The organism is Stenotrophomonas hibiscicola ATCC 19867 (genome assembly GCF_000382065.1).
GTDB classification, from domain to species: domain Bacteria; phylum Pseudomonadota; class Gammaproteobacteria; order Xanthomonadales; family Xanthomonadaceae; genus Stenotrophomonas; species Stenotrophomonas hibiscicola.
The window spans coordinates 683,343-740,601 of the sequence record NZ_KB907499.1; the positions used below are offsets into that span (position 1 = coordinate 683,343).

General features: G+C 66.6%; 50 protein-coding genes, 1 tRNA gene and 1 pseudogene (2 of these 52 only partly in view). 17 read left to right on the plus strand and 35 right to left on the minus strand.

The genetic code is table 11. The features are described 5' to 3' along the window. From yoaA to mrcB, 3 genes are all read right to left on the minus strand, one after another. Positions 1-1,949, minus strand: the 5' portion of a protein-coding gene (yoaA, locus tag G370_RS0107865) for a DNA repair helicase YoaA (protein WP_019660101.1). Its footprint begins 100 nt before the window's first position; only the first 1,949 of its 2,049 coding nucleotides appear in the window; it begins with the start codon at positions 1,947-1,949; its stop codon lies off the left edge, out of view. Positions 1,950-2,520: 571 nt separating this feature from the next. Continuing rightward, positions 2,521-3,057: a hypothetical protein gene (locus G370_RS0107870; RefSeq protein WP_019660102.1), complete on the minus strand. Its 537-nt coding sequence runs from the start codon at positions 3,055-3,057 to the stop codon at positions 2,521-2,523. Beyond that, complete coding sequence (gene mrcB / locus G370_RS0107875; protein WP_019660103.1) at positions 3,054-5,492, minus strand: penicillin-binding protein 1B; 2,439 nt, start codon at positions 5,490-5,492, stop codon at positions 3,054-3,056. Before mrcB ends, G370_RS0107870 begins: the two co-directional genes overlap by 4 nt. Before the next feature lie 96 nt (positions 5,493-5,588). Between mrcB and G370_RS0107880 the strand changes: the two genes are divergently transcribed. Beyond that, positions 5,589-7,688: a glycosyltransferase gene (locus tag G370_RS0107880; RefSeq protein ID WP_019660104.1), complete on the plus strand. Its 2,100-nt coding sequence runs from the start codon at positions 5,589-5,591 to the stop codon at positions 7,686-7,688. Here the strand turns inward: G370_RS0107880 and G370_RS0107885 are convergent. After that, positions 7,685-9,250, minus strand: a complete 1,566-nt coding sequence (locus G370_RS0107885; RefSeq protein WP_019660105.1) for a hypothetical protein — start codon at positions 9,248-9,250, stop codon at positions 7,685-7,687. The genes G370_RS0107880 and G370_RS0107885 overlap by 4 nt on opposite strands. A gap of 30 nt (positions 9,251-9,280) precedes the next feature. Further along, a complete protein-coding gene (locus G370_RS0107890) occupies positions 9,281-11,437 on the minus strand; it encodes a RelA/SpoT family protein (RefSeq protein WP_019660106.1) in 2,157 nt (718 codons plus the stop codon). Between the two features lie 130 nt (positions 11,438-11,567). Between G370_RS0107890 and G370_RS0107895 the strand changes: the two genes are divergently transcribed. Then, positions 11,568-12,104 (plus strand): hypothetical protein, encoded by a 537-nt coding sequence (locus G370_RS0107895; RefSeq protein WP_019660107.1) that lies wholly within the window; start codon positions 11,568-11,570, stop codon positions 12,102-12,104. Positions 12,105-12,221: 117 nt separating this feature from the next. Here G370_RS0107895 and hrpA read toward each other — a convergent pair whose 3' ends face one another. Further along, the gene (hrpA, locus tag G370_RS0107900) at positions 12,222-16,304 is read right to left on the minus strand and encodes an ATP-dependent RNA helicase HrpA (protein WP_019660108.1); all 4,083 of its coding nucleotides are present in this window, start codon (positions 16,302-16,304) and stop codon (positions 12,222-12,224) included. A gap of 86 nt (positions 16,305-16,390) precedes the next feature. Between hrpA and G370_RS0107905 the strand changes: the two genes are divergently transcribed. From G370_RS0107905 to G370_RS0107930, 6 genes are all read left to right on the plus strand, one after another. Then, positions 16,391-16,939 (plus strand): Dps family protein, encoded by a 549-nt coding sequence (locus G370_RS0107905; protein ID WP_019660109.1) that lies wholly within the window; start codon positions 16,391-16,393, stop codon positions 16,937-16,939. Between the two features lie 561 nt (positions 16,940-17,500). Further along, complete coding sequence (recQ, locus tag G370_RS0107910; protein ID WP_019660110.1) at positions 17,501-19,306, plus strand: DNA helicase RecQ; 1,806 nt, start codon at positions 17,501-17,503, stop codon at positions 19,304-19,306. Between the two features lie 195 nt (positions 19,307-19,501). Next, positions 19,502-19,882, plus strand: coding sequence for a CopL family metal-binding regulatory protein (locus tag G370_RS0107915; RefSeq protein ID WP_019660111.1), 381 nt, complete (start codon positions 19,502-19,504; stop codon positions 19,880-19,882). 75 nt (positions 19,883-19,957) lie between these two features. Beyond that, entirely contained in the window at positions 19,958-21,769 is a 1,812-nt protein-coding gene (locus G370_RS0107920) for a copper resistance system multicopper oxidase (protein ID WP_019660112.1), read from the plus strand. Next, positions 21,766-22,791, plus strand: a complete 1,026-nt coding sequence (locus G370_RS0107925) for a copper resistance protein B (protein WP_019660113.1) — start codon at positions 21,766-21,768, stop codon at positions 22,789-22,791. The genes G370_RS0107920 and G370_RS0107925 overlap by 4 nt, the downstream gene beginning before the upstream one ends. 80 nt (positions 22,792-22,871) lie before the next feature. After that, entirely contained in the window at positions 22,872-23,384 is a 513-nt protein-coding gene (locus tag G370_RS0107930; RefSeq protein WP_019660114.1) for a GNAT family N-acetyltransferase, read from the plus strand. 78 nt (positions 23,385-23,462) lie between these two features. Here G370_RS0107930 and G370_RS0107935 read toward each other — a convergent pair whose 3' ends face one another. Then, the gene (locus tag G370_RS0107935) at positions 23,463-23,783 is read right to left on the minus strand and encodes a TFIIB-type zinc ribbon-containing protein (RefSeq protein ID WP_010481706.1); all 321 of its coding nucleotides are present in this window, start codon (positions 23,781-23,783) and stop codon (positions 23,463-23,465) included. A gap of 149 nt (positions 23,784-23,932) precedes the next feature. Between G370_RS0107935 and G370_RS0107940 the strand changes: the two genes are divergently transcribed. Together G370_RS0107940 and G370_RS0107945 are read left to right on the plus strand one after the other, a co-directional pair. Beyond that, positions 23,933-24,700: a CPBP family glutamic-type intramembrane protease gene (locus G370_RS0107940; protein WP_019660115.1), complete on the plus strand. Its 768-nt coding sequence runs from the start codon at positions 23,933-23,935 to the stop codon at positions 24,698-24,700. Between the two features lie 94 nt (positions 24,701-24,794). Continuing rightward, a complete protein-coding gene (locus G370_RS0107945) occupies positions 24,795-25,220 on the plus strand; it encodes a response regulator (RefSeq protein WP_010481704.1) in 426 nt (141 codons plus the stop codon). Positions 25,221-25,327: 107 nt separating this feature from the next. On the opposite strand, the gene G370_RS0107950 is transcribed toward G370_RS0107945, so the two are convergent. Beyond that, complete coding sequence (locus G370_RS0107950) at positions 25,328-26,266, minus strand: alpha/beta hydrolase-fold protein (protein WP_019660116.1); 939 nt, start codon at positions 26,264-26,266, stop codon at positions 25,328-25,330. 82 nt (positions 26,267-26,348) lie between these two features. Continuing rightward, a complete protein-coding gene (locus tag G370_RS0107955; RefSeq protein WP_026347037.1) occupies positions 26,349-27,188 on the minus strand; it encodes an alpha/beta hydrolase in 840 nt (279 codons plus the stop codon). 173 nt (positions 27,189-27,361) lie between these two features. Between G370_RS0107955 and G370_RS0107960 the strand changes: the two genes are divergently transcribed. Then, a complete protein-coding gene (locus tag G370_RS0107960) occupies positions 27,362-27,700 on the plus strand; it encodes a hypothetical protein (protein ID WP_005418498.1) in 339 nt (112 codons plus the stop codon). A gap of 680 nt (positions 27,701-28,380) precedes the next feature. On the opposite strand, the gene G370_RS0107965 is transcribed toward G370_RS0107960, so the two are convergent. Continuing rightward, positions 28,381-28,899 carry a hypothetical protein gene (locus G370_RS0107965; protein WP_019660118.1) on the minus strand — a complete coding sequence of 173 codons (519 nt, stop codon included), beginning with the start codon at positions 28,897-28,899 and terminating at the stop codon, positions 28,381-28,383. A gap of 93 nt (positions 28,900-28,992) precedes the next feature. Between G370_RS0107965 and G370_RS1000000121730 the strand changes: the two genes are divergently transcribed. The 3 genes from G370_RS1000000121730 (at position 28,993) to G370_RS0107980 (ending at position 30,954) form a co-directional block, all read left to right on the plus strand. Further along, a complete protein-coding gene (locus tag G370_RS1000000121730; protein WP_195670301.1) occupies positions 28,993-29,313 on the plus strand; it encodes a hypothetical protein in 321 nt (106 codons plus the stop codon). Positions 29,314-29,600: 287 nt separating this feature from the next. Then, on the plus strand, positions 29,601-30,071 hold the full coding sequence (locus tag G370_RS1000000121590; protein ID WP_154081323.1) for a hypothetical protein: 471 nt from the start codon (positions 29,601-29,603) through the stop codon (positions 30,069-30,071). 163 nt (positions 30,072-30,234) lie between these two features. Next, on the plus strand, positions 30,235-30,954 hold the full coding sequence (locus G370_RS0107980) for a hypothetical protein (RefSeq protein WP_154081324.1): 720 nt from the start codon (positions 30,235-30,237) through the stop codon (positions 30,952-30,954). Positions 30,955-31,555: 601 nt separating this feature from the next. Here the strand turns inward: G370_RS0107980 and G370_RS1000000122045 are convergent. The 3 genes and pseudogenes from G370_RS1000000122045 to G370_RS0107995 all read right to left on the minus strand — a co-directional run bounded on the left by G370_RS1000000122045 (position 31,556) and on the right by G370_RS0107995 (position 33,221). After that, positions 31,556-31,696 carry a DUF4431 domain-containing protein gene (locus G370_RS1000000122045; protein ID WP_154081325.1) on the minus strand — a complete coding sequence of 47 codons (141 nt, stop codon included), beginning with the start codon at positions 31,694-31,696 and terminating at the stop codon, positions 31,556-31,558. Between the two features lie 130 nt (positions 31,697-31,826). After that, positions 31,827-32,933: pseudogene (locus tag G370_RS01000000120760) on the minus strand (IS3 family transposase). A 212-nt stretch (positions 32,934-33,145) separates the two neighbouring features. Then, positions 33,146-33,221, minus strand: a tRNA-Lys gene (locus G370_RS0107995). A 178-nt stretch (positions 33,222-33,399) separates the two neighbouring features. Here G370_RS0107995 and G370_RS0108000 point away from each other — a divergent pair. After that, entirely contained in the window at positions 33,400-34,398 is a 999-nt protein-coding gene (locus G370_RS0108000) for a DUF2268 domain-containing putative Zn-dependent protease (protein WP_019660122.1), read from the plus strand. Positions 34,399-34,461: 63 nt separating this feature from the next. Here G370_RS0108000 and queC read toward each other — a convergent pair whose 3' ends face one another. The 18 genes from queC to aspS all read right to left on the minus strand — a co-directional run bounded on the left by queC (position 34,462) and on the right by aspS (position 50,768). Beyond that, the gene (queC, locus tag G370_RS0108005; protein WP_019660123.1) at positions 34,462-35,127 is read right to left on the minus strand and encodes a 7-cyano-7-deazaguanine synthase QueC; all 666 of its coding nucleotides are present in this window, start codon (positions 35,125-35,127) and stop codon (positions 34,462-34,464) included. A 78-nt stretch (positions 35,128-35,205) separates the two neighbouring features. Further along, the gene (gene queE, locus G370_RS0108010) at positions 35,206-35,907 is read right to left on the minus strand and encodes a 7-carboxy-7-deazaguanine synthase QueE (protein ID WP_019660124.1); all 702 of its coding nucleotides are present in this window, start codon (positions 35,905-35,907) and stop codon (positions 35,206-35,208) included. A gap of 238 nt (positions 35,908-36,145) precedes the next feature. Further along, complete coding sequence (ybgF, locus tag G370_RS0108015; RefSeq protein WP_019660125.1) at positions 36,146-36,964, minus strand: tol-pal system protein YbgF; 819 nt, start codon at positions 36,962-36,964, stop codon at positions 36,146-36,148. Between the two features lie 3 nt (positions 36,965-36,967). After that, complete coding sequence (gene pal / locus G370_RS0108020; protein ID WP_005418510.1) at positions 36,968-37,486, minus strand: peptidoglycan-associated lipoprotein Pal; 519 nt, start codon at positions 37,484-37,486, stop codon at positions 36,968-36,970. A gap of 64 nt (positions 37,487-37,550) precedes the next feature. Then, positions 37,551-38,870, minus strand: coding sequence for a Tol-Pal system beta propeller repeat protein TolB (gene tolB / locus G370_RS0108025; protein WP_019660126.1), 1,320 nt, complete (start codon positions 38,868-38,870; stop codon positions 37,551-37,553). Positions 38,871-39,157: 287 nt separating this feature from the next. Then, complete coding sequence (gene tolA / locus G370_RS0108030) at positions 39,158-40,213, minus strand: cell envelope integrity protein TolA (protein ID WP_019660127.1); 1,056 nt, start codon at positions 40,211-40,213, stop codon at positions 39,158-39,160. Further along, positions 40,203-40,631, minus strand: a complete 429-nt coding sequence (gene tolR / locus G370_RS0108035; protein WP_005410751.1) for a protein TolR — start codon at positions 40,629-40,631, stop codon at positions 40,203-40,205. Before tolR ends, tolA begins: the two co-directional genes overlap by 11 nt. A gap of 24 nt (positions 40,632-40,655) precedes the next feature. Continuing rightward, positions 40,656-41,435 (minus strand): protein TolQ, encoded by a 780-nt coding sequence (gene tolQ / locus G370_RS0108040; protein WP_005410752.1) that lies wholly within the window; start codon positions 41,433-41,435, stop codon positions 40,656-40,658. A gap of 10 nt (positions 41,436-41,445) precedes the next feature. After that, positions 41,446-41,877 (minus strand): tol-pal system-associated acyl-CoA thioesterase, encoded by a 432-nt coding sequence (gene ybgC / locus G370_RS0108045; protein WP_019660128.1) that lies wholly within the window; start codon positions 41,875-41,877, stop codon positions 41,446-41,448. After that, positions 41,867-42,907 carry a Holliday junction branch migration DNA helicase RuvB gene (ruvB, locus tag G370_RS0108050; protein WP_019660129.1) on the minus strand — a complete coding sequence of 347 codons (1,041 nt, stop codon included), beginning with the start codon at positions 42,905-42,907 and terminating at the stop codon, positions 41,867-41,869. The genes ybgC and ruvB overlap by 11 nt, the downstream gene beginning before the upstream one ends. A gap of 329 nt (positions 42,908-43,236) precedes the next feature. Beyond that, positions 43,237-45,156 (minus strand): potassium transporter Kup, encoded by a 1,920-nt coding sequence (locus tag G370_RS0108055; protein ID WP_019660130.1) that lies wholly within the window; start codon positions 45,154-45,156, stop codon positions 43,237-43,239. A 49-nt stretch (positions 45,157-45,205) separates the two neighbouring features. Beyond that, complete coding sequence (ruvA, locus tag G370_RS0108060; RefSeq protein WP_019660131.1) at positions 45,206-45,799, minus strand: Holliday junction branch migration protein RuvA; 594 nt, start codon at positions 45,797-45,799, stop codon at positions 45,206-45,208. A gap of 13 nt (positions 45,800-45,812) precedes the next feature. Next, positions 45,813-46,334 carry a crossover junction endodeoxyribonuclease RuvC gene (gene ruvC / locus G370_RS0108065; RefSeq protein WP_019660132.1) on the minus strand — a complete coding sequence of 174 codons (522 nt, stop codon included), beginning with the start codon at positions 46,332-46,334 and terminating at the stop codon, positions 45,813-45,815. A gap of 105 nt (positions 46,335-46,439) precedes the next feature. Continuing rightward, positions 46,440-47,171, minus strand: a complete 732-nt coding sequence (locus G370_RS0108070) for a YebC/PmpR family DNA-binding transcriptional regulator (protein WP_019660133.1) — start codon at positions 47,169-47,171, stop codon at positions 46,440-46,442. Positions 47,172-47,418: 247 nt separating this feature from the next. Next, entirely contained in the window at positions 47,419-48,051 is a 633-nt protein-coding gene (locus G370_RS0108075; RefSeq protein WP_019660134.1) for an esterase/lipase family protein, read from the minus strand. A gap of 75 nt (positions 48,052-48,126) precedes the next feature. Further along, positions 48,127-48,648, minus strand: a complete 522-nt coding sequence (locus G370_RS0108080) for a GNAT family N-acetyltransferase (protein ID WP_019660135.1) — start codon at positions 48,646-48,648, stop codon at positions 48,127-48,129. Between the two features lie 31 nt (positions 48,649-48,679). Continuing rightward, positions 48,680-49,000, minus strand: coding sequence for a hypothetical protein (locus G370_RS0108085; protein ID WP_019660136.1), 321 nt, complete (start codon positions 48,998-49,000; stop codon positions 48,680-48,682). Between the two features lie 16 nt (positions 49,001-49,016). Next, positions 49,017-50,768 carry an aspartate--tRNA ligase gene (gene aspS / locus G370_RS0108090; protein WP_019660137.1) on the minus strand — a complete coding sequence of 584 codons (1,752 nt, stop codon included), beginning with the start codon at positions 50,766-50,768 and terminating at the stop codon, positions 49,017-49,019. A 159-nt stretch (positions 50,769-50,927) separates the two neighbouring features. On the opposite strand from aspS, the gene G370_RS0108095 reads away from it, so the two are divergent. Next, positions 50,928-51,671, plus strand: coding sequence for a DUF3011 domain-containing protein (locus tag G370_RS0108095; RefSeq protein ID WP_019660138.1), 744 nt, complete (start codon positions 50,928-50,930; stop codon positions 51,669-51,671). A 77-nt stretch (positions 51,672-51,748) separates the two neighbouring features. On the opposite strand, the gene G370_RS0108100 is transcribed toward G370_RS0108095, so the two are convergent. From G370_RS0108100 to blaL2, 3 genes are all read right to left on the minus strand, one after another. Continuing rightward, positions 51,749-52,393, minus strand: a complete 645-nt coding sequence (locus G370_RS0108100; RefSeq protein ID WP_019660139.1) for a hypothetical protein — start codon at positions 52,391-52,393, stop codon at positions 51,749-51,751. 53 nt (positions 52,394-52,446) lie between these two features. Continuing rightward, complete coding sequence (locus G370_RS0108105) at positions 52,447-53,661, minus strand: cation:proton antiporter (RefSeq protein WP_019660140.1); 1,215 nt, start codon at positions 53,659-53,661, stop codon at positions 52,447-52,449. Positions 53,662-53,746: 85 nt separating this feature from the next. After that, positions 53,747-54,658 (minus strand): L2 family extended-spectrum class A beta-lactamase, encoded by a 912-nt coding sequence (blaL2, locus tag G370_RS0108110; protein ID WP_019660141.1) that lies wholly within the window; start codon positions 54,656-54,658, stop codon positions 53,747-53,749. Between the two features lie 175 nt (positions 54,659-54,833). On the opposite strand from blaL2, the gene ampR reads away from it, so the two are divergent. Continuing rightward, a complete protein-coding gene (ampR, locus tag G370_RS0108115; protein ID WP_019660142.1) occupies positions 54,834-55,697 on the plus strand; it encodes a LysR family transcriptional regulator AmpR in 864 nt (287 codons plus the stop codon). A gap of 91 nt (positions 55,698-55,788) precedes the next feature. Here ampR and G370_RS0108120 read toward each other — a convergent pair whose 3' ends face one another. Further along, on the minus strand, positions 55,789-57,259 hold the 3' portion of the coding sequence (locus G370_RS0108120; protein WP_019660143.1) for an ABC-F family ATP-binding cassette domain-containing protein. It continues 395 nt past the right edge of the window; only the last 1,471 of its 1,866 coding nucleotides appear in the window; the start codon falls outside the window, past its right edge; it ends in the stop codon at positions 55,789-55,791.

Below are 57,259 nucleotides of genomic sequence, written 5' to 3' on the forward strand. Positions count from 1 at the left end.
AAGAAGGCCTGCACATCGGCCAGGCTGCGGGTGCGCCGGAACGGCGGCAGCGACTCAAGAAAGACCCGGCCATAGCCACGGTTGAGCAGGCGCGGATCGCACAGGACCAGCACGCCCCGGTCGCTTTCGCTGCGGATCAGGCGGCCAACGCCCTGCTTCAGGGCGATCACCGCCTGCGGCAACTGTTCGTCGCGGAACGGATTGCCGCCCTGGCTGCGGATCGCCTCCAGGCGTGCCTCGTAGACCGGGTCGTCCGGCGCCGCGAACGGCAGCTTGTCGATCATCACCACGCTCAACGCTTCGCCGACCACGTCCACGCCCTCGCGGAAACTGGCCGAGCCCAGCAGCACCCCATTGCCCGATTCGCGGAAGCGCTGCAGCAGCGTCGCACGCGGCGCCTCACCCTGCACGAACAACGGCCATGGCCCATCGCGCAGTGCCTCGGCGGCCTCACGCAGGGCGCGATGCGAAGCGAACAGCAGGAACGCCCTGCCCTGCGAGGCCTGCAGCACCGGCCGCAGGGTCTGGATCAGCGCGGTTCCGAAACCACGTGCGGCCGGATCGGGCAGGCCTTCAGGCAGGTAACACAGCGCCTGCTCGGGCCAATTGAACGGACTCGGCTGGACCAGCGTCTGCGGGTCGTCCAGCCCGAGGCGGGTGGCGATGTGATCGAAACCACCGCCCACGGTCAGCGTCGCCGAGGTGAAGATCCATGCGGCTCGGCTGCGTTCGCGATGCTCGCGCAATGGACCGGACACGTCCATCGGCGTGCGCTGGCAGCGGAAACCACGCGGGGTGAGCTCATACCAGAGCACATCGGTGGCATTACCGGTGTCCGCAGGATCGGTATCGAAGTCGAGGGCGGGTTCGTCATCGCCCAGCCAGCGACCGAGCCGCGAAACCGCCTCACGCGCCCGCGCATGGCAGGCATCCAGGCCCGCCGCGGCTTCGCGCAGCGGCTGCAAGGCCTGCTCCAGCGTCACCAGCCCCGCCATCACCGTGTCGAAGCCATCGCGCACCTGCGGCATCGTCAGCGCACGCCACTGCGTGCCGCGCGGCGGCAGCCCCTCCATCGCCGAACGCAACGCCAGCAGCGCCTGCTGCAAGTGGTCGACCGGTTCCTGCAGCGCCGACTGCGCCCCCCCGACGCCGCGCGCTTCGGCCAGGCAGTCGCGGCCCAGTTCCTGCCACGGGCGCATGCCGAAGCCTTCGCCGAAGAACTGCGCGGCCAGTTCAGGCAACTGATGCGCCTCGTCGATGACGAAGGCCTGCGCCCCCGGCAGCAGCTCACCGAAGCCATCCTGCTTCAATGCCAGGTCGGCCAGCAGCAGATGATGGTTGACCACCACTACGTCTGCCGCCTGCGCACGTTGCCGCGCACGCACCACGAAGCAGTCTTCCCAGAACGGGCAGTCGGTGCCCAGACAGTTGTCGACGGTGGAGGTGACCATCGGCAGCAGCGGCGAATCATCGGCCAAACCGTCCAGTTCGGCGATGTCGCCGAACTCCGAGCGTCCGGACCAGGCCAGGATGCGCTGGAACTGCGCCGCCTGTTCTGGGCTTGAGAAGCGCGGCTCGCCCCGCGCCTGCTGCAGGCGGTAGCGGCACAGGTAATTCGAACGTCCCTTCAGCAGCGCACTGCGCAGGCCGACACCGAGTGCTTGGCGCACACGCGGCAGGTCGCGGTGGTAGAGCTGGTCCTGCAGCGCGCGGGTGCCGGTGGAGATGATGGTGCGCAACCCGGACAGCAGCACCGGCACCAGGTAGGCGAACGTCTTGCCGGTGCCGGTACCGGCCTCGGCCAGCAGCAGGTCACGCTGCTGCAGCGCATCGGCGATGGCTTCGGTCAGGCGCAGCTGGGCCGGGCGCGGGACGAAGGCGTCCAGATGCGAGGCGAGCGCGCCGCCGTCGCTGAGGGCTTCGCGGCTGGCATGGACAAGGTCGGACATCAGAGGGAAAGGATACCCGGCCGGGCGCTGCCCGGCACCCGTTTCAAGCCAGAGCACCCGCAAAAGCAACGGCAACAGCTTGGTTCATGGCTCTGGGTTTCTACGTGCTGGGCGGGTCGGGAGGGGCAGGCAGGACACGCCGTAAACCCATCCCTGGGGGCTCGATGGCGCCATCCATGGCGCCAACGGTCCTGCCTGCCCCTCCCGACCCGCCTTCGACAGTTTCCCGGTGACGGATGGACGCACGTCGTAAGGTCGAGCTTGCTCGACTGGCAACTCAGAAGCTGTGGGAGGAACGAGGGAAGAAGATGGATTACTGCGAGCGCGCGCAGTGCGCGACCCGCTTTTGATTTTCTTTTTCTCTTCCGTGGCTGGCAGCACACGGAAACTGTCAGAGGCCGGGCGGGGTGGGTACGCGGGGGTGTCCGCGGCATGGATGCCGCGGCCAAGCCCCCAAGGACGGGTTCACGGCGTCCCCCGCGAACCCACCCCGCCCGGCCAAGCGCGGCTTTTGCTTCTGGCTTCAGCGACCAACCCACAGCCACGAGGGGCTGCGCCGTTGGCTGGAAATTCAGTACCGCTTGATCCCCGGCACCGTGCAACCTTCAATCTGCGCATGCGCCGACACCGCATTCTCCTTCTCGCCCCGCGCCAGGCGTGACTGTTCGATCGTCGCCCAGTGCCGGCGGCACAGCGGCCCCGTCTTCGAGCCCAGATCCACCGCCTTGCGCGCGAACGTCTCCGCCTGTTCCCACTGCCCCTGCAGCAGCGCCAGTTCGGCACGCTCCTGCAGCACCGCCGGGTCGCTGGCCACGATTTCCAGCGCATGGTCCAAGCTGCTGGCGGCACCGGCCAGGTCGTTCGCCTGCCGCTGCGCCTGCGCGGTCACCCGCAGGTCTTCCACCTGCGAATCACGCAGCGGCTGCACCGACAGCTCCTTGTCGTCAGGACCTGCGGCCGCATCGACTGCCGCCAGGCGCTGTGCCGGCGTAGTGGTATCGACTGGCTTGACCACCGGCGGCGCGCTGGTCACACAGGCGGCCAGGGCCAGGCTGAGGCCGGTCAGGGCCAGGGGCTGCAGCAGGGATCGCATGTTCATCGGCTTCATCGGCTCGGGGGAGGAGTAGCGGCGGCGGGCGCTGCGGCAGGTTCGGCGGGCGCTTCCGGCTTGCGGTCCAGGCCGAACCAGCTACGCCAGCCACCGCCCTCCCCTTCAGCTTCGCCCGGCTCGCCCGGCGGCACTGCCGGCGCGCACGGCGCATACGCCGGTGCATAGCCCACCACGAACGGGAAGCGGCGTGCGCCCGGGCAGCCTTCATCGGTTGTGTTCAGACCCGTGGCCGCGACCGACTGCCAGTCCAGGCCTTTGTTGCTGACCCGCAATGGCGCACTCGGCAGGCGCTGGAAGATGCCCGACCAGACCCGCATCGCGCCGGTAGCGCCATACAGGCCGGCCTGCTGGTTCTGGTCGTTGCCGATCCAGATCACCGCCAGATGATCGCCGGTGTAGCCGGCATACCAGCTGTCACGGCCATCGTTGGTGGTGCCGGTCTTGCCGGCCGGCTGCAGGCGGCCGAGGCCATCGGCATTGAGCCGCTGCGCGGTACCACTGGAGACCACCTGCTGCAGGCCGACGCTGATCAGGTTGGCGGCAATTGAATCGCCTTCCTGTGCCGGCGCCGGGGTCTTGTCGTAGCGCTTGAGCAGCTTGCCCTGCGGATCGAGCACGCCACGCACCGCGTGCAGCGGCTGGATCTCACCGCCCGAGGCGAGGAACTGGTACAGCTGTGCCATCGCGTACGGGCTCTGGTCGGTCGAGCCAAGGATCACCGCCGGATTGGCCTCGGCCTTGATGCCCGCCAGCACATGGATCAGCTGGGTCACGCGCTCGGGACCGACCTGCATGCCCACGCGCACCGTGGCCTGGTTGTAGGAGTGTGCCAGCGCGTCGATCAGGCGTACCGTGCCGTGGCTGCGGTTGTCCGCATTGCCCGGGCTCCAGTTGCGGCCGCGGCCGAGCTGCACCGTCACCGGTGAATCGTCGACCCAGCTGGCCAGCGAGTAGCGGTCCGGCTGCGCCAGGGCCAGCAGGTAGACGAACGGCTTGAGCAGCGAACCGACCGGACGCTGCGCCTCGATCGCGCGGTTGAAGCCGACCTCGGACACTTCACGGCTGCCGATCACCGCCAGCACGTCACCGTTGTGCACGTCGGTCAGCACCATGCCGGCCTGCAGTTCGGGCCGGCGCTTGCTTTCCAGCGACTTGATGGTGCGGGTCACCGCGCCTTCGGCATAGGCCTGCGCGGACGGCGACATGCCGGTCATGACGCTCAGGCCAGCGCCCTGCAGGGCAGATTCCGGGTAGTCATGGCCGAGCTGGCGACGGACCAGGTCAACATAGGCGGGGAAGCGGTTGGCCGCCACCAGTCCCGGCGTCTTCGGCACGCCCAGCGGGGCCTTCAGTGCGCGCTGGTACTCGGCGTCGTCGATCAGCGTGGCTTCGTGCAGTTTGCCCAGCACGAAGTTGCGACGGTCCAACGCACGTTCCGGATTACGCCGCGGGTCGTAGAAGGACGGGCCCTTGACCAGGCCGATCAGCAGCGCGATCTGCTCGGTCTCCAGCGACTGCAGGTCACGGCCGAACCAGAACTCGGCACCGGACGACATGCCATGGATCGCCTGGCTGCCGCGCTGGCCCAGGTACACCTGGTTGAGATAGGCCTCGAAGATGGTGCGCTTGTCATAGCGCGCTTCCATGATCAGGGCGTAGAGCACTTCGTTGAATTTGCGGGTGAGCGTCTGTTCCTTGCCGATGCCGAGCAGGCCGCTGCGGGCCAGCTGCTGGGTCAGCGTGGAAGCGCCCTGACGGCTCTGGCCACCGGAGCGGATGGTCACCCACACCGCGCGCGCGATACCGGACAGGTCGATGCCGTGGTGGCGGTTGAAGTCCTTGTCCTCCACTGCCTGCAGGCCGGTCACCAGCAGGTCCGGCGCCTCGTCCATGCGGATCAGGCGGCGTTCTTCCTGCTTCTGGCCGTACAGGGTGGCGATACGCGCCGGATCCAGCCGCGCCGCCTTCAGGGCCTTGCGGCTGTCGGCATCGCGCAGCGAGGCGACCGCACCATCGGCCAGCGACAACTCGAGCCGACGCGGGGCAACCCGGCCATCGACGTCGTTGTAGCCGCGGCTGGAGATGACAAAGCGCCCGCCATTCACCGCATAGGTGGCCGGCTCCTTGCCCTGGCCATCATCGCGGTAGGCGGAGGCGGCCAGCTCGGTCTTCAGCGTGGACGCATCCATCGCCTTGCCGGGAGTGAGCACCAGCGGCCGCGCATACACCCGCGTCGGGATCTGCCAGCGCAGTTCGCCGAAACGTTGGGTCACCTGCTGGTTCAGGTACAGCGTATAGGGAATGAGGAAACCCAATCCCAACGCGACCGCAGCCATGCTCCAGGTGATCAGCCGGCGCCGCCACAGCGGGCCGTTGTCCTGCTGGTCGTCGTCGAAATCGTCGATGTCGTCGGAATCGTAGCGTCGGGGCACGGGAATGCGAGAATGTAGAGTCTGGCGAGTCTACCCCAGCCGCTGCGGCTGGCGAATTCTCCCGGGTTCCCCTGCTTAAGCTGGAGTTGCAACCGGATGGCGATGTCCCTGGCCGAGATCCGATACCTGATCAACCGCCTGTCGGGCCTGGCCCGCCGGAGCCTGGCCAGCCTGCGTACCCGTGGCTGGCGGGCGACCTGGCAGCGCATCCGCGTGCATGCCCAGCGCGCCGTGCCCGCGCCACGCACGCCGCTGTTCCTGCCGCCGGCACAGGACTTCGCTCCCTTCACGGTGCCGTTCAGCGAAACACCGGAAGCGAGCATTGTCATCCCCGTCTACAACCACGTCGATCACACCCTGGCCTGCCTGCGCGCCTTGGCGGCGCATCCACCGCAGGCCACGTGCGAGATCCTGGTAGTGGATGACGGCAGCACCGACGCCACCGTGCAGTGGATGCCGCAGGTTGCCGGACTGCGCTATGAAGTGCGCGAGTACAACGGCGGCTTCATCGAGGCCTGCAACGATGGCGCATCGCGCGCACGCGGTCGCTACGTGGTGCTGCTCAACAACGATACGGTGCCGCAGCCGGGCTGGCTCGACGCGCTGCTGGACACGTTCTCCAGCACGCCCGGCGCCGGCCTGGTCGGTAGCCAGCTGCTCTACCCGGACGGCCGGCTGCAGGAATCGGGCGGGGTGATTTTCGCTGATGGCAGTGGCTGGAGTTACGGCCGTTTCGAGGCAGCGGACGACCCGCGTTTTGCCAGCCTGCGCGACGTCGACTACTGCTCCGGCGCAGCGCTGATGCTGCCGCGCGACCTCTGGCGACAGCTGGGCGGCTTCGATACCCGCTACAAGCCGGCCTACTACGAGGACACCGACCTGGCCTTCCGCGTGCGTGCGCAGGGCCTGCGCGTCCTGGTTCAGCCGGCCAGCCGGGTGGTCCATGACGAAGGCACCAGCAACGGCACCGACACCGGCAGCGGCGTGAAGGCCTACCAGGTGCGCAACCAGGCCATCTTCGCCGACCGCTGGGCCACCGAGCTGGCCCGCCGCCCGGCGGTGGGCGAAGTGCCGTCACCGGCGCTGCTGCTGCGTGGCCGGCGCCAGGTGCTGATCCTGGACGAGGCAGTGCCGCAGCCGGATCGCGATTCCGCGTCGCTGCGCCAGGTGAACCTGATCCGCCTCCTGCTGCAGGGCGGGGCCCATGTGGTGTTCGTTCCCACCCGCCGCGAACACGGCGGCGCCGCCACCGACGCGCTGCAGCGGATGGGTGTGGAAGTCTGGTATGCACCGTTCCTCGATGGCGTCGCCAGCTGGCTGCGCACGCATGGTGGACGCTTCCACGTAGCGCTGCTGGTCCGCCACCATGTTGCCCACGAGTGCCTGCCGCTGCTGAAGCGCTATGCGCCGCAGGCGCGCACCGTGTTCGACACGGTGGACCTGCACTACCTGCGCGAACGTCGTGGTGCCGAAGTGGCCGGCGATGCGGGACTGCTGCGCGCTGCCGAGCGTACCCGCGCCAGCGAACTGGCGGTGATGGAGCAGTGCGACGTCACCGTGCTGGTCAGTTCCGCCGAGCGCGAGCAGCTGCAGGCCGACGCGCCAACGGTGCGGGTGGAGCTGATCTCCAACCTCCATGACATCGCCGGTGCCGGCAAACCGTTCGAGCAGCGTCATGACCTGGTGTTCGTCGGCGGCTTCCGCCACCCGCCGAACCTGGACGCGATGGAATGGTTCATCGGCGAAGTCTTCGCCGGCATCCGCGCCCGCCTGCCCGATGTGCGCCTGCACTGCATCGGCGCTGCCGCGCCGGAATCCCTGCTGGCCCTGGCCGCGCGCCAGCCCGGCGTGCAGATGCACGGCTTCGTCGAGGACATCACTCCCTACATGGATGGCGCACGCATTTCCATCGCGCCACTACGTTTCGGTGCCGGCGTGAAAGGCAAGATCAACCTGAGCATGGCCCATGGCCAGCCGGTGGTAGGTACCCCCTGCGCGGTGGAAGGGATGCACCTGCGCCCGGGCGAGGACGTGCTGGTGGCCGATGATGCGGCCGGCTTCGCCGATGCGGTGGTCCGCCTGTACCAGGATCCGCAGCTGTGGCGGCAACTGTCCGAAGCCGGCCTGGCCAACATCGCAGAGCACTTCTCCCTCGACGCTGCGCGCGCAACCGTGCAGCGGGTGTTTTTCACCTAATCAGGGAGACCGCCGGCACGGCGCAGGCGCTCTTCGAACGCCGGCAGCTCGGCCAGGTCCGGTTGCAGCAAGCGGGCTTGTTCGGCGGCATGCGCTGCGAAAGCCAGGTCGCCGCTGCCGAGTCGCTCGCTGCCGATGGCCAGCCAGCGCTGGGCCAGGCGCAGGCGTGCCGAGGGGAGCCCGGCCGCAGTCGGCGACAGGGTCTGCCACGCCTGCAGGCAGGCCCCTGCCGCCTGTACGCGGTTCTGCCGGAGGTTGTCGTCGAAGCAGCCGCGACTGGCGGGCAGCAGCCGCGCCGCAGCAGCCTTCACCCGAGCATCGCGCGGCGCCAGTGACTGCGCTTCGCGCAATGCGTCGAATGCACTGTGGCCGGGGGGACTGATCCATTGCCCGGAACGTTCGGCGCGCTCGATGCTGCGCAGGTGGTCGCGCAGTTGGCGCTCGCGCTGCGTGTTGCTGGCCGCCGGCTGCTGCAGCGCCTTCTGCGCCTGTTGTGCGCGCTGCAGGCGTTGCGCGAGCTGCTGTTGCGCGGCCGGCGAAGCGCCCAGCTCCTCCGCCAGCGCGGCATCGGCCCGCGCCGCCTCGAACCGGAAGTCGTCGGCCTGCGTCTGGCTGCGTGCCAGCACCGCCTGCAACGTCTGTTCACGGCCGCGCTGGGCGCTGGCATCATCGGCCGCCACTGCCAGAACGGCGAGAAATCCCTTTGCTGCGGACTCCAGCTGCCCGCGCTGCAGGGCGCGCTGGGCCTGGCGCAGGCGCCGCTCGACGGCCTGCGCCAATGCTTCCTGGCTGGCGGGCAGATCAGCATGGCCGGCATCGAACTGGCGCGCACGCTGCAGTAGTACGGCGGCCTCGGCCAGCTCGCCGCGTCCCGCCAGCGCGCGCGCCTGCTGCAGCAGATCGCTCAGTGCATCTTCGCGACCTTCCAGCGCGGGCAGATTGTCCGGCTGCAGCGACAGGATGCGCTGGAACAGGGGCAGCGCGCTGCTGTCACCTTCATCCAGCCGACCCGCAGCGAAGGCGTTGCGTGCCTGCGCCAGCAGTGCACCGATGCCGGCACCTGCGCTGCGCCGGGCCCGCAGCTGGCGCGCCACGGCGTCCGCCTCGCCCTGTGGTACCTGCAGTTCCCGGGCCAGTGCCAGCGCCTGCGCGCTGCCGTCGAGATCGTTGGCCTGCATCTTTTCGCGGGCCTGCTGCAGGGCCGCCGCGCCGGTACGGGCCAGGCCTTCGCGGGCCTGCGGACGATCTCCATCCAGCGCCAGCACGGCCTGGTAGCGCTCGCGCGCACCACTGCCATCGGCGGCACTCAGCCGCCCGGCCGCCAGTGCGTCATCACCTTCGGCCAGCAGCTGCTCGATCCGAGGCTCATCCCAGAACCAGTCGGCCAGCGGCTTGCGCAGCAGCACCAGCAGCACAAACACCGCCAGCGCCGCGACCAGCGCCCAGCGCCACACCCGGCGCGCGTGGCGTGCCTGCAGCCACCACCAACGGCCTTCGCGGCGGACGCGGTCCAGCGCAGGAAGTTCAGCGCCATGCGGGCGATGCGGGGGCTCGCGTTCCATGCGTGCAGGGTAGCCGGGGCAGCGTGAAGCTCAGCCGAGGCGACGCGCCTCGCTCACGCCGGGCAGCGCGTCCAGCTTGCCCAGCAGGGTCGACAGCTGGCCGTAGTCACTCACCTTCAGCCGCAGGCGCAGGTGGGCACGGCCACTGTTGCGCACGTTGTCACTATGGATGTCCAGCACGTAGGCGTCTTCCTGGGCGATCAGGTTGGTGATGTCCTTCAGCAGCCAGCGGCGATCGACCGCATCGACCACGACGTCCACCTCGTAGCCGCCCCCGGCCTGGCCCCACTCCACCGGCAGGATGCGCTGCGGGCTGGTGGCCGCCAGACGGGCCAGCGCAGCGCAGTCTGCACGATGCACGGTGACACCGCGGCTACGGGTCAGGTAGCCGACGATGGGTTCGCCGGCCACCGGCTGGCAGCAGCGCGCCAGTTGTACCAGCAGGTTGCCCACGCCCTGTACGGTGAACTTGGACTTGCCCAGGTTCTCGCGGCGCGCGGTCGGCCGCGGCAGGCTAGGCGCGGGCGCCGGTTGGCTTGCTGCACGTTCGGCTTCCAGCAGGGCACGGCTGACCTGGTTCGGCCCGGTATCGCCCAGCGCCACCTGGATGTAGAGGTCGTCAACGCTGTCGGCATGGAACTTCTTCGCCGCGATGGCCAGGTCCGAGTGCTGCAGCCCCAGGCGCTTCAGCTCGCGCTCGAGCAGTTCGCGCCCGGCCTGCACGTTGCGCGCGCGGTCCAGCTTGTGGAACCAGCTGCGCACCTTCTCGCGCGAACGGTTGCTGGCCAGGAAGCCGTTGGCCGGCATCAGCCAGTCGCGGCGCGGGTCGGCCTCCTTGCCGGTCAGTATCTCGACCCGGTCGCCACTGCGCAGACGGTAAGTCAGCGGTACGATGCGGCCATTGACCTTCGCGCCACGGCAGCGGTGGCCAACCATGGTGTGCACCTGATAGGCGAAATCGAGCGGCGTGGCGCCCTGCGGCAGGTCCAGCACCTCGTCCTTCGGGCTCAGCGCATAGACCCGGTCCTCGGTCAGTTCGGCATCGAGCGCCCCGGCCAGTTCGTTGCCCTGCCCGTCCTGGGCCTGCTCCAGCAGCTGGCGCATCCAGGTGATCTTGCGGTCGAAGGACTTCTCCGCGCCCTTGCCGCCTTCCTTGTACTTCCAGTGCGCGGCCACGCCCAGCTCGGCCTGCGAATGCATCTCGTGGGTACGGATCTGCACTTCAATGGTGCGCCCTTCCGGACCAACCACGGCGGTATGCAGCGAGCGATAGTCGTTGGCCTTGGGCCGGGCGATGTAATCGTCGAACTCGCTCGGCACCGGTGCCCACAGTGCATGCACCACGCCCAGCGCGGCATAGCAGGCGGCGACATCGTCGACCATTACCCGCACCGCACGGATGTCGTACAGCTGGTCGAACGCCAGCCGCTTCTTCTGCATCTTCCGCCAGATGCTGTAGATGTGCTTCGGGCGGCCACTGACCTCGGCCTTGATGCCCTGCGCAACCAGCTCGCGCGACAGCACCTTCTTGACATTCTCGACGTAGCGCTCGCGGGCGATGCGGGTTTCGTCGACTTCCCGCGCAATGCGCCGGTAGGTCTCCGGCTCCAGGTGGCGGAACGCCAGGTCCTCCAGCTCCCACTTCAGCTGCCAGATGCCCAGGCGGTTGGCCAGGGGCGCGTGGATGTCGCGGGTCAGCTGGGCCAGCGCGCGGCGCTGCTCGTCGTCCAGCTTGTCGGCCGCGCGCATCCTCGCGAGCTGGCGCGCCAGCAGGATCGGCACCACGCGCAGGTCGCGGATGATCGCCAGCAGCAGCCGGCGCAGGCCCTCGCTGTTGCGTCCGGCCTCACGGCCGGCGTGCAGTGCCCACACCGGGTCGGCCGCATCCTGGCCGTCGAGCAGGCCGATCACCGCCGCCTTGTGGTTGCCAAGCGGCAGCTGGTCCAGGCTGGTACGCAGGCCCGGCAGGTCAAACAGCAATGCTGCCACCACCGCGCCTTCGTCGGCCGAGAGCATCGCCAGCGCATCGAGGGTATCGCCCAGCACCGACCAGGTGGTACGCATCTGGTGGTCGCAATCCGGCGCTTCCCAATGCTCGCGCAGGGCCTGGCGCAGCGGGGCAGGCAGCACCGCTGCCGAGGGACGGTTCAACAAGGCATCCAGGCCGGGTACGGAAGCGCGGTTCACAGCATCAAGCAGGCAAGACAGAGGCCTCTACACTAGCGCCGGCGCCGTTCAGGGACAATGACCGTGGCCACCATCCCCCGGCATGAAGACATGCCGCTACACTCGCGGGCAAACCCAGGAGAGTCCCGACATGTCCCCGATCGTCCCGCGTTTCCGCCTACGGCTGCTGGCTTGTGCCGCACTGTTGCTGTCCCTGTCGGCGCCTGCGCTGGCCCAGCGCGTGGTAGAGGGTGACCTGCAGCAGCAGATGTCACCGGCCGAATTCAAGGCTGCTGGCCTGGACAAGCTCAGTGCGCAGGAACTGGCCACGCTCAACCGCTGGCTGCAGGGCAAGGTCGAGGCGGCCACGACCCAGGCAGTTGCAGCGGTACGGGAATCGGCGCGCGAGGAAGGCCGCCAGGAAGTGATCGTGAAGAATCGCGGCTTCTTCGATTTCGGCAGCAGTGAGCCGATCGTCGGCGTGCTGCAGGGTGAGTTCCGCGGGTTCGGCAAGGGCCGCGTCTACGTGCTGGACAACGGCCAGGAATGGGAGCAGATCGATGCAACCACCCTGGCAGGCGTGCGCAGGCAGTCGCCCGCCGTCAGCATCAAGCCCGGTGTGATGGGCGTCTGGTACCTGAAGGTCGACGGTGTGAACACCCAGCCGAAGGTGCGTCGTACCAAGTAACGACGCCCATCGTGTAGAGCCGAGCCCACGCTCGGCTGCGATCTGCACGGGAAGATGACGAGGCATCAAAAAAGCAGCCGAGCATGGGCTCGGCTCTACGTCATCACATCATCGGAGTCACGCCTGGCGCAGTGCGGCTACCCGCTGCGCCAGCTTCTTCGCCGAGATGCCGGTCCGCGCGCCCAGCTCCTGCGCGAACAGCGACACCCGCAGCTCTTCCAGATCCCAGCGCAGCGCCTGCCATTGCGGGTGCTCGCGCAGGCCCTGCTGGTCAGCCACTTCCAGCGCTTCCAGGAACGGATGCAGTTCCAGCATGCGCGCCTGATCGCGCGGCGGATCACGCTTGGCGCGCTCGGTACGCAGGATCATCGCTTTCAGATAGCGCGGATACTGCGCCAATGCGTCGGCCGGTGTATCGCGCAGGAAGCCTGGATGGATCAGCCCGGCCAGCTGCGCCTCCATGTCGTCCAGGTTGCCGCGCGCCCAGCCCATCAGCGGCGCTTCCAGCATCGGCTTCAGTTCGGCCACCAGCGCCAGGATGGTCTCGGCCAGCTTCAGCCGCGACATGGCCTCACCGAACAGCGCCTTGGCCGCATGCTCGCGGCGCTGCTCGAAGGCCGCCGCATCGCGTATGTCTTCCAGGCCTTCAGCCAGTACGGCGTTCATCGCCGCATCGACCAGATCGCCACGAAGGCGTTCCTGCGATTCGATCGCCGCATATAGCAGGCCCGTCTTGGCACCCACCGGCAACTGCTTGCGTGCCTGCTTCATCTTCTCGGCCAGCGCGATCTCCAGCAGGCGGCGCACACCCAGCGGATGAGCCGCCTGCGCCTGCTGCCGATCAGCGAAGATGCGCAGCGCCACGCTGTCGCCCTCGTCCAGCAGCGCCGGATAGGCCGGCACGCCGGCTTCGCCGGGCACCTGCAGCGGAATCGGCGTGGCCGGGAAGGTACGCAGGCCATCAGCCGCCATTTCACGTCCGGCGCGTGCAGCGAAGGCGTCGCCCGCGCGCCCACCGAACTTCGCGCGCAATGCGTCCAGGTCGCGCGAGGTGGCCAGCACCCTGCCCTGCTCGTCGCGCAGGCGCAGGTTCATGTGCAGGTGCGGTTCGATCGAGCCGGGCTCGAAATCGAGCGCGGTCACCGTGGCGCCTGTCGCGCGTGAGAGGAAACGCGCCAGTTCGCCGGTGATGGCATCGGCACTGGGTTGCGGGAACGCCTCGTAGAACGCGCGACCAAAGTCCGGCGCCGGCACGTAGTTGCGGCGCATCGCCTTGGGCAGGCTGCGAATCAGCGCCGCAGCCTTGTCGGCAACGAAGCCGGGCGCCAGCCAGCCCAGCTGCACCGGATCCAATGCGTTGAGCAGGTGCAGCGGTACGTCAAGGGTTACGCCGTCATCCTCGGCACCCGGCTCGAAGCGGTAATGCAGCGGCAATCGTGCCTGGCCCAGCGCGAGGTACTTCGGGTAGCGCTCCTGCTCACTGCCTTCGCCCGGCAACAGGTCGGCCAGCGACCAGTGCAGGGTCTTGCGCTGTTCCGGCGCAAGACCCTTCCACCAGGCATCCAGGCCGGAGGCCGAATGGATCTGCGGCGGCACCCGGTCCAGGTACCAGCGTGCCTGCCAGTCTTCGTCGGCAACGATGCCGGCGCGGCGCAGCTTGGCTTCTTCCTCGCGCGCGACCTCCAGCACCTTCTGGTTGTCGGCGACGAAACTGGCGCGGGTATTGATCTCGCCGGTCACCAGTGCCTGGCGCACGAAGATGTCATGCGCCTCGCCCGGCGCGATGCGGCCGTAATGGACCGGTTTCTTCGGTGCCAGCACCAGGCCGAACAGGCTGATCTGCTCAGACGCCAGCACCTGGCCCTGCGCGCGCGACCAGTGCGGGTCGAAGTGCTTGCGCAGCAGCAGGTGCGGCAGTTCGGCGATCACCCAGTCCGGCTCGATCGCGGCCAGGGTCATGCCCCATACCTTCTGCGTATCCAGCAGGTTGGCCACCAGCAGCCACGGCGGTGGCCGCTTGGCCAGCGCCGAACCGGGGAACGGCAGGAAGCGGCGCTGGCGCGGCGCCTGGAAATCGCCCTTCTCGGTGCGGTGGCCGATCTGCGTCGGCAGGCCCGCCACCAGCGCCCGGTGCAGGGTCTGGTAGGCAGCGGCACGCACACGTTCGCTGAAACCGCCGCCAACCGGCGCCTGTTCCTTCTGCGCGCGCACGGCCACCGGCGGCGGTGCGGCCTCCGCCTTGCCTTCGCGGGCCAGGCGTGCAGCCCGGTGCAGCTGGCCCCGGGTCGCCTTCACCGCCGCCGCGTCATCGCGCGCCGGGGCCGGTGCAGTGCTGCCCGCCAGCAGCGGCGCCATCGATGCCTCGCTGGGCTCTTCCTTCCAGCCCAGTTCCTCGCACAGCAGGCGCAGCTGCCGGTGCAGCTCGCGCCATTCGCGCATGCGCAGGAAACCGAGGAAATGACGGCCACACCAGTCGCGCAGCTTGGACTGGGTCAGGTCTTCATGTGCCTGCCGGTAGGCATCCCACAGGCGCAGCACGCCGACGAACTCGGATCGGCCGTCGGCAAACTGCGCATGCGCGCTGTCGGCCGCACCGCGCGCCTCGGGCGGGCGTTCGCGCGGATCCTGGATGCCCAGGAACGAGGCGATCACCAGCATCGGCCGCAGGCAGCCGGCGGCCTGCGCGGCCACCAGCATGCGCGCCAGCTTCACGTCCACCGGCAGGCGCGCCATCTGCTTGCCGATGGTGGTCAGGCGCCGTTCGGCATCGATCGCCCCCAGTTCGGTCAGCTGCTGCCAGCCATCGGCAACCGCGCGCTCGTCCGGTGCTTCCAGGAACGGGAACTCCTCGATGCGGCCCAGGCCCAACTGCAGCATGCGCAGGATCACCCCGGCCAGGCTGGAGCGGCGGATTTCCGGATCGGTGAACTCCGGCCGCGCCTGGAAATCGGCCTCAGCATACAGGCGGTAACAGATGCCCTCGGCGATACGGCCGCAGCGCCCCTTGCGCTGGTTGGCGCTGGCCTGCGAGATCGGCTCGATGTGCAGGCGGTCCAGCTTGTTGCGCGGGCTGTAGCGCTTGACGCGGGCAAGGCCCGGATCGACCACGTAACGGATGCGCGGCACCGTCAGCGAGGTTTCCGCCACATTGGTGGCCAGCACGATGCGCCGGTTCGGCCCGGGATTGAACACCCGGTCCTGGTCCTGGTTGGACAGCCGCGCATACAGTGGCAGTACCTCGGTGTTGCGGTACTTTCGCCGTTCCAGCGACTGGTGCGCATCGCGGATCTCGCGCTCGCCCGGCAGGAAGATCAGCACGTCGCCGCGTGCATCCAGGCGGGTAATCTCGTCGACAGCCGACACGATGGCATCGTTGACGGTACGTTCGCCCTGGTCTTCACCCTCGCCTTCCAGCGCGCGGTAGCGCACCTCCACCGGGTAGGTGCGGCCCTCAACGCTGATCACCGGCGCATTGTCGAAATGCTGGGCGAAGCGTCCGGTGTCGATGGTGGCCGAAGTGACGATCAGCTTCAGGTCGGGGCGCTTGCGCAGCAGCTGCTTCAGGTAGCCCAGCAGGAAGTCGATGTTGAGGCTGCGCTCGTGCGCCTCGTCGACGATGATCGTGTCGTAGTTCGACAACCAGCGGTCGCTGGCAATCTCCGCCAGCAGGATGCCGTCGGTCATGAACTTGATGCGGCTGTCTTCGCTGACCTTGTCGTTGAAGCGCACCTGGTAGCCCACCAGCTGGCCCAGTTCACTCTGCAGTTCCTGTGCGACACGGCTGGCTACCGCACGTGCGGCAATCCGTCGCGGCTGGGTGCAGCCGATCATGCCGGCCTGGCCACGGCCGGCGGCCAGGCACAGTTTCGGCAGCTGGGTGGTCTTGCCCGAACCGGTTTCACCAGCGATCACCACGACCTGGTGGTCGCGGATCAGCCCGATGATGGCGTCGGCTTCACGCGCAATCGGCAGCTGCGGGTCCAGAGTAATGGACGGCTGCTGCTGCGCCCGCACCTGCCGGCGCTGCACCGACGCCTGCAAGGCCTGCTCGAAGGTGGCGGCCAGTGCCGCATCCTGTGGCTTGGCCTGGCAACGCGAGAGCATCCCCAGCAAACGGCCCCGGTCGCGGCTCATGGCGCCGTCGATGGCGGCGCGCTGTTGGCGCAGGCGGGGCGATGGATTTTTATCGATAGAGTTCATCAATCGGTTCGTTCAAAACTTTGAAAGCGACCAGTCATCACGACCGGTTTATTGTGAAGGCCAACGATTCCACAAGGAGGAACCCCATGGCGAAGACCAAGAGCACGACCAAGGCCAAGACCGGCAAGCAGAAGCTTGCGGCGGCGGCACCGTCGGCGCCGAACATCGATATCGGGATCACCCAGGGCGACCGCAAGAAGATCGCCGACGGTCTGTCGCGCTTCCAGGCCGATGCGTTCACGCTCTACCTGAAGACGCACAACTTCCACTGGAACGTGACCGGGTCGATGTTCAACTCGCTGCACACCATGTTCGAGACGCAGTACACCGAGCAGTGGGCGGCACTGGACGATGTGGCCGAGCGCATCCGCGCGCTGGGCTTCAATGCCCCGGGCTCCTACCGGGAATTCGCTGCGCTGACCTCGATCGTCGAGGAACCGGGCCTGACCGACAGTGCGGACTGGCGTGAAATGGTACGCCAGTTGGTGGTCGCCAACGAAGCGGTATGCCGTACGGCACGTGAAGTGCTGGAGGTGGCGGCCAAGGGGGACGATGCGCCGACCGAGGATCTGATGACCCAGCGGCTGCAGACCCACGAGAAGTACGCTTGGATGCTGCGTTCCCTGTTGCAGTAAGGGTTGGCGGGGGCGGCAGGGCTGCGCCCTGCACCCGCAGAGGCAACTGCAACGTCAACGTCAACGTCAACGTCAAAAGCGGGCTATCCGTGGGTTGGCGGGGCGGGTCCAGTTGCGGGGGACGCCGTGAATACGTCCATGTAGGCTCGGTCGCCGCATCCATGCGGCTCACGCCCCCGCAACCGGACCCACCCCGCCTTCGACGGTTTTCCGCGATCTGCCAGCAAAGCCATTGGGGTCAGATCCGTTTTCCGCAGGAAAACGGATCTGACCCCATCTTGTTTGTCGATATCTGACTGTTTTCATCACGCATGGCGTGGATGGACCCTCCGTGACCGGGAAACCGTCGAAGGCGGGGCGGTGTGGGCTTGCAGGACCGTTGGCGCCATGGATGGCGCCATCGAGCCCCCAAGGACGGGTTTACGGCGTGTCCTGCAAGCCCACACCGCCCCGCCCAGCCAGAAGACACCCCAGAGCCGGCTGTTGCCTTTGACGTTGCTCTGGCTTGTAGCAGGTGCAGGGCGCAGCCCTGCCGCCGCCTCCGGGAGGTAAACTAGCCGGATGCCTTCCCGTCCCGCGCACGACCTGCTCCAACGCGTCTTTGGTTACGACGATTTCCGTGGTCCGCAGCAGGACATCGTGGAGCATGTCGCTGCCGGTCACGATGCCCTGGTGCTGATGCCCACCGGCGGTGGCAAGTCGCTGTGCTACCAGGTGCCGGCCCTGCTGCGTGACGGATGTGGCATCGTCATCTCGCCACTGATCGCGCTGATGCAGGACCAGGTCGAAGCCCTGCGCCAGCTCGGCGTTCGTGCCGAGTACCTGAATTCCACCCTGGATGCCGAGGCCGCCGGCCGCGTCGAACGCGAGCTGCTGGCCGGCGAGCTGGACATGCTCTATGTCGCCCCCGAGCGGCTGCTGACCGGCCGCTTCCTGTCGCTGCTGTCACGCAGTCAGATAGCCCTGTTCGCCATCGACGAAGCCCACTGCGTGTCGCAGTGGGGCCACGACTTCCGCCCGGAATACCGCCAGCTGACCGTGCTGCACGAGCGCTGGCCGCAGATTCCGCGGATCGCGCTCACCGCCACCGCCGACCCGCCGACCCAGCGCGAGATCGCCGAGCGTCTGGATCTGCAGGAAGCGCGCCACTTCGTTAGCTCCTTCGACCGCCCCAACATCCGCTACACCGTGGTGCAGAAGGACAACGCCCGCAAGCAGCTGACCGATTTCCTGCGCGGCCACCGTGGCGAGGCCGGCATCGTCTACTGCATGTCGCGGCGCAAGGTCGAGGAGACCGCTGAATTCCTGTGCGGCCAGGGCTTCAACGCCCTGCCCTACCACGCCGGCCTGCCGCCGGAAGTGCGCGCGAACAACCAGCGCCGCTTCCTGCGCGAGGACGGCATCGTCATGTGCGCCACCATCGCCTTCGGCATGGGCATCGACAAGCCGGACGTGCGCTTCGTGGCGCATACCGACCTGCCCAAGTCGATGGAAGGCTACTACCAGGAAACCGGCCGCGCTGGTCGTGATGGCGAAGCTGCCGAAGCCTGGCTGTGCTACGGCCTGGGCGACGTGGTCCTGCTCAAGCAGATGATCGAACAATCCGAGGCGGGCGAAGAACGCAAGCAGCTGGAACGGGGCAAGCTCGACCACCTGCTGGGCTACTGCGAATCCATGCAATGCCGCCGCCAGGTGCTGCTGGCCGGTTTCGGCGAGACCTATCCCCAGCCGTGTGGCAACTGCGACAACTGCCTGACGCCGCCGGCCTCGTGGGATGCGACCATTCCGGCGCAGAAGGCGCTGAGCTGTGTCTACCGCAGTGGCCAGCGCTTCGGCGTCGGCCACCTGATCGACATTCTGCGCGGCAGCGAGAACGAGAAGGTCAAACAGCAGGGCCACGACAAGCTCAGTACCTATGCGATCGGCCGCGACCTGGATGCGCGCACCTGGCGCAGCGTGTTCCGCCAGCTGGTGGCCGCCAGCCTGCTGGAAGTGGACAGCGAGGGCCACGGCGGCCTGCGCCTGACCGATGCCAGCCGTGACGTGTTGACCGGCCGCCGCCAGATCAGCATGCGCCGCGACCCGGCCAGCAGCACCAGCGGACGCGAGCGCAGCGCACAACGCACCGGATTGTCGGTACTGCCGCAGGATCTGGCCCTGTTCAACGCGCTGCGCGGCCTGCGTGCCGAACTGGCCCGCGAACAGAACGTGCCGGCCTTCGTGATCTTCCACGACAGCACCCTGCGCAACATCGCCGAGCAACGCCCGACCAGCCTGGATGAACTGGCCCGGGTCGGCGGCATCGGCGGCACCAAGCTGAGCCGCTACGGCCCGCGCCTGGTCGAGATCGTGCGCGAAGAAGGGTAGCGCCGGGCGCCTGGCCAGGCGCCTCCCCATCGCCAACCGTGCGCTCGTCCCCCTGTAGAGCCGAGCCCACGCTCGGCTGCTTCTGCGTGAACGGCAGCCGAGCGTGGGCTCGGCTCTACACTGGTGCAGGTCCAACCTTGAACCGCCCATTCAGCCGGAGGTGCATCCACGGCCGCTTGCGGCTAGATTAGCGCCATGTCCCTCGCCTCGACCCTGCTCCGTGTCGTGCTCATGCTCAGCCTGCTGCTCAACGGGCTGAACGCGGCCATGGCCAGTGGTCACGAGGAAATGGGCCGGATGGCCCACGCGGTAGCCGCCCTTGATGGCGGCGATGCCGACTGCCACCACCACGCCGCCATGCAGGCCGACGAGGCCCCGCAGGCCAAGGCCCCCGCCCACGACGCCCACTGCCAGATCAAGGACTGCGTGCGCAGTTGCGCCCAGCACCCGCTGCTGGTGGTGCAGCCGTTGCCGTATCTGGCGAGCCCGGCACTGTCGCTGGCGCCGCAGCCGATGCCGGCCACTGGCCGGCCGGCGCCGCCGCTGCCGCCCATCTCACGCCCTCCCATCGGCTGATTCCACACGCATCGTGCGCCCTGCGCACCGTAGCCGGCCCCCTGCCGGCGCCTTTACGTGTCTGGAGTCACCACCATGAATAACCGCATTCCCCCCGGTCCGGGCGCTGTGCCCATGCCGTCACGCCGCCTGTTCGTGCAAGGCCTGGCTGCTGGCGGCGTGGCCGCTGGCATCGCCGCTGTCGGCGTGCCGCAGCGCGCGCTTGCCGCCGCCCGCGCCACGCCTCGCCTGGCCGGCGCCCCGGCCGTGCTCAGCGACACCCGCATCGAACTGGCCATCGGCGAATCGCTGGCCAACTTCACCGGGCGCACCCGCCCGGCGATCACCGTCAACGGATCGCTGCCGGCACCGATCCTGCGCTGGCGCGAAGGCCAGACCGTGGACCTGTTCGTGCGCAACACGCTGGAGCGCCACCCGACCTCGATCCACTGGCACGGCATCCTGCTGCCGGCCAACATGGACGGCGTGCCCGGCCTGAGCTTCAACGGCATCGGCCCCGGCGACACCTACCACTACCACTTCCAGCTGAAGCAGTCGGGCACCTACTGGTACCACAGCCATTCGATGTTCCAGGAGCAGGCCGGCCTGTACGGTGCACTGATCATCGATCCGGCCGAGCCAGCGCCTTACCACCACGACCGCGAGCACGTGATCCTGCTGTCCGACTGGACCGACATGGACCCGGGTGCGTTGTTCCGCCGCATGAAGAAGCTTGCCGAGCACGACAACTACTACAAGCGCACCCTGCCCGACTTCCTGCGCGATGCGAAGCGTGACGGCTGGTCGGCCGCGCTGTCCGACCGCGGCATGTGGGGCCGGATGCGCATGACGCCCACCGACATCTCCGACATCAACGCGCACACCTACACCTACCTGATGAACGGTACGGCGCCAGCCGGCAACTGGACCGGGCTGTTCCGCAGCGGGGAAAAGGTACTGCTGCGCTTCATCAATGGCGCCTCGATGACCTACTTCGATGTGCGCATTCCCGGCCTGAAGATGACCGTGGTCGCCGCCGATGGCCAGTACATCCATCCGGTCAGCATCGATGAGTTCCGCATCGCTCCCGCCGAAACCTACGATGTGCTGGTCGAGCCCACCGGCCAGGACGCGTTTACCATCTTCTGCCAGGACATGGGCCGCACCGGCTTCGCTGCCGGCACGCTGGCGGTACGCCATGGCCTGCAGGCGCCGATCCCTGCACGCGACCCGCGCCCGTTGCTGACCATGAGCGACATGGGGCATGACATGGGCGGTGGCGGTCATGGCGGGCACGACATGACCGCGATGAAGGGCATGGAAGGCGGCTGCGGCGCCAGCATGGGCCACGGTGCGCATGGCGGCGGTGATGCCGCCAGCAAGGCGCCAAAGCACCCGCCCAGCGAGCGCAACAACCCGCTGGTGGACATGCAGAGTTCGGCTACCGAACCGAAGCTGGACGACCCCGGCATCGGCCTGCGCGACAACGGCCGCAAGGTCCTGACCTACGGCGCGATGCGCAGCCTGTTTGAAGACCCCGATGGCCGCGAGCCCAGTCGTGAAGTCGAGCTGCACCTGACCGGCCACATGGAGAAATTCTCCTGGTCGTTCGACGGCATCCCGTTCGCCAGCGCCGAGCCGCTGCGGCTGAACTACGGCGAGCGCATGCGCATCGTGCTGGTCAACGACACCATGATGCAGCACCCGATCCATCTGCACGGCGTGTGGAGCGATCTGGAAAACGCAGAAGGCGAATTCCAGGTGCGCAAGCACACCATCGACATGCCACCCGGTACACGCCGCAGCTACCGCGTGCGCGCCGACGCGCTCGGCCGCTGGGCCTATCACTGCCATCTGCTGTACCACATGGAAGCGGGCATGATGCGCGAAGTGAGGATCGAAGAATGAGCCGCTCACTGCTTTCCCCCAGCCTGCTGGCGCTGGGCCTGGCTGCTGCAATGCCGGTGTTCGCGCAGTCGCACGCCGGCCATGGCATGGGCGCGATGAACGTGCCTGCGAAGAGCGCGAAGACCCCGGCCGAAACGGTCGATCATTCAAAGATGGATCATTCGGAGATGGACATGGGTGCGGCGGATCACGCCGGCATGGACCACTCCACGATGGACCACTCGAAGATGGACCATGGCGCGATGCAGCCAGCGGCGATGGACCATTCGCAGATGGACCACGAGGCGATGGGCCACGGCACGCCTGCACCCACCGAACCGCGCGAACCGATCCCGGTCCCGACTGATGCCGACCGCGCCGCCGCCTTCCCGCCGATCGCGCATGGCGCGATGGAACACGCGCCGGAGATCAACAGCCTGCTGCTGTTCGACCGGCTTGAGCATTGGGATGGCAAGAGCAGCAACGGCCAGGCCTGGGAAGCCACCGGCTGGATCGGCGGCAACATCAACCGCCTGTGGCTGCGCACCGATGGCGAACGCAGCCGCGGCCGCACCGAATCGTCGTCACTGGAAGCACTGTATGGTCGCAGCGTGTCGCCGTGGTGGGACGTGCTGGTCGGCGTGCGCCAGGACTTCCGCCCGTCCGACTCGCGCACATGGGCGGCCATCGGCATCCAGGGTCTGGCGCCGTACAAGTTCGAAAGCTCGGCCACGCTGTACATGGGCTCCGGCGGCGAGGTGCTGGCCAAGGCCGAGGTCGAGTACGACGTGCTGTTGACCAACCGATTGATCCTGCAGCCGCTGCTGGAAGCCACCGTTGCGGCCAAGGACGAGCAGGAGTACGGCATCGGCCGTGGCCTGAACAAGGTAGAGGCCGGCCTGCGCCTGCGCTACGAGTTCAGCCGTCGCTTCGCGCCCTACATCGGCATCAGTCACGAACGCAGTTTTGGCGACACCGCCGACTATGCCGGTGACCACGCGCGCGACACGCGCTGGGTGGCCGGCGTGCGCATGTGGTTCTGAGCAGCGGATCGTGAGCAATGGCCAGCCCCGGCAGCCGCCGGGGCCGGCTACACTGCGCCACGTCCAATGCAGGCACCGCCATGTCGTTGCAGATCCGCCGCGCCACCCTTGCCGATGTCGACGCGCTGTCGGCCATCGCAATTGCCACCTACAACGAAACCTGGGGCGATTCCTATCCGCCGCAGGAGCTGCACGATTTCCTGCAGGCGCACTACAGCAGCGAACCGCAGCGCATCGAACTGTCCGACCCACGCAGCGCGATCTGGCTGCTGATGGACGGTGATGCCGTGGTCGGCTATCTGGCCGCCGGTGCCAACACCCTGCCGCACACGGATGCATGCGAGGGCGACATCGAACTGAAGCGGTTCTACATTCTGGCTGCACACCAGAACGGCGGCCATGGTGCACGCATGATGGACGCGTTCATGGCCTGGCTGGACCAGCCGCAGCGCCGCACCCTGTGGGTGGGCGTATGGGAAGAAAACTTCGGCGCGCAGCGCTTCTACGCGCGCTATGGGTGCAGCAAGGTCGGCGAGTACGACTTCATCGTCGGCGACACGCATGACCGCGAGCTCATCCTGCGGCGGCCGTGATCACGCGCTCCATGTAGCGTCGACCCGTGCTCGACTATGGCCTGCAACATCCAGTCGAGCATGGCTCGACGCTACAAACTAGAAATCGAACAACTCCGACAGGAAGCTGTCCTTCTTCTTTTTCTTGTAGCCGTGGCTGTACTGCTGGCCCCGGTTGTCCTCGTAGCGCTGGCCCAGATGACGGGTGTCGCGATGCATCACCGGCGGCGGCGCGGCGGCCGGCTGCGACTGCGCCGGGGCGGGCGGCGGTACCGCACTACCCGCACCCGCGCGCTCGATGATCTTGTCCAGTTCACCACGATCCAGCCAGACACCACGGCAACCAGGGCAATAGTCGATCTCGATGCCATGGCGTTCGGCCATCTGCAGGGTCTGGGTCTTGCACACGGGGCACAGCATTGGCATTGCTCCTGTCGGTCTGGTAACGACTGTACCTGCCCTGTGATGACTGTGCGGCAACACATGACCGATGGCACAGGGACTTCCGGCGCGTGCCAGCGTGCCCGGCCCCTTCCACACTGCATGCTGGTTCCGCAGGGAGTGCGTGCATGACCGTCCTGTCCCGCCTGCCCAGCGCCGCGCGCCTGCTGCTGGTGCTGCTCGGCGTCGGCGTTGGCCTGAATCTGCGCGACATCGCAGCCGCCGCAGGCACGCCGATTCCCGCCTTGCCCATTGCTTACGGCGGCAGCCTGCTCGACAACGCGCTGGCCGTGCTCGTGGCACTCCTGCTGGCCGCGCTGCTGCGGCCACGCGGGATGGGCCTGATGACCAGCCTGGGGCTGCGCGGCAACGGCTGGGGCGGCCCGTTCTGGGTACTGCTGGCCAGCCTGCCCTGCTGGCTGGGCCTGGCGGTGCTCGGTTCACCGAACACCGCGCTGACCGCGTTGGACGCCACGATGCTGGCAGTGCTGTTCCCACTGGCCGAGGAAGTGCTGTTCCGCGGCCTCGGCTTCGTGCTGCTGGTGAAGATCGTGCGCGCCCCCTGGCCATGGCTCGCACTGCCGCAGGCGCTGTTGTTCGGCTGGGTGCACTGGCTGGGTTTCGGCGGGTTCGACGGCGGCGGCCTCGCGCTGTTCGTCGGCGCGGTGATCGCCCTGGGCGGCTTCATCTTCGCCTGGCTCGACCACCTCGACGGTGACACCTTGTGGTGCGGCCTGGTCCTGCACGTGTCGATGAACCTGGCCTGGAACGTGTTCAGCCTTGATGACGCCGTTGCACTGGGCTGGCAGGCCACCGGCCTGCGCATCGGCACCGCCCTGCTCGCGGTCGCGATCCTGGCCTGGCACGTGCATCGCCGGCGCCAGACGCGGTTGTAACGCCCACTTAGCTTGCCGTGCACGCCGGGATCACTACCGGCTTGCGCATACTTGCGCGCCTTTTGCTCCCCCTGTTGTCCGGAGTTGCCGCGTCATGTTGCTGTCCAAGCGCTTTGTGGAACCGCGCGTCCTGCTCATCGAGGACGCCGAGGAAACCCAGGAACTGAGCCGTCTCGCCCTGGAAAGCCAGGCCTGCCAGGTCACCGCTGTCAGCAGCGCCGAGGCCGCGCTGGGCCTGCTCAACGCCGGTGAACCGTTCGACCTGCTGTTCACCGACGTCTGCCTGGGCGGCATCAGCGGCATCGAAACCGCCAACCGCGTGCGCGAGCACCTGCCGCAGCTGCCGATCCTGGTCACCTCCGGCATGGATCAGCATCGCGTGCTGCCGCAGCTGCGCGCCGGCATCCACTTCCTGCCCAAGCCATACAGCATGAGCGAGCTGCTCGATGCCATCCGCCTGTGCTTCCGGCACGCAGCGGATGCCGCGCTGATGCCGCCGCCGCAGGCCAGCGCGGCCTGAGGGGATCATCCACGCATGGCGTGGATCTACTGATTCCGTTTCTCGTCGGCGTGGATCCACGTCAACAACCCCGGTAGATCCACGCCATGCGTGGATTGAACCTGCGATCAACCGCTGCTGTACGGCCCGCTACCCGGGAACACCTTCAGCAGTGCGCGGGTGATCATGTCCGGGTAGACCGTGAAGTGATCCTCGTCATCGATCACCATGTTCTCCACCTTCAACGATCGCCCGCTGCTGCGCAGCTGCTCGGCGAATTCTGCGTTGTGGCGCAGCATGTCGTTGCGGGTGAAATAACGCGGTTCGGGCTTGACCGTTTCAAAGCTGCCCACCGACAGCACCACCGTGGTCGGCTGCGCCGGCGCCTTGGCCTCGGCCTGCATGCGCGGCACCCGATGGTCGTCGAACCACAGTGATGGGCTGGAGAGGATGTAGGTGCGGAACATGTCCGGGCGCGTGGTCAGCACATAGGCGCCGAACAGGCCACCATAGGAATGACCCGCATAGGCGCGCCGCGCCGGATCAGTGCGGTAGCGCGCATCGATCATCGGCAGCACCCGCTCGGCGAGGAAATCGCGATAGTGCGCCGCGCCACCGTAGCTCACGTCATCGCTGTAATCACGCGGATCGGTACGCGCCGGATCGCTGGGCGTATAGTCGCGCGAGCGGCTCTGCTTGGAGGTCAGCCCTTCCTGCGGCGGCAGCCCGACCAGGATGAAATCCTCCAGGTTGACACCCTTCTGGCCCACCAGGTTGCGCACGCTGCGCACCAGCGGGAAGCTGTACAGCGCATCGGTCACGTACAGCACCGGATAGCGCTTCTCCGGATGCGCCGCGTAGTCAGCCGGCAGTGCTACCCAGACCGAATAATCGCGGCCGATCGGATCGTGCACGCGCAGCGCTTCGGTATCCGGCAGCACCACGCCCGACACAGCGGCGGCCGGGCTCTCCTTCGCTTCACTCTGCGCTGCCGGCGGCGCCACCGACATCGCACAGCCACTCACGGCCAGGCAAGCCGCCACACTCCATCCACGCACACGCTGCATCCACACGCTCCCATTGCGGGCGGCGCACCGGATGGCGCCGCTGCCGCATCCTTGCATGGTGCGCAACCCGCTGCCAGCGCGGTCAAGGCGAGGCCGGCGGCGCCGGGAACAGTGTGCGCAGCGCCTGCAATGCGGCCGGATGATAGATCGTAGCGTGGGCTTCTTCCGGCAACGGCAGGTACTTCACCAGCGGCGACGGCGAAGCCTGCTGCAGCAACTCGGCCAGTCGTGCAGTGGATGCGGCCAGCTCCGGCTGCCCACTGCTGGCCAGGAATACGCGCGGCTGCGCACGCGTCACCGCCGGCAGCTGCTTGGCCGCCCCGGCCAGCATTGCACCACGGTTCCACCACAGGCTGGGGTCCAGCGCGATATAGCTGTTGAACAGTGTCGGTTCCTGCAGCAGCGTTTCGACCACGAACAGGCCGGCCAGCGATTCGCCGATCAACGCGCGTTCGTCGGTAGTCGGGTAGCGCTGGCGCACCTGCGGCATCAGCTCTTCGCGCAGGAACGCGCGGTAGGCCGCCGAACCACCAATGCGCGGCGCGATCTTCCGGTCCTGCGGGTCGTTGCTGGGGCCGGTCATGTCGCGGCGGCGCTCGGTGTTCTCGATGCCAACCAGCAGGAACGGACGCATGCTGCCGTTGCCGCTCAGCACCTGCACCAGCCCGGCCACATGCAGGAAGTCCTCACCGATGCCGCCATCGGCCATGTACAGCACCGGCAGCGGCGCCTTCGGATCCAGGCCCCACGGCTGCGGGCGGTAAACATTGATGCGGCGGGTTTCGCCCAGCGCCTTCGACCCGATGGTGAAGGTCTCGCCGATGGCCAAAGGCGAGGCGGCAGCGGGCGGCGCGGTTTCTGCAGCCATCAGCGGCGCGGCGGAGACAGCGGACAACAACAGCGACAGCACGATCAGACGCATGGGGCGGACCATATTGGGAAAGCGCTGAGCATAGACCGCCGGAGGCACTGTCGTTCGCGGCACTTTGCCGATCGACCGGAACTGGAGCACCATGGAGTCGGTGATGGTCATGCAACGCGCACCATGGCTCACGGACTGGTCACCGCCACGCTCATATCCACAAGGAGGTTCCCATGTTGAGTGTATTGATCGCCACCGCCCTTGCCGCCGCCTCACCTCAGGCCAGCAGCACTCCGCCAGCATCCGCAGCATATGCGGACTGCCTGCTCGCCCACCTCCAACCGGGATTGTCCGACCACGCGATCCCGCTGCTGCAGCAGGCCTGCGTCGCGAAGCATCCGGAGAGCTACGTCGCATATTCAGAACTGGAACGCCGGATCAGCGCGCAGCGCCGGGCTGACTTTGACGCGGCTCAAGCGGAAGCCGTGCGTTCCGCGAATGCGGCAGCGACGGCTGCACAAGAAGCTGCCGACGCGGCGGCCGCGAAAGCCAAGGGAATGCGGACGAAGTAGAGGCCCTGGACCAGGCAACAAAGAAGGCACCGCATTGCGATGCCTTTCTGAATGACCTGGGTCATGGGATGCAATGGTGGGCCGCGAAGGATTCGAACCTTCGACCAAAAGATTAAGAGTAACTGGGTAATTTCATTACTTTCAATTGGTTACGCCGCCACTCGTTCCACTTCAATCTTTAAAGCGGGCGCTTGTAAGCCTTGAGCCACAACGGGCGCAGGAATTTTGCGGAACGGATTTCCTCCCCCTCCAGTTGCCTCAACAAGGCCTACCCCATCCCCCCGAATGACGGATCCTGGTCGGCCTTGGCCAGCCGGTTGCCCCGGACCCTCTCCTGCCATTCCAGAATCTTGGCGACGTCCCGACGCCCCCCCCCCCGCGGTGACCGATTACCCAGTGCCGGAAGTGGCTGAGGTGGGCCACGATCGCACCGTCATCAACCTCAAGAGCGAATGGTTGGACACCTGGCTCAACTCCCGACCCTAACCATATGGATGAGCTGCAAATGGCGATGGACGATCCGCAGCGCCCCCACTACGAACACACGTTTGAACAGGCCGCGTAAAAGCAAAAAGCCCTGCAATGCAGGGCCTGTTGCAACCTAAAATCGGTGTTGACTGGCGCGGCTACTGCCCGCTGCATGGAAGAGCCCTTTCAAGGCGATGCGGAAGCAAATCCTCTCACTCGGGCAACCGTGCCTTATAGGGGGCGAGCTTGACGAAACCGTCCTGATCCAAGCCGACAATTTTTGATGTGAGCGCGTACTGATTGAGATAGATCTTCACCGGACGATCCTCGATCGTTGCCCAAGGGCGAGCAACGCCGTAGGCAACCGCGTCCTTTTCGCCATCGGTGCGAAACTCAAGCCGCTCGTGCCAATAGTGCAAACCCATGACCTCGGCGTCGTCACCGCCACCACAAGCCATGATCAACTCGCGCTCGGAACCGGCGCTCAGAGCCTTGAAGTCGTCTAACGCAAACGGCGGCAGTTCGTCACACCATTTCACCCGTCGTTGCTCGCGACTCAGGAGCACACGATCAGCAACCGCGTCCACCACCTGTCGCAGTGCTGCGATGTCCCTGCCCAGCTGGGCCGACTGCTCACGCAGCTCACGGATCACTTTCTCTCTGGATGACGCAATGTTGAACAGCACTGCGAGAACAAGCAGCAGAACGACGCCCCCCACGATACCAGCCATAGAACCCCTTTCGTTAGTAGCCCAGTCTAGCGGGTCAATGGGTGGAAGCCACGCTCAGGCGGATATGATGACGATCTAGACAGGACGGGCATGGTGGACACGGATGAATTGACGGATCGGCAGCTGCTGGGCCTCCATTGTCTAGCCATGGAAGCGCTTCGACAAAGAGGCGTCGTGCGCTCATCAAACAATCCCGTGGCGGACCACACGGAAACATTGGTGGCGCGTGCCCTCAACGCAAAATTGGCCGTGGGCTCCCAGGCCGGTTTTGATGCAGTTGGCCAGGACGGGACGCGGTATCAGATCAAAGGCAGGCAACTAACCGCAATCAACCGCAGCACACAGTTGAGCGCGTTGCGGAACTTGGCGTCTGATCCATTCGACCACCTCGCAGCCATGGTCTACAACAGCTAGTTGAATGTTGAATACGCCGCGCTTATTCCGCTGGACGTGGTGAAGAGGGTTGGCCGTTATCGAGCCCACACAAACGCACACACGCTTCATTTTCCCCGCTCACTATTGGACGAACCGGGAGTTGTCAATATCACCATGCAAGTAGTCAAGGCGATAGACGCATGAAGGCTCAACTGGATTTCAACGACTATCCGGACATTGTTGAGGGCGATAATTCTTGCGACCACCGCCAAGCGCACTGAAAAAAAGTGCCCCGGCTCCATGAGAGGGCGACATCGGGCCTTTACATGCTCCATCTCTCGGGTGGCTCAGATATCCCAATTCGCAACGGGATGCCGGGCGAACTCCACGTAGCGATGCATGTCCGTGCCGCACCGACCGAATTCGTGGGCATAGAAGAGGCCATGAAGAACGCGGGACACGCCTATCGGATGACGAACAGCACAAGTCCACTTCTTCATTTCATGCGGATGCTGCGGAATTATCAAACTCACACTGGAACACAGCCAATGGCGCGCAAGACCGTCGAAATTATACCTGGGGGCTCAGATGCCGTTATAGATGTCGCCACGATCGACAACTTACGTGCCGACGACTTCATTCAATTGGACGCTATCAGGAAGTACAACTCATACATTCGGAATGAAGTGGAACGGATGATTGAGTTGTTTTGCGCGCAGCAGGAGCAGCTGGGTGTGTACGAAATTCTCAGGCTAGGAACCAATCGTCTGATCCATGAAGTGCTTCAGCTCATTTAAGTATGCGAGAACGAATACCCCCAACAGATCATGGATCAGGCGCACGATCATTCTACTGAAACTTGTGAGTCAGGTCTTGGTGCCCGAGGGGAGACAGTGCTAGGCTCGCGCATCGAGAAGCGTGAAAGCCTCCATGATTTGTTACAAACTCTGGAGATGTCGCATGAAAAGGAAGGTTCTAGGATGCTCCGCAGCACTTCTTGTATCCACCTGCGCCTTAGCACAAGTGCCAAACGCTGACACGCAGGAAGGCAAGGAGATGCAGATTCAGGTTCACAGCTATATGAGTGAACACCCCTCAGTCTCGATAGACGAAGCAATCACGCGCCTAGCGGTTCAAGGTGAGGTGATGTCGGATAGTGAAGCGTTGCGTATCGAGTTCGCAGATCGTCTGACGGAACTGTCGATCAAAGACGCGCCAGATCAACACATCCTGGTGCAGCTCAAGGGGCCAGATCCAGTCGCGGATCGAACGATCAACACCGAGAGCGGGACGACCCGCGTGGTGTTCGAGGTTGGTCACAAGTATACCCAGGACGAGTTTTACGCGCTCCTTGCTAAGCACAGACCTCTTCTTCACAGCGCCATACCAGGCATCACGGGGACGACTGGTTTCCCAGGCGAAGAACGGGTGCTGATTGACATAAACGGCGACAGCCGCCAAGCAGAAGAGTTGAAGGATACAATCAAGAAGCTTGAAAGAGTCACCGGTCTCAAGATTGAAGTCCACCCCAACATGCCGAAGTCAGTCAACGCGGAGTATGTTGTTGGCGGCGCCCCCTCCAATCCAACAATAGCTACTGCACCTCAGGATTTCCGGTTATTCATAAGGCCACTGGACGAAGGGGTATCACCACTGCGGCGCATTGCCCCGACAATCTGATCTATGGAAGCTACGCAACCGGCGCAGGGAAGTACACCGTGCCGCTGACGTTCGTGGACCAGATCAATGATGCGAGCCACGACGTTCAGTGGCATACGGTGGGGTCACACACACCGCTCAGGGAGGTGTATGCCACCTCAACTTCGGATTACAGTAGGCGCCGCATCATGTACATGTGGACCAACGCTACTCAAGGCCAGAGCATGTGCTTCAGGAGGCGTCACCAGCCAATACACCTGCGGAACTGTCGTGAGCATCAAGCACAGGCCCGAGCTCGCATGCGGTCCAACCGGAAACCTTCCATGCGCGGACGCTTGGATACGCATCGAAGGATCATCGCTGGCGTGCGGATTTGGAGATAGCGGTGCCGCTATCTTCTTCGGAGACAATGGATACGGCATTGTCGCTAAGGCAAGCCTGAAAGACGGAAGCCGCAAGGGAGTCTCCGCGATGCCCTGGGGCGCAGTCAGCGCATTAGGGCTGGAGGCAGGCGGTTAGTCGCTCCAACGAAACGTCCGGCAGAGGATGCAAAGCCAGCATGCTCAGCCGGATATCTGAGATCGATTTTTAATTGCTTGAGTGAACGCGCCCGGTCCAGCCCTTATTCCGACTCAGCAATACCGGTGGCAGTAATCAATACAGGCGTCTGGTGCCGCCCAGTACGCGAATGGTAAAGCGTTCCAGTCATATTGACGCGCTTACCTTTAAGAAGTTGGTACTTGCGCATCAGATCGCCGCTCAAGTTCAGTTGGATGAGTAAGACGCCTCCGGCGTAAGGCGGGTATTCGTCCTGAGCCTGTACCGAAATTGGCGTGAATAATTCGATCGCCGGGCGACGCCCCCCCCCCCCCCGCCGTGAGTAGTGGTCGGGTTTAGAGTCCGGGGTTGATGATATCGATGTTGGCCAGATGTTTGGCGTAGGCGGCCGGTGTCATGCCGCCGATGGCGTCCTTGGGGCGTTCCTCGTTGTATTCTCGGCGCCATCGCTCGATCTAGGTGCGGGCGTGTAGCAGCGTTGGGAACCAGTGCTCGTTGAGGCATTCCTCGTGCAGGCGACCGTTGAACGATTTCACATAGGCGTTCTGGTTCGGCTTGCCGGGCTGGATCAGGCGAAGCTTCACGCCACGTGCGTGTGCCCAGCTCACCGTCACCTTGCCGCACAACTCCTTGCCGTTGTCGGTACCGATCACCTGCGGCAAGCCGCGCAGCGAGGCCAGCTGGTCCAGCACACGCGAGACGCCGTGCCCGGAAATCGCACGTTCCACCTCGATTGCCACGACTTCGTATGTGGCGTCATCGACGATCACCAAGCACTTGATGACCCGGCCTTCGGCCGTACGGTCGAACACGAAGTTCATCGACCACACATGGTTGGGCCGGGCCGGGCCGGGCGCAGCAGTGGCTGCCGCGCGCCGACCGCCACCTTTTTGCGCTTGCGCCGCCTGACCTGCAGCTGCTGCGCCTGATACAGCCATTCCACGCGCTTGTAGTTCACGATGCGTCCTTCCTGCGGCAGCTTCAGGTAGATCATTCCGACGCCGTAGCGCTTGTGCCGATACGCCAAGGCCAGGATGCGCTCGCTCAATTCAACGTTGCGATCCTCGCGCCGGACATAGCGCAGCGCGCTGGCACTCATCCCGATGATCGCCAGGGCACGGCGCTCGCTTGCCCCGCGCTGCATCCACTGCCGCACCAGCGCACGCCGCACCGGCGCGTCCGCTACTTTTTCGCAGCGCGTCCTTGATCAGATCGTTCTCGAACAGCTGCTCGGCCAGCAACTTCTTCAGCCGGACGTTCTCGGCTTCCAGGTCCTTCAACCGCTTGGCGTCGGGCACGCTCATGCCACCGAACTTGCTGCGCCACAGTTGGTACGAGGCCTCGCTGAAGCCATGTCGACGGCACAGGTCCCTCACCGCCATGCCGGCCTCTGCCTCGCGTGGGAAGCCGACGATCTGTTCTTCGGAAAAGCGCTTCTTCATGTCCAATCTCCGGCTTGTTGGGGATTGAACTCCAAATCGCCGTGCTACTCAAAACCTGAGGGACGTCGGGAGCACAAGAGCGTCGCCATGCGCGATAGATACGATCATCGCTTGCCTGTCGTGAAACCCGCATCTCTCCCGAAGTGTTCGGTAGGGTTTTCAGGAGCAAAAGAAAAAGGCGCCCAAAAGGACGCCTAAGTCGCTGATGCAATTGGTGGGCCGTGAAGGATTCGAACCTTCGACCAAAAGATTAAAAGTCTTCTGCTCTACCGACTGAGCTAACGGCCCATTGCACTGCCCCAGCCTTTCGGCGGGGTGGGCATTCTACCCTACTTTGGCGGGCCGGGTGAAACCCCAGCGTGTCGAGGATGCCGGCCAGCGGCCGGCACTACCCGATCTGGCGAACCCGCTTAAACCTTCCGGGCCTCACGCGCATCCCAGCTGTGATTCCTGCCCGGAGCCACGGATGCGCCTGCCCCTCTGCCTCGTTGCCGCCCTGTTGCTGCCCTGTGCGGCACTGGCCGCCCCATCCCAGGTCGTCACCGACGACATCGGCCGCTTCTGGGCCACTTATGACGCTGTGCGCGCCGAGCCCGACGTTGAACGCCAGGTCGCACTGGTGCAGGAGCGCTACATCGATCCAGGCAGCCCCGGCCTGCATGCGCTGATGCAGGTGCGCAACTATACCGCCCGCGAATACGCCGAGGCCATGCGCGCGTGGCCGCGCTTCTGGACGTCGGTACGCCCATTGACCGCCAACGCGCAGCAGGCCAGCGCCACTCTGGAGCGGGACCTGGCCGCCTTCCGCACGCTCTACCCCGCCCTGCGCCCGGCCACCATCACCTATGCCGTGGGCGTGCTGCGTACTGGCGGGACCACGCTGGGTGACAAGGTGCTGATCGGTGCGGAGATGGCGCTGGGCGATGAGCGCGTGGACGTGAGCGAGTTGCCGGCGAAAATGCGCGATCGCCTGCGGATCTTCTACGACAGCCGTCCGGGGGCGAACAACGCGCAGAACAACCTGCACGAGTACGTGCATACCCAGCAGCGCGAGACTACCGGCAGCCTGGCGCAGTACGCGGTGCGCGAAGGCGTGGCGGAGTATGTGGCCGAACGGCTGAGTGGGCGTCGGCCGGCGTTGCCACTGTACAGCTACGGGCCCGCGCACGAGGAGGAGATCCGCGCGCGTTTTGTCGCTGAAATGGACGGCGATGACCTGGACAACTGGCTGTACAACAACGGCCGAAATCCGTTCGGGGTGAGTGATGTGGGGTACTACGCCGGGTATCGCATCGCGCAGGAGTACATGCGACAGCAGGCTGATGAGAAGGCGGGGATCGCGCGGATGATCGAGCTGGACTATGCCGATGCGGGGGCGGTGCGGGCGTTCATCGAGGCATCGGGGTGGTTGCCTGATGAGGCTGCCGGCCAGCGGCCGGCACTACCAGACTCCAGCCGCTGGTAGCGCCGGGACAGAGAGTGCGAACCAACGGTTCGCACCCACCATTGGGGCATCAGCCCCATCACCTCAGGCATACAGCGTGGGGTCCGGCACGCCGGCTTCGGCGAAACCCTGCGCGCGCAGGCGGCACGCATCGCAGTGGCCGCAGGCGGCGCCGTTGGCGTCGGCGTTGTAGCAGGACACGGTCAGGCCGAAGTCCACGCCCAGGCGCACGCCTTCGCTGACGATCTGGCCCTTGCTGAGGAACTGCAGCGGCGCGTGTACCTTGATGCCCGCACCTTCCACGCCCGACTTGGTGGCCAGGTTGGCCAGCGCCTGGAACGCGGCCACGAACTCGGGGCGGCAGTCCGGATAGCCGGAATAATCCACCGCGTTGACGCCGCAGAAGATGTCGTTGGCGCCGAGCACTTCGGCCCAGCCCAGGGCCAGCGACAGCATGATGGTGTTGCGCGCCGGTACGTAGGTGACCGGAATGCCGGCGCCGCCGGCCTCGGGTACGTCGATGTCATCGGTGAGCGCCGAGCCACCGATGCTGCGCAGGTCCACGTCCACGGTCTTGTGCGCGACCACGCCCTGGGCCTCGGCCACGCGGGCGGCGGCATCCAGTTCGGAGGTGTGGCGCTGGCCATAGCGCACGCTCAGGGCATGCACGGCGAAGCCCTGTTCCTGGGCCATGGCGATGACGGCGGCTGAATCCATGCCGCCGGAGAGAAGCACGACTGCCTTCTTCATGGGTAAAACATCCGGTTGGGAGGGGAAAGCCAGCACGCTGTCCCGCGCCGGAGTTACATCAAGGAACGTTGCCTGGGCTCATCGGCCCGGCTCGTCGTTCCACAGGATTTTATGCAACTGCATCTGGAAGCGCACCGGCAGGCGGTCTTCGACGATCCAGTCGGCCAGCTGGCGCGCGGTGATCTCGCCCTTGCTGGGCGAGAAGAACACGGTGCAGCGCTTCACCAGCTCGTGCTCGGCGACCAGGGCCTTGGCCCAGTCGTAGTCCTCGCGGCTGCAGATGACGAACTTGATCTGGTCGCGTGCGGTCAGCAGCGGCAGGTTCTCCCAGCGGTTGCGCGCAACTTCGGCCGACCCCGGGGTCTTGATGTCGACCACGCGCGATACACGCGGGTCCACCGCGCTGACGTCCAGCGCGCCGGAGGTTTCCAGCGAGACGTCCATGCCGGCGTCGCACAGCTTCTGCAGCAGCACCAGGCAGCGCTTCTGCGCCAGCGGCTCGCCGCCGGTCACGCAGACGTGGCGCACGCCCTGGGCCAGCACCTCGGCCACGATGTCGTCGATGTCCCACCAGGTGCCGCCATGGAAGGCATAGGCCGTATCGCAGTACTGGCAGCGCAGCGGGCAGCCGGTCAGGCGCACGAACACGGTCGGCCAGCCGGCGGTATCGGCTTCGCCCTGCAGCGAGGTGAAGATCTCGGTGATCTTCAGGCGTGGCAGGGGCGACTGCACAATCTCACTGGGCGTGGCGGCGGCGCTGGATGGGGTAACGGCGGTCATGGCGGGCACTTCTTGGTGGGACACGTGGCGGGTGGGCTACCGTGGCCGGTAACGAAAGCAGCCGAGCGTGGGCTCGGCTCTACAACAGCAACCAAACGGGCATATCCCTGCCGGTGACGCGAGCCGTCGGGCATGGCCCGGCGCTACCGGATCCGGGCGGGTTTGCCGGTCCGGAAACGAAAGCAGCCGAGCATGGGCTCGGCTCTACAGGGCACCCATTGTACGCCCGGTCAGCGGATCAGCGGATCTGCTTGCCCAGGCGGATGGACTGCAGACGGTCCTGCGCGGTGCGCGCGGCGTCCGAGCCGGGGTACTGCGCCACGACGGTCTCCAGCGTCTGCTGGGCCTGGTCTACCTTGCCCTCGCCGTACTGCGAGAGGCCGATCTTGAGCAGGCCGCCCGCGGCCTTGTCGTGGGTCGGATAGCGCGAGAGCAGCTCTCGGAACTGGGTCTCGGCCATCGGGAAATTGCGGGTGGCGTAGTAGCTCTCGCCCAGCCAGTACAGCGCGTTCGGCGCGTAGACGCCGTTCGGGTACAACTCCAGGAAGCTCAGGAACAGCTGCGCCGAATCGTCGTACCTGCCGGCCTTCAACGCATCGAAGGCAACGTTGTAGGAGGTGCGCTCGTCGCCGGTGGCGGCAAGGCTGCCGGCATCACCATGGACCGAAGGCGGCCGCTCGGAAGTGGCCGCCGCTGCGGGTTTTGCCGGGGCCGGTGCGGCCTTCGGCGCGCTCGCCGGAACGGGCGGCAGGGCCGGGGCGGCGTTGCCCCCTTCCAACCGGTTCAGGCGGCTGTCCAGATCCAGGTACTGGTCCTGGGCGGACTGCTTGAGCTGGGCGTTGTCATGCTGCAACTGCTCGATCGAGGCCTGCAGGCTGGTGACCTGCTGCCGCAGCTGATTGATCTGGTTCAACAGGTCCTGGTTGGCACTGTTGTTGTACATCTGCTGCTCGAGCGCGCCGACACGGTCAGCCAGGCTCTGTCGCTGTGCGTGCGCCGGTGCGGCAGCCACGAGGGCTGCCGCAACGACCAGCATCAGTTTGATGCCAATGCGCATGGATTACTGCGCGGTGTAGACGATTTCGACGCGACGGTTCTGCGACCAGCAGGACTCGTTCGACTCGGTGCAGACCGGACGCTCTTCACCGTAGGACACGACGGTCAGCTGCGAAGCCGAACCACCGTTGGCCTGCAGGGCCGAGCTGACGCCGTTGCCACGACGCTCACCCAGGGCCTGGTTGTACGCGCGCGAACCGCGCTCGTCGGTGTGGCCCTGCAGGGTGATGCGCGAGGACGGACGGTCACGCAGGTACTTGGCGTGGCACGCCATGATGGCCTGGAATTCCGGCTTCACGTCTTCCTTGTCCAGGTCGAAGTAGACCACGCGCTGGCGCAGGCAAGCGTCGGTGTCCAGGTCGCCCGGGCCGTACAGGCCGGAGGTCGACGGACCGGTCGGGGTGGTGGTCGAGGTGCCGGTGTCGACCGGGGCTGCCGGCTCTTCCTTCACCTTCTTCGAGCAACCGGCCAGGACGGCCACAGACAGCAGGGAAACAAGCAGAACGCGGGTGGACTTGTTCATGGCGATACCTTTGTGGCTCCTAAGCCGATGAGGGGTTCAAGACAACGAAAATATTAACACTCTTTTAGCGCTGGGTACGGTATGGGGACCATGCCGGTTCGCGCACATCACCGTCAGCCAGGACCAGGCGCTGGCGAACCCGCGCATCGGCCGAAACGGCATACAACACACCACGGCCACCTTCGCGGGCGGCGTACAGCACCATGCTTGCGTTGGGCGCAAAGCTCGGCGATTCATCCAGCGAACCCGGGGACAGCGTGCTCCAGCGGGGCGACCCCAGCGAGCTGTCCATCATCGCGATCTTGTAGCTGTTGCCAGAACCCTGGGCGACGACGATCTTCTTGCCGTCGTAGGACACCGACGGCTTGGCATTGTAGTTGCCCTGGAAGGTCACGCGCTCGGCGCTGCCGCCACCGGCACCGACCTTGTAGACCTGCGGACGGCCGCCGCGGTCGGAGGTGAAGTACACCGCGCTGCCATCCGGGGCCCAGGTCGGCTCGGTATCGATGGCGAAGTGGTTGGTCAGCTGGGTCAGCTGCTTGCTGCCCAGGTCCATCACGTAGATCTCCGGGTTGCCCGAGCGCGACAGGGTCAGGGCCAGCTTGCGGCCGTCCGGCGAGAATGCCGGGGCGCTGTTGATGCCACGGAAGCTGGTGACCAGCTCGCGCGCGCCAGTGCCGATGTTCTGGATGTAGATGGCCGAATTGCCACGCTCGAAGCTGACGTAGGCCAGCTTGCTGCCATCCGGGCTCCACGACGGCGACAGCAGCGGCTCGGCCGAACGCACGATGGTCTGCGGGTTGAAGCCGTCGGAGTCGGCCACCATCAGCGCATAGCGCATGGCGTCGCCCTTGCCGCTGGCAGTCACGTAGGCGATGCGGGTCCAGAAGGCGCCGCGGATGCCGGTGATCTTCTCGTAGATGGCGTCGGCCATCTGGTGGGCGACGTCGCGCATGGCGTTGCCGCGGGCAGTCATCGCCAGGCCCAGCAGGCGCTCGCCCTTGGGCACGTCGAACAGTTCGTATTCGACGCGGTAGGCACCGGCACCGGCGTCGAGTACGCGACCGACCACGATGTAGTTCTGCTTCAGCGCGCGCCAGGTGGCGAACTGGATGTCGCCGCCACGCACCGGCTTTTCGACGATCTGCGCTTCCGGCAGCGTGCGGAACTGGCCCGAACGCTCCAGGTCGGCACGGACCACGCCGGCGACGTCGGTCTGCGGAGCGGCCGACGAACCCTGGTAGGGCATCGGCACGATGGTGATCGGCAGCGCGGAGGCATTGCCGCCGATGATGTCGATATCCAGCCCCTTCTGCTGCGCGACGGCAGCAAAGGGCAGCAACAGGGCCGCAAACACGGCAAGCCAGCGAGGCATCTTTTTCATGGAGCGCTCAATAGGGGGAAACCGGAACGAGGGATAGCAAAGCAGGAGTGAACCGCTTCGCAATCATGAACCAAGGGTACGTGAATTCCGGGTCAGTTCCAGCCCGTCCTCTCACGCACCGTTAACGTCGTGGCTAACATCGCACCTGCCTGCCCCGGTCACTCCGCCCAGCGGGGCGGTGTTCGACAGAAGCCTAAAGCCTGCCCGGCCGAAACCGAGCACACCAGAGGCAAGCGCGACATCCATGGGCAGGAGTGGCCCGAGCCCCCCCCCCTGCCCTGCCCGCCTCAGCGATCCTGGGCGGTAAAAGTGAAGTTGAGCGTGCGTGCGAACACCGACTCGAAGCCGCGGTACGGCAACGGCTGCGCATTGAGCACGGCGGCCTCGATCGAACGCTTGCCGGCCTCGTCGTACGGGCAGTTCGGGCTGACCTTGGCCTGCATCACCGTGCCACCCGGAATCTGGGTGATGGTGATCTGGCAGCGCTGGCCCAACGGCACCGTATCCGGACGCACCCACTGCGACAGCACCTTGGCCTGGATCGCGGCAGCGTACTTGGCCGATAGATCGTCGCTGTTACCGCCACCACCGGCGGCTGGCTGGGATGCACCGCTGGAACCGGCGGCGGCACTGCCGGCAGCATTGCGCGCGGCGGCGACCTCGCGCAGCTTCCGCTCGGCCAGCTTGGCTTCCTTCTCGGCCTGCTCGCGGCGGGCACGGATCTCGGCGATCTTCTTCTGCTTCTCGGCCTCGGCCTTGTCAGCCGCGACGCGCTCCTGCTCGGCCTGCTTCTTCTTCTCGTCCGCTTCCTGCTGCTTGGCCAAGCGCAGCTTCTGCTCCGCTTCTTCCTGGCGCTTGCGTTCGGTCAGGTCGATCTGCTCCTGGCGGCGCTTGGCTTCCTGTTCCTGCTTGGCCTTCTCCTGCGAGATGGCCAGTGCGCTCACCGCTTCCTGGTCCTTGGTGTCCGGCTGCGCGACGCGCTCCTGCGCCTGTTGCTGCTGGGGCGTGGGCGCGTCCTGCGGGCGCGGCTCGGGAATCGGCTGCGGCGGCGGAATGGTGTCTTCCGGCACCGGGATCGGCTCGGCCACCGGCGGCGGCAGGTCTTCCAGCTTTTCCGACTGGCGCAGGGCCTGGCGCGCGGCGGACGCCTCAGACGCGGACAGCGCCAGGCTGGCCTCCACCGAAGGGTCACCAACGGCGGCATCGGTGTTGCGCTCGGGTGACCAGAACCAGGCCACGATGAAGACCAGCGCGACCAGCAGGTGCACCAGCAGTGCCAGTGCCAGGGGCAGGCCCCAGCCGGGTTCGCGCTGATGCGAAGGTGGCAGGGCGTCAGCGTGCATCGGTGGCCAGGCCTACCTTGTCTACCTTGGCGCGCTTGATCACATCCATCGCGGCGATGACCTTCTCATAGGCCACGGCGCGGTCGGCGGCGACGATCACGCGCACGCCCTTGTCCTGGGCGGCAATGCCGGCCAGGCGGCCTTCCAGTTCCTCGGCCGACACGGCGGTCGGCTCCTTGGCGTCGGGCAGCTTCAGGCTGAGCTGGCCGTCCTGGCGCACCGAGACGATCACCGGGTCCTGCTTGCTTTCCAGCGCCTTGGCGTTGGATTGCGGCAGGTCGACGTCGAAGCTCAGGGTGAGCAGCGGCGCGGTGACCATGAAGATGATCAGCAGCACCAGCATGACGTCGATGTAGGGGACGACGTTGATTTCCGATTTCAGCTTGCGGCGCTTTCGGCGGCCGATGGCAGCGGACATGGCTTGGACTCCCGGGTCAGGCGCTTACTCGTCGCCAGCGCTCTGGCGCTGCAGGATGGAGCTGAACTCTTCGGCGAAGGTCTCGAACCGCACCGACATGCGCTCCACGCGGGTGGTGAAGCGGTTGTAGGCCCACACCGCCGGGATCGCCACGAACAGGCCGATGGCGGTGGCGAACAGCGCTTCGGAGATGCCCGGCGCGACGGCGGCGATACCGGCCTGCGCACCGCTGCTGATCATGTCGTGCATGGTCACCATGATGCCGAACACGGTACCGACCAGGCCCACGTACGGGGCAGTCGAACCGATGTTGGCCAGCAGTTCCAGGTTGCGCTCAAGCTGGTCCACTTCGCGGGTGTAGGTGGTACGCATGGCACGCTGCGCGCCTTCCAGCTGCGCACGGCCGTCCAGGCGGCGCTTGTCGCGCAGGCGGGTGTACTCGCGGAAACCGGCTTCGAAGATGGCTTCCAGGCCGGTCACGCTGCGGCTGCGGTCGGTGGCGGCGCTGTACAGCTTGCCCAGGTCGGCGCCGGACCAGAAGCGGTTCTCGAACTCGTCGGCTTCGCGGGTGGCCTGCTTGAACACGCGTGCCTTGCGGAAAATGATCACCCAGCTGACGAACGAGCCGACCAGCAGGAGCAGCACGATGATCTTCACCGGCAGGCTGGCCTTGGCCATCAGTTCGAGGTAGTTGATGCCGCCGCCGGTGGTGGCCTGGGCAAGGGTCTGTGTCGCGGCGTTGCTGACGTCGGCCGGCAGTGCCTCGGTGACCGTGGCCTGCAGGGCCAGGAGCGTTGCGATCATCCGTTGTTCCTCAGTGTTCGGATTCGGGGTGGAGGTGGGGTTGCAGCACGGCAAGGACGGCCTCGTCCATGCCACGCGGGCGGAAACTGGCCGCGTCCAGTGCGGCGATGCGGACCTGGGCCGACAGCAGCAACTCGCCGTCGCGCAGGATCTGCTGGTCGAAGACCATGCTGGCCTTCTTCAGCTGGACCAGACGGGCGCTCACCTGCAGGGTGTCATCCAGCCGTGCCGGCCTGATGAAATCCATCTGCATCGAGCGCACCGCGAAGACCATCCCATGCTCGGCGCGCATGCGCTCCTGGCCGTAGCCGAGCGCACGCATCCATTCGGTCCGGGCCCGTTCCATGAAGGCCACGTAGCGGGCGTGGTAGACCACGCCGCCTGCGTCGGTATCTTCCCAGTAAATGCGTGTCGGCCAACTGAATAGTGGCTCAACCAACATCGGGAACCTCCGCGAACAGGTCCTGCGGCGGGTTCTTCGGCTTCAGGCCCATGTGCCGGTAAGCCTTGTGGGTGGCCATGCGGCCACGCGCGGTACGCACCAGGAAGCCCTGCTGGATCAGGTAGGGCTCGACCACGTCTTCCAGCGTGCCACGCTCCTCGGACAGGGCCGCGGCCAGCGATTCGATGCCGACCGGGCCGCCATCGAAGTAGTCGACCATGGTCCTGAGCAGGCGCCGGTCGAGCTCATCAAAGCCCTCCGGGTCGACCTTCAGCATCTGCATCGCAGCCTGTGCCACGGCCTCGTCGATGTGGCCGCCCGCCTTTACCTGCGCGTAGTCGCGCACGCGGCGCAGCAGGCGGTTGGCGATACGCGGGGTGCCACGCGCGCGGCGCGCGATCTCCCCTGCCCCATCGGCGGTGCAGTCGATGGCCAGGATCGCCGCCGAACGGCGCACGATGCGGGTCAGCTCTTCGACGCTGTAGAACTCCAGCCGCTGGACGATGCCGAAGCGGTCACGCAGCGGTGCGGTCAACAGGCCGGCACGGGTGGTGGCACCGATCAGGGTGAACGGCGGCAGGTCGATCTTGATCGAGCGGGCAGCGGGGCCCTCGCCGATCATGATGTCGATCTGGAAATCTTCCATCGCCGGGTACAGCACTTCCTCCACCACCGGCGACAGGCGATGGATCTCGTCGATGAAAAGCACGTCGTGCGGCTGCAGGTTGGTCAGCAGCGCAGCCAGGTCGCCAGCCTTCTCGATCACCGGGCCGGAGGTCACGCGCAGGGCCACGCCCAGTTCGTTGGCGATGACGTGGCTGAGCGTGGTCTTGCCCAGGCCGGGCGGCCCGAAGATCAGCACGTGGTCGAGCGCGTCGCCGCGCCCCTTGGCCGCTTCGATGTAGATCTCCATCTGCTCGCGCACCGGGGCCTGGCCAAGATAGTCGGCCAGGCGCTTGGGGCGGATGCTGGCGTCGGCGGCGTCATCCTCGCGGGTGGCGCCGGCGCCGATGATGCGGTCGTCGGTCATGTGCTGATTATGCGGCAAAAGTGCGGGGTTCGGCCGGGCTGCGCCCGGCGCCCGCAGAGGCAACGGCAACATCCAGAGCAACAGCCGAAGCGGGCTTCCTGGGGAATGGCGGGGTGGGTCCGGTTGCGGGGGACGCCGTAAATACGTCCATGTAGGCTCGGTCGCGCCATCCATGGCGCTCACGCCCCCGCAACCGGACCCACCCCGCCTTCGACAGTTTCCTGCGGTCTGTCGGAACGGCGTTCTGCTTTGGTGGGGGCCGACCGTTGGTCGGCACGGTAGATCCACGCCATGCGTGGACGGATCCCTGGAGGAATCGACGGTGGAGATTAAATCTCCACCTGCGCGCCGAGTTCCACCAGCCGGTTACCCGGAATCCGGAAGAAGCCGGTCGCCGGCGCGGCATTCCGGTGCATCAGCGCGAACAGCTTGTCGCGCCAGATCGGCATGCCGCGGTTGGCGGTGGCCACGATGGTCTCGCGGCTGGCGAAGAAGGTGGTGTCCATCGGGTCGAAGTAGATGCCGCCGTGGTCGCACGAGCGCATCAGCGCCAGTGGGACGTCCGGGGTCTCCATGAAGCCGAAGCGCACATAGACCCGGTAGAACTCGTCGCCCACCGATTCGATCTTCAGCCGCTGCCCTTCCATCGCATACGGGATCGGCAGGGTTTCCACATGCAGGAACACGTTGCGTTCGTGCAGCACTTTGTTGTGCTTGAGGTTGTGCATCAGTGCGTGCGGGGCCACGGTCGGATCCGCAGTGAGGAACACGGCGGTGCCCGGCACGCGTACCGGAGGCGCCAGCATCAGGCCAGGCAGGAAGGTATCCAGGCGGATGCCGTCCTTGCGGATCTCATCGCGCAGCAGCTCGCGGCCCCGGCGCCAGGTACGCATCATGGTGAACAGGAAGATGCCCAGCACTACCGGGAACCAGGCGCCCTGCAGCAGCTTGGCGCCGTTGGCGATGACAAAGCCGAGGTCGATGATGAAGAACACCACGCACAGGGGCAGCAGCCAGGCGCGTGCCTTCGGCCACAACGAGCGGGCCACCAGGGCCAGCAGCAGGGTATCGATCAGCATGGTCGCCGACACCGAGATGCCGTAGGCCACCGCCAGGTTGGACGAGCTGCGGAAGGCCAGCACCAGGCCGATCACCATCACCGCGATGCCCCAGTTGATGCCCGGGATGTAGATCTGGCCGATGGTGTCGTGCGAGGTGTGCTTGATGCGCATGCGCGGGATGTAGCCCAGCTGCATCGCCTGACGCGAGACCGAGAACGCACCGGTGATGACCGACTGCGAGGCAATCACCGCCGCCATGGTGGCCAGGATGATCATCGGGTACAGCGCCCACGACGGCACTGCCTCAAAGAACGGGTTCTTCAGCGCCTCGGGATGGTTGAGCACCAGTGCGCCCTGCCCCAGGTAGTTCAGCACCAGGCACGGCAGCACGAAGAAGTACCAGGCATGGCGGATCGGCTTGGCACCGAAGTGGCCCATGTCGGCGTACAGCGCTTCGCCGCCGGTCACCGCCAGTACCACCGCACCGAGGATGAAGATGCCGTGCCAGCTGTGCTCCATGAAGAAGCGGATCGCCCACCACGGGTTGAAGGCTTTCAGCACTTCCGGCGCATCGACGATGTTGTAGATGCCGATCGCCGCCAGCGAAATGAACCAGACCGACGTGATCGGGCCGAACGCCTTGCCGATCTTCTCGGTGCCGAAGCGCTGCGCGGCGAACACCATCATCAGCACCACCACCGTGATCGGCACGATGAAGGCATGCAGGCCGGGCGCGGCCACCTCCAGGCCTTCGACCGCGCCAAGCACCGAGATCGCCGGGGTGATCACGCCGTCGCCGAAGAACAGCGAGGCGCCGAAGATGCCAAGGATGCCCACCACGTAGGCCGAGCGCGACCCGTTGCGCAGCGTGCGCTGGGTCAGCGCCATCAGCGCCATGATGCCGCCCTCGCCGTCATTGTCGGCGCGCATGATGATGGTCACGTACTTCAGCGTGACCACGATGTTCAGTGCCCAGAACGCCAGCGAGAGCACGCCCAGTACCGTGTCGTGGTCGCTGTTGAGCCCGTAGTGCGGCGAGAACGCCTCCTTCAGGGTGTACAGCGGGCTGGTGCCGATATCACCGAAGACCACGCCGATCGCACCGATGATCAGCGCCAGGCCTCCGGCGGGAGGAGCGTGACCGTGGCCGCCGGGGGCAGCTGCGTGCGTGGTTTGACTGCTGGACATGGGACTCCTGGCGAGGCTCAGGCGGTTCGTTGAGAGAAAGGAAGCCGACTCAGCGCAGCGCGGACTGCAGCGCCTTGCGGATCACGGTGGCCACTTCATCGCCTTCAGTGAAGGCGTCGCGGGCCATGCGGGCCGCTTCAGCAGGCTTGTAGCCCAGCTGCTGCAGCGCCACGGTGGCATCGGAAAGCGGGTCGGCCGCGGCCGGGCCGCTGCCGGTGGGCAGCGCGCCGCCGGCACCGAACTGGGCGGCGCGGTCGCGCAGTTCCAGCACCATGCGCTCGGCGGTCTTCTTGCCGATGCCCGGGATGCGGGTCAGCGCGGTGATGTCACCGGCCTGGACCATGCGCGCGAATTCCTCGACGGTGACCCCGGACAGCACGGCCAGCGCGATCTTCGCGCCGATGCCACTGACCTTCTGCACGTCGCGGAACAGCCGCCGTTCGCCCTCGCGCAGGAAGCCGTACAGCGAGACGCTGTCTTCCTTCTGCGCGTAATGGGTGTACAGGGTGACCTCGCGGCCGAGTTCGGGCAGGTCATAGAAGGTGCTCATCGGCGCCTCCAGCTCGTAGCCCACTCCGTTCACGTCCACCACCAGCCACGGCGGCGCCTTGTAGGCGACGATGCCGCGCAGTCGACCGATCATTGCGTGCAGCTCCTCATTTGCGGCCCCACGCCTGGCGGGCACTGAGCCCCAGGCGGTTGGCCGTTGCCCTTACGTGGGCATGGGTGATCGCCACCGCCAACGCGTCGGCCGCGTCGGCCTGCAGCTTGGTTTTCAGGTTGAGCATGAGCCCGACCATGTGTTGAACCTGTTGCTTTTCGGCACCACCACGACCGACCACCGCCAGCTTGATCTCGCTGGCGGCATATTCATGCACCGGCAGGTCACGCAGCACAACGGCGGAAATCGCCGCGCCCCGGGCCTGGCCCAGCTTCAGCGCCGAATCGGGGTTGCGGGCCATGAACACGCGTTCGATGGCCACTTCCTGCGGCTGGAACTCGCGGCACAGGTCGGCCAGGCCGAGCACCAGCAGCTTCATGCGCTGCGGGAAATCGTCCGCGCCCAGCAGCACCAGCGGCTGGTGGTGCACGTAGGTGACGCGCCCGGCGGCGTCGACATCGATGATGCCGACCCCGGTCCGCTGTGAACCGGGGTCGATGCCGAGGATGCGGGTCATGCTGCGCTCCTGGCAGGGTGGAACGGGGTGCGCTGGGAGGCGTATGGGCTCATGACTGTCCGCGGTGACCGTTCAACGGCCCGCGCCCAGGCCGTCGAGGACGGCTCAGGCGTAGGCGTCGGCGCCCAGTTCGGCGTTGGAGTACACGTCCTGCACGTCGTCCAGATCTTCCAGCATGTCCAGCAGCTTCTTGACCTGCAGGGCGACCTCGCCCTCGACCTTGATGTCGTTGTCCGCGCGGAACGTGATTTCCGCGTGATCGGCGACATGGCCGGCGGCGGTCATCGCGTCCTTGACCGCGTTGAAGGCGTCAGGGCTGGTGACCACGTCGATCGAGCCGTCGTCCGGATAGACCACGATGTCATCGGCGCCGGCCTCGATGGCGGCTTCGGTGATGGCCTCCTCGTCGGCGCCCGGGGCGAAGCTGAGCACGCCCAGGCGCTTGAACATGAAGGCCACCGAGCCTTCGGTGCCCATGTTGCCGCCGCACTTGCTGAACGCATGGCGGACATCGGCCACGGTGCGCACGCGGTTGTCGGTCAGGCAGTCGACGATCACGGCCACGCCACCGGGGGCGTAGCCCTCGTAGCGGACTTCCTCGTAATCGACGCCTTCCAGTTCACCGGTGGCCTTCTTGATGGCGCGCTCGATCACGTCCTTGGACATGTTCACGGCCAGGCCCTTGTCCACCGCCACGCGCAGGCGCGGGTTGTTGTTGGGGTCGCCTCCACCGCCGCGCGCGGCGACGCCGATCTCGCGGATGATCTTGGTGAAAATCTTGCCGCGCTTCGCGTCGGACGCGTTCTTGCGGGCTTCGATGGAGGGGCCTCTACCCATGGGTGCTACCGTCTGGCTGCTTCAGGATCAAGGCGCGGATTCTACCTGATCGGGCGCTGCAACCGTGTCTAGGCCCGATGGATGCCGCTGCGCTCGCCGGGCATGGCCCGGCGCTACCGCTGGCGATCTGGCGGTGCTTTTCCCGGTAGCGCCGGGCCATGCCCGGCGAAGAGCGTGCGAACCAACGGTTCGCACCCACCCTGGTGCCGTTCGCACCCACCCTGGCAGGCCGTTCGCTCCCACCAACTTACGCGGCGGCGGCGTCGCGGCTGTGGTCGAAACGGCCATGACGCAGGAAATGCGCGGTCTGCCGCGCGGCGTCGGGCGATACCACCAGGCCGCTGTGGCTGGTGCGCACCACGCAATGGTCGGCCAGCCCCGGCAGGCGGGTCTCGGCCAGTGCCACGGTGCCGTCGGAGGCATCGTCGATGGCACCCAGCAGGCTGCCCAGCCCATGCGGTACCGAGCCGGCGATCAGGCCAACCTCCGCCCGGCCCTGCCAGTCCGGCAGGCCATCGAGCAGCAGCTCGCTGCTGCGGCCCAGCGCCAGGCCCCAGCCGTGCTCGGACAACGAGCGTGCGGTACCACTGCCGCGCAGCGGCGAACCCAGGCAGACCACGCGCTGCACCGGCAGCTGCGGATTGCGCCGCAGCGCTTCCAGCGCCAGCAGCCCGCCCAGGCTGTGGCCGACCAAACTCAGCGGGCCGGCGTCGGCCAGCCGCTCCAGCAGCTGCGGTACGGCCACGTCCGGGCCACCGAACACCGAGGAATAACCAAACGCGTGCACCTGGAAGCCGCGCGCGCGCAGGCGCCAGGCCAGCGGCCCGACCCAGGCGCGGGCATTCCAGATGCCATGCAGCAGCAATACGGGGGGAGTCATGCAAACAGCCTGGCGGTCAGCGGGGCAGGAACGTACGGTGATTGAACACGCGCGCGCAGCAAGCGGCAGTGAACATCAGGCCGCGCGCGGTGCGCGGCGCAGGATGAATTCGAGATCCTTCGTGTCGCCCACCGGGAACAGGTATTCGCCGGCCTTCTCGAAACCGTAGCGGGCGTAGAAGCGCTGTGCGCCGAAGTTCTCCGACCACACGCCCAACCACAGGGTGCGCGGGCCCTCGTGTTCCAGCCAGGCCAGCGCGGTTTCCAGCAGGCGGCTGCCCCAGCCGCAGCTCTGCTGCGTCTTGATCAGGTACAGGCGCTTGAGTTCGCCGTCACCGGGCTTCACGTCCGGGTGCGGCAGGCCGCAGGGGCCGGCGGCGGCATGGCCGACCGCCTCCCCATCCAGTTCCAGCAGCCACACCGCGTAATCGGGGTGGGCCAGGATCACGCGCTGGCGCTCGACCGCGTAGGCCTCCTCCAGGAAGGCCTGCAGGTCCTGCGGCGGGTACAGATGGCCGAAGGTTTCAGTGAACGTGCGGGCGGCCAGCGCCGACAGGGTCGGCGCGTCGTCCACAGTGGCGCGGCGGATCGAATACATGCAGGAAGTTGACGCCAGGGCGAAGCAGGGGTCAAGCCTTTTCAGGCGACTCCGCTTCTTCTTCCCCGTCCTCTTCCTCGTACTCCTCTTCGTCCTCGTCCTCTTCTTCCTCGCCTTCCTCGTCCTCGTCGTACTCTTCCTCTTCGTCGTCCTCGTAATCCTCGACGCCGAAGTCTTCACCGTCCCAACGGCCTTCGCCGTCGGCGACGAAGGTCAGGGCCATCGCCGCCGGGTTGGTACCGACGCGGACCAGCCAACCACCGAACACCCGTGCACGCTCGGTGACCAGGTTGGCCTCGGAGCCTTCATTGCCCAGCTTTTCCCACTCCAGCGAAAACGCAAACTCGGTCATTGCCTGGATCTCCTGATCAGTTGGTCTTGGGGCGAACCTGGATGTGCACTTCGGCCAGCTGCGCGTCGACGATCGGCGACGGCGCGTCGGTCATCAGATCCTGTGCACCGGTAGTCTTCGGGAACGGGATGACGTCGCGGATCGATTCGGTGCCGGCCATCAGCGCGGCGATGCGGTCGATGCCGAAGGCAATGCCACCGTGCGGCGGCGCGCCGTAGTTCAGAGCGTCGAGCAGGAAGCCGAACTTGGCACGGGCTTCTTCGGCACCGATGCCCAGCAGCTCGAACACCGCGCTCTGCATGTCCGGACGGTGGATACGGATCGAACCGCCGCCGATCTCATTGCCGTTGAGCACCATGTCGTAGCCGCGCGAAACGGCGGTACGGGCGTTGGCGCGCAGGTCGGCGATGTCGTCCACTGCCGGCGCGGTGAAGGGGTGATGCAGGGCGACGTAACGCTGTTCTTCCTCGTCCCATTCGAACATCGGGAAGTCGGTGACCCACAGCGGCGCCCAGCCGTCGGCGACCAGGCCGAAGTCCTTGCCGGCCTTCAGGCGCAGCGCGCCCATGAAGTCGGAGACCTTGTTGTAGCCGCCGGCACCAAAGAACACGATGTCGCCGTTGCCGGCGCCAACATGGGCGACCAGCGCAGCGAAGGAGGCCTCGCTGAAGAACTTCTGGATCGGCGAGCTGATTTCGCCGTTGTCGGCGATCTTGATGTAGGCCAAGCCCTTGGCGCCGTACTTGGCGGCGTGCGCGGCGTACTCGTCGATCTGCTTGCGGCTCAGCGCTGCGCCGCCCGGGATCCGCAGCGCGGCGACGCGGCCTTCGGTATCGTTGGCCGGGCCGGTGAACACTGCGAACTCGCTGTCCTTGACCAGTTCAGCCACGTCGACCAGCTCCAGCGCGATGCGCAGGTCCGGCTTGTCCGAACCGTAGCGACGCATCGCCTCGGCCCAGGTCATGCGCGGGAAGCTGGCATCCAGCTGGACGTCGACCACTTCCTTGAAGATGGCGCGGATCATGTCTTCGACGAAGTCCTGCACGTCGCGCTCGCGCACGAAGGCGAATTCCATGTCCAGCTGGGTGAACTCCAGCTGGCGGTCGGCACGCAGTGCTTCATCGCGGAAGCAGCGCGCGATCTGGTAGTAGCGGTCGAAGCCGGCCACCATCAGGATCTGCTTGAACAGCTGCGGGCTCTGCGGCAGGGCGTAGAACTCGCCCGGGTGCATGCGCGCCGGCACCAGGAAGTCGCGGGCGCCTTCCGGGGTGGCCTTGGTCAGGATCGGGGTCTCGATGTCCTGGAAGCCCTTCTCGTCCAGGTGGCGGCGCAGGGCCTGCACCAGCTTGATGCGGGTGCGCTGCATGCGCTGCATTTCCGGGCGGCGCAGGTCCAGGTAGCGGTACTTCAGGCGGGTTTCTTCGCCCGGGTTCTCGTGGGCGTGGAACGGCAGCGGCGCGGCCTTGTTCAGCACGGTGATGGCAGTGGCGATCACTTCCACCTTGCCGGTGCGCATCTTGTCGTTCACCGCGTGGCGGGCACGCACCACGCCTTCCACCTGCAGCACGTCCTCATAGCCCAGCGACGCGGCCACGGCGAACACGTCGGCGTTGTCGACTTCCACGGTCACCTGCACGATGCCTTCATGATCTCGAAGATCGATGAAGCAGACGCCGCCCTGGTTACGGGCCACGTCGGTCCAGCCGGCGAGGGTGACAGTCTGGCCAATCAGGGTCTCATCGACCAGGCCGCAGAAGTGGGTACGCATGGGGGGGAAGCTCCGCTGGAGAACGCCGGCACCGGATGGGGGCCGGAAAGCCTCGTATTCTGCGGCCGAGGCCCCGGCCGGGGCAAATCCGGCCAGTCACACCGGCTTGATCGCCCCCCTCCCTATAGTCGGGCACCTGCCACCGTATGGGATGCCGCCATGAAACCGCTGTCCCTGGCCAGCCTGGCCGTAACCCTCAGCCTGGGTGCCCTGGGTACCCTTGCCCTGCCCGCCCCTTCCGCGCATGCGCAGAGCGGCGTGGTCCGCTGCGAAAGCCAGAACAACCGCGAACGGGTCTGCAACACCGGCTGGCGCAATGCGCAGCTGGTGCGCCAGCTGTCCGGCTCGGACTGTGATGAAGGACGAACCTGGGGCAGCCGTAACGGCAGCATCTGGGTCACCAACGGCTGCCGAGCGGAGTTCGTCGAGGCCCGCGGTGGCTGGGGCGGCGGCAATGGCGGTGGCTGGGGCGGCAACAACGGCCGGCCCGGCGAGACCATCCGCTGCGAGAGCCAGAACAACCGTGAGCGCAGCTGCCCGGTCGGCTGGCGCAATGCCCGCCTGGTCCGCCAGCTGTCTGGCAGCCCCTGCAACGAAGGGCGTACCTGGGGCGTGCGCAATGGCGCGGTCTGGGTCAGTGGCGGTTGCCGTGCCGAATTCGCCGAAGCCCGTGGCTGGGGCGGTGGCGGCGGTGGCTGGGGCGGCGGAAACAGCAATTACACGGTGACCTGCAGCAGCAACAACAACCGCTCGCAGACCTGCGACTGGGATGAGCGCCAGGGCCGCCCGGTGCTGCAGCAGCAGCTGTCCGGCAGTGCCTGCCAGGAAGGCCGCAGCTGGGGTTACTCGCGTGGCCAGGTGTGGGTGAGCAACGGCTGCCGGGCGCGCTTCGGCACGCAGTGAGGGGTAGCGCCGGGCCATGCCCGGCGAGCGCAGTGGCGCGGTCAACTGCAGAAAAACCTGCCGGGCACGGCCCGGCGCTACCGGGCTGGCTGCGCGGCCTCATCACCCCAAGGCGGCGGTGGCAGGTCGACCGGCCTGCTCAGATCGAACTGCACGCGGAAGCGGCGGCCGTCCGGGCGTGTCAGCTCGTAGACGAAGGTCTGGTCGGGATCGATCTCCATCGCCCACGTGTTGTGGGTCGACGCCAGCATGTCGGCGCGGCGGAACATCGCCACCGACTCCGTATCGGCCGGGAACTGCTGGCGCTCGGCGGTGCCCGGTGGCGTGCTGTCGCCACCGTAGAGGGTGATCGCGTCGGGGCTGCCATCTTCGTGGCGGTGGTCGTGCTTCAGCCGCAGCCCGTTCGGCGTGCGGGTCAGCACCCAGGTCCGCGAGTGGTCATCACCCACGTGGAACGGGATGCGCAGCTCATGCGCCGGGTCGGCGCAGCCACGCACATGCATGACCAGGCGCTGCCCGGCGAACGGATCCTTGCCGGTCGGTGCCGGCGAGTCCTCCACCACCTTGCCGGCGTAGGCCTGGCCGCAATGTGCAGCGATGGCGGCCATGAAGGCGTCGGCCGGTGCGGTCGCCAGATCATGGGCGACCGTATCGGAGCGCTGCGTGCACGCAGCGAGGCTGAGCAGGAGGGCGGCGGTAGTGGCAACGGCAATCGATCTCATGCCCCAACCCTAACGGCCATGGACGATGGGCGCAAACCGCGCGCCAGTCCCGCTCAGCGCTCGGCAGACGGTGCTGTCGGCAGTGCTTCGGTCGCCGCCACGGGTGCGGCCTCGCCCTGACCGGCCGGCTCCTGCTCCACCGGATCAACGTCAAACGGGGTACGGAACACCAGCGAAGGCAGCAGCGTAGTCAGCGCCGCGTACAGCAACAGCGCACCGAACAGCACCGCCGGGATCTGGAAGCGCTCGCGCATGATCGCCGCCAGCACCAGGGTGAAGATCAGCGTCGGTGCCAGCGCCAGCGAGACCCGCAGGCTGCTGCGGAAGCTCTCGCCGAACATCACCCGGCGCTGCAGCCAGACCACGCCGATGCGCAGCGGCAGCACCACCAGGGTGATCACGATGCCCAGCCCCAGCGCCTCGAAGCTGAGCGCTTCGCTGGGAACTTTGGTGCCGGCGTTGAAGAAGTAGAACGGCACGAAGAACGAGGCGAACAGGCGCAGCGCATGCAGGTTCTCGTGCGAGGCCAGCAACGGCATGCGCTGGTGCAGCAGGCGCGCGACCAGCCCGGCGATGAACGCGCCAACCAGGTAGTACACGCCCAGCAGGTAGGTGATGTAGGCCGCCACCATGCCGACCATCACCAGCAGCGAGAATTCCGAGCCGGGCGCATGCGGTGCCACCCAGCGACCCAGCGCGATGAACAGCAACGGCAGGCCGACCATCATCGCCAGCAGCGCCAGGCTGGACAGCGCCATATGCCCCGGATCGCCGGCCTGCAGCACGATGAACAACGCCGCCAGCGCCAGCAGTTCGCCGGCGATCGCCTTGCTGGTCACCCAGAACCGCTCGTCCTCGCTCAGGCCCAGCCGCGACAGCGAATCCATGATGAAGCCCGTGGACGGCGTCAGCAGCGCCAACGCCAACAGGCCAGCGGCCTGCCACGGCAGCCCCGCATAGCGCCAAGCCAGCCAGCCCACCCCGAACAGCGTGCCGGTACGGATGACCAGATGTGCCAGCAGCGGCCACATGCCCCGGCGCAGCGCCTGCAGATCCACTTCCAGGCCGGCGAACAGGAACAGCGAGGAAATGCCCAGGGTGGCCAGCAGTCCGATCACCGCATCATGTGCCTGATCCCCCAGCCAGAGCATGCCGATGATGCCGAACAGCAGGCAGGTCAGTGGTGCGGGCAGGCTGAAGCGCTGCAGCGCGCGCGGGATCACCAGCAGCGCGAAGATCAGCAGCAGGTAGATCAACTCATGGCTCATCGGGGTCTTCCGTGGGGTTCGAACGCGCGCAGGATGCGCGCGCCGAACCGATCCGGCAAGCGACGTTTGAATGACCCCGGTTACCTCACCCAATCAGTCGATCGGCGATCCGGCCCACCTGGGCCAGCACCTGGGCGCGCTGCTCGTTGCTGATCGCACTGGCCTGCAGATAGGCGGTCAGCACCCACGGTGCGCCGCCTGCCCGCGGCCACAACACGGCAATATCGTTGCGCGCGTCCTCGCCATTGCTGCCGGTCTTGTCGCCCACCCGCCAGCGCTTGCCCAGTCCCGCGCGCAGGCAGGCGTCACCGGTCTCGTTATCGATCAGCCAGTCGGCCAGCTGCTGCCGCGATGCCGGCTGCAGCACTTTCCCCAGCACCACACGCTGCAGCGAACCCGCCATCGCAGCCGGGGTGGTGGTGTCGCGCGGGTCGCCTTCGGCGAAGCTGTTCATTTCCGGCTCCAGCCGGTCGCTGCGGCTGACCGCATCGCCGCTGGCGCGCAGGAACGCGGTGACCGCTGGCGGCCCGCCGACCACATCAAACAACAGGTTGGCAGCGGTGTTGTCGCTGGTGATGATCGTGGCACGGCACAGATCGCGCACGGTCATGTCCTTGCCGGCATGACGGCGGGTGACCGGTGCGTGCGAGAGCAGATCGGCGTCACGCACCGGCACCCGCCGGTCCAGCAATGCCGGCATGCGCTCGGCCTGGCTGAGCACGGTCGCGGCCAGCATGCTCTTGAAGGTGCTGCACATCGGGAAGCGCTCGTCCTGGCGATGACCGATGCGGCGACCGCTGGCAGTGTCCAGCAGGGTCACGCCGAGGCGTCCGGCGCAGGCCTTTTCCAGCGCGGCGAAGTCAGTGGCGGCGGTAATGGCGGCATCGGTGGGCGCGGTGGCGGCGGCCCTGCCCGCTGCACGTGCCAGCAACGGCAGCGCAAACGAGGAAGCAACGGCGGCACCACTGAACTGCAGGAATCGGCGACGGGCAAGCATGCGGGTTCTCCTGGGGGACCGCTCGATTATTGAAGCCTTGATCGGGAGCGACCAGCGCAAAAAATCTGCAATAGACATGAGAAGTATTAATGCCTGACGTATTCAACCCTTTAATTTCCCGAAATCCACCATTGAAGGGTTAGGATCAGCCATCACTCCAGCTCACGACGGCGCGATGTTGCACCCTACCCTGCCCCTGAACGCGCTGCGCGCCTTCGAGGCCGCCGCCCGCCACCAGAACTTCACCCGTGCCGCGCTGGAGCTGTGTGTCAGCCAGGCCGCGCTGAGCCACCAGATTCGCGGGCTTGAGGACCGGCTCGGCATCCGCCTGTTCCATCGCCTGCCGCGCGGCGTGGCGCTCACCGAAGAAGGCGCGGCGCTGTATCCGGTGCTCAACGAATCGTTTGAACGCATCTCGGCCAGCATCGCGCGTTACACCGGCGGACCTGCGCGTGAAGTGCTGACCCTGGGCGTGGTCGGCACCTTCGCCACCGGCTGGCTGCTGCCACGGCTGGCCGCGTTCGAGGCAGCGCACCCGGACATCGAGCTGCGCCTGCAGACCCACAACAACCGCATCGACCTGGCCGGCGAAGGCCTGGACCTGGCCATCCGGTTTGGTGATGGCGACTGGCAGGGCCAGGCCTGCACGGCGATCCTCGACGCGCCGTTCGCGCCGCTGTGCGCGCCGGCACTGGCGCGGCGCCTGAAACAGCCGCGCGACCTGGGCACGCTGCCGCTGCTGCGCTCCTATCGCAGCGACGAATGGCCGCGCTGGTTGCAGGCGGCAGGCGTCAGTGGCGTGGAAGCGCGCGGGCCGGTGTTCGATTCGTCGTTGACCGTGGCGATGGCCGCGGCCGGTGGTGCCGGCGTGGCGCTGCTGCCGCTGCGCATGTTCGAGCAGGAGCTGGCCGAAGGCCGCCTGCTGCAGCCGTTCGGCACCACACTGGAGCTGGGACGCTACTGGCTGACGCGGCTGCGCTCGCGTGCAGAGCGCGAGCCGGCAAAGCGGTTCCGCGAGTGGCTGCAGGCGCAGGGATGAAACGCAGGGAACGTGGGTAGCGCCGGGCCATGCCCGGCGGCTTTTGCGATCCGTTGCGCTCGCCGGGCATGGCCCGGCGCTACCGATGGCATCAGGACTCGAGCAGTTCCATCCAGGCGGCTTCGGCCTTTTCCAGCTGCGCCGCGGCGGTTTCGCGGTCACGGCCGAGTACCGCCATGCGCGTGGCATCGGCGTAGTTGGCCGGGTCGGCCAGCTGCCGGTCCAGCTCGGCCAGTGCACCTTCCAGCTCGGCCACCTTGGCCTCGGCCGCGGCCAGCTTGTGCGGGTTCACCGGCTTCTTCTGCACCACCTGCGCCACCGGGGCGGTCTTGACCACCACCGGCTCTTCCACCTGCTCCATGCGCGCCTTGGTGCCCTGCGCCTGCGGGCGGGTCCGCAGCCACGCGGCATAGGCATCCAGGTCGCCATCGAACGGCTCGACCACGCCATCGGCCACGCGCCAGTAGGTATCGCAGACCAGGCCGATCAGATGGCGGTCGTGCGAGACCATCACGATCGCGCCTTCGAAGGTGGCCAATGCTTCGGCCAGCGCTTCGCGCATTTCCAGATCAAGGTGGTTGGTCGGTTCGTCCAGCAGCAGCACGTTCGGCTGCTGCCAGGCGATCAGCGCCAGCGCCAGGCGTGCGCGCTCGCCACCGGAGAAGCCGTCGACCGGCTCGAACGCGCGGTCACCCGGGAAGTTCCACTTGCCGAGGAAGTCGCGGAACGACTGGTTCGGTGCGTCCGGGGCGATCTCGCGGAAGTGCTCCATCGGCGACTGGCCTTCGTGCAGCGACTCCACCGTGTGCTGGGCGAAGTAGCCGATCTTCAGGTCCGGGTGCGCCATGCGCTCGCCGACGATCGGCGCCAGTTCACCCACCAGGGTCTTCACCAGGGTGGTCTTGCCGGCGCCGTTGGGGCCGAGCAGTCCGATGCGCTGGCCCGCTTCCAGACCGAAGCCGACGTTGTGCAGGATCACCGCGTCCTTGCCGTAGCCGGCCTCGACGTGGTTCAGGCGGATCAGCGAGAACGGCAGCTTGGCCGGCGGCGCGAACTCGATACGGAACTCACGCTCGGCGCGCACCGCTTCGGTGCCGGCCAGCTTGGCCAGGCGCTTCATGCGGCTCTGCGCCTGCGCGGCCTTGCTGGCCTGCGCCTTGAAGCGGTCGATGAAACTCTGCAGGTGGGCACGCTCGGCCTGCTCCTTCTCGTGCGCGATCTGCTGCTGGCGCAGCTGTTCGGCGCGCTGGCGCTCGAAATCGGTGTAGCCGCCCGGGTAGAGTTTGGCGCCGCCACCGTGCAGGTGCAGGGTGTGGGTGGCCACGTTGTCGAGGAACTCGCGGTCATGCGAGATCAGCAGCAGGGTGCCCGGGTACTTCAGCAGCCACTGTTCCAGCCAGTACACCGCGTCCAGATCCAGGTGGTTGGTCGGTTCGTCCAGCAGCAGCAGGTCGCTGGGCATCATCAGCGCGCGGGCCAGGTTCAGGCGTACGCGCCAGCCGCCGGAGAACGAGGAGACCGCGCGGTGATGGGTCTCGGCCGGGAAACCAAGGCCGTGGAGC

Excerpts from the sequence above, each read along its gene's own strand:
- G370_RS0107870 (WP_019660102.1), bottom strand. The coding sequence starts at position 3,057 with ATGAAGCCGATGAACATGCGATCCCTGCTGCAGCCCCTGGCCCTGACC.
- G370_RS0107880 (WP_019660104.1), top strand. The coding sequence starts at position 5,589 with ATGGCGATGTCCCTGGCCGAGATCCGATACCTGATCAACCGCCTGTCG.
- G370_RS0107885 (WP_019660105.1), bottom strand. The coding sequence starts at position 9,250 with ATGGAACGCGAGCCCCCGCATCGCCCGCATGGCGCTGAACTTCCTGCG.
- G370_RS0107895 (WP_019660107.1), top strand. The coding sequence starts at position 11,568 with ATGTCCCCGATCGTCCCGCGTTTCCGCCTACGGCTGCTGGCTTGTGCC.
- hrpA (WP_019660108.1), bottom strand. The coding sequence starts at position 16,304 with ATGAACTCTATCGATAAAAATCCATCGCCCCGCCTGCGCCAACAGCGC.
- G370_RS0107905 (WP_019660109.1), top strand. The coding sequence starts at position 16,391 with ATGGCGAAGACCAAGAGCACGACCAAGGCCAAGACCGGCAAGCAGAAG.
- recQ (WP_019660110.1), top strand. The coding sequence starts at position 17,501 with ATGCCTTCCCGTCCCGCGCACGACCTGCTCCAACGCGTCTTTGGTTAC.
- G370_RS0107915 (WP_019660111.1), top strand. The coding sequence starts at position 19,502 with ATGTCCCTCGCCTCGACCCTGCTCCGTGTCGTGCTCATGCTCAGCCTG.
- G370_RS0107920 (WP_019660112.1), top strand. The coding sequence starts at position 19,958 with ATGAATAACCGCATTCCCCCCGGTCCGGGCGCTGTGCCCATGCCGTCA.
- G370_RS0107925 (WP_019660113.1), top strand. The coding sequence starts at position 21,766 with ATGAGCCGCTCACTGCTTTCCCCCAGCCTGCTGGCGCTGGGCCTGGCT.
- G370_RS0107930 (WP_019660114.1), top strand. The coding sequence starts at position 22,872 with ATGTCGTTGCAGATCCGCCGCGCCACCCTTGCCGATGTCGACGCGCTG.
- G370_RS0107935 (WP_010481706.1), bottom strand. The coding sequence starts at position 23,783 with ATGCTGTGCCCCGTGTGCAAGACCCAGACCCTGCAGATGGCCGAACGC.
- G370_RS0107940 (WP_019660115.1), top strand. The coding sequence starts at position 23,933 with ATGACCGTCCTGTCCCGCCTGCCCAGCGCCGCGCGCCTGCTGCTGGTG.
- G370_RS0107945 (WP_010481704.1), top strand. The coding sequence starts at position 24,795 with ATGTTGCTGTCCAAGCGCTTTGTGGAACCGCGCGTCCTGCTCATCGAG.
- G370_RS0107950 (WP_019660116.1), bottom strand. The coding sequence starts at position 26,266 with ATGCAGCGTGTGCGTGGATGGAGTGTGGCGGCTTGCCTGGCCGTGAGT.
- G370_RS0107955 (WP_026347037.1), bottom strand. The coding sequence starts at position 27,188 with ATGCGTCTGATCGTGCTGTCGCTGTTGTTGTCCGCTGTCTCCGCCGCG.
- G370_RS0107960 (WP_005418498.1), top strand. The coding sequence starts at position 27,362 with ATGTTGAGTGTATTGATCGCCACCGCCCTTGCCGCCGCCTCACCTCAG.
- G370_RS0107965 (WP_019660118.1), bottom strand. The coding sequence starts at position 28,899 with ATGGCTGGTATCGTGGGGGGCGTCGTTCTGCTGCTTGTTCTCGCAGTG.
- G370_RS1000000121590 (WP_154081323.1), top strand. The coding sequence starts at position 29,601 with ATGCTCCATCTCTCGGGTGGCTCAGATATCCCAATTCGCAACGGGATG.
- G370_RS0107980 (WP_154081324.1), top strand. The coding sequence starts at position 30,235 with ATGAAAAGGAAGGTTCTAGGATGCTCCGCAGCACTTCTTGTATCCACC.
- G370_RS0108000 (WP_019660122.1), top strand. The coding sequence starts at position 33,400 with ATGCGCCTGCCCCTCTGCCTCGTTGCCGCCCTGTTGCTGCCCTGTGCG.
- queC (WP_019660123.1), bottom strand. The coding sequence starts at position 35,127 with ATGAAGAAGGCAGTCGTGCTTCTCTCCGGCGGCATGGATTCAGCCGCC.
- queE (WP_019660124.1), bottom strand. The coding sequence starts at position 35,907 with ATGACCGCCGTTACCCCATCCAGCGCCGCCGCCACGCCCAGTGAGATT.
- ybgF (WP_019660125.1), bottom strand. The coding sequence starts at position 36,964 with ATGCGCATTGGCATCAAACTGATGCTGGTCGTTGCGGCAGCCCTCGTG.
- pal (WP_005418510.1), bottom strand. The coding sequence starts at position 37,486 with ATGAACAAGTCCACCCGCGTTCTGCTTGTTTCCCTGCTGTCTGTGGCC.
- tolB (WP_019660126.1), bottom strand. The coding sequence starts at position 38,870 with ATGAAAAAGATGCCTCGCTGGCTTGCCGTGTTTGCGGCCCTGTTGCTG.
- tolA (WP_019660127.1), bottom strand. The coding sequence starts at position 40,213 with ATGCACGCTGACGCCCTGCCACCTTCGCATCAGCGCGAACCCGGCTGG.
- tolR (WP_005410751.1), bottom strand. The coding sequence starts at position 40,631 with ATGTCCGCTGCCATCGGCCGCCGAAAGCGCCGCAAGCTGAAATCGGAA.
- tolQ (WP_005410752.1), bottom strand. The coding sequence starts at position 41,435 with ATGATCGCAACGCTCCTGGCCCTGCAGGCCACGGTCACCGAGGCACTG.
- ybgC (WP_019660128.1), bottom strand. The coding sequence starts at position 41,877 with ATGTTGGTTGAGCCACTATTCAGTTGGCCGACACGCATTTACTGGGAA.
- ruvB (WP_019660129.1), bottom strand. The coding sequence starts at position 42,907 with ATGACCGACGACCGCATCATCGGCGCCGGCGCCACCCGCGAGGATGAC.
- G370_RS0108055 (WP_019660130.1), bottom strand. The coding sequence starts at position 45,156 with ATGTCCAGCAGTCAAACCACGCACGCAGCTGCCCCCGGCGGCCACGGT.
- ruvA (WP_019660131.1), bottom strand. The coding sequence starts at position 45,799 with ATGATCGGTCGACTGCGCGGCATCGTCGCCTACAAGGCGCCGCCGTGG.
- ruvC (WP_019660132.1), bottom strand. The coding sequence starts at position 46,334 with ATGACCCGCATCCTCGGCATCGACCCCGGTTCACAGCGGACCGGGGTC.
- G370_RS0108070 (WP_019660133.1), bottom strand. The coding sequence starts at position 47,171 with ATGGGTAGAGGCCCCTCCATCGAAGCCCGCAAGAACGCGTCCGACGCG.
- G370_RS0108075 (WP_019660134.1), bottom strand. The coding sequence starts at position 48,051 with ATGACTCCCCCCGTATTGCTGCTGCATGGCATCTGGAATGCCCGCGCC.
- G370_RS0108080 (WP_019660135.1), bottom strand. The coding sequence starts at position 48,648 with ATGTATTCGATCCGCCGCGCCACTGTGGACGACGCGCCGACCCTGTCG.
- G370_RS0108085 (WP_019660136.1), bottom strand. The coding sequence starts at position 49,000 with ATGACCGAGTTTGCGTTTTCGCTGGAGTGGGAAAAGCTGGGCAATGAA.
- aspS (WP_019660137.1), bottom strand. The coding sequence starts at position 50,768 with ATGCGTACCCACTTCTGCGGCCTGGTCGATGAGACCCTGATTGGCCAG.
- G370_RS0108095 (WP_019660138.1), top strand. The coding sequence starts at position 50,928 with ATGAAACCGCTGTCCCTGGCCAGCCTGGCCGTAACCCTCAGCCTGGGT.
- G370_RS0108100 (WP_019660139.1), bottom strand. The coding sequence starts at position 52,393 with ATGAGATCGATTGCCGTTGCCACTACCGCCGCCCTCCTGCTCAGCCTC.
- G370_RS0108105 (WP_019660140.1), bottom strand. The coding sequence starts at position 53,661 with ATGAGCCATGAGTTGATCTACCTGCTGCTGATCTTCGCGCTGCTGGTG.
- blaL2 (WP_019660141.1), bottom strand. The coding sequence starts at position 54,658 with ATGCTTGCCCGTCGCCGATTCCTGCAGTTCAGTGGTGCCGCCGTTGCT.
- ampR (WP_019660142.1), top strand. The coding sequence starts at position 54,834 with ATGTTGCACCCTACCCTGCCCCTGAACGCGCTGCGCGCCTTCGAGGCC.